This window comes from Erwinia tasmaniensis Et1/99, from assembly GCF_000026185.1.
Classification (GTDB): domain Bacteria; phylum Pseudomonadota; class Gammaproteobacteria; order Enterobacterales; family Enterobacteriaceae; genus Erwinia; species Erwinia tasmaniensis.
Genome location: NC_010694.1, coordinates 2,591,751 through 2,649,421, shown reverse-complemented (window position 1 = coordinate 2,649,421; position 57,671 = coordinate 2,591,751). Strand labels below are relative to the sequence as shown.

The following is a 57,671-nucleotide window of genomic DNA, read 5'->3' as shown; positions in this document are numbered from 1 at the left end:
CCACATGCCGATGTTTTCCGGCAACAGTTCCGGCACCACCAGATACCAGATAAAGAATTGAACGATAAGCGGCACGTTGCGGAACAGCTCAACGTAACAGGCGCCGAGAGACGAGAGCAGGCGACCGGGCACGGTACGTAAAATGCCGAACAATGAGCCAACGCACAGGGCGATGACCCAGGCACAGACTGAAACAGCGATGGTCACCTGAAAACCTGACCAAAGCCACCCAAGATAAGTCGTATTTCCGAACGGGGCTTCTTGAAGAAATATTCCCCAGTTCCAATCGATAGACATAAAACACTCCGGTAAAAAAAGGGTAGCGGTTGCTACCCTGAAGATTGATGAGAGGCTCATGTACCCTGCTGCTTTGGGTACCTATGCGCACCGGGGAACGACCGGTTTGCATCTTCGCCCGGCCGTATGGCTTAAGCGATATCAGCCGAACTGTGTCTGTCCGAGCCTGAGTTCAACAATCGTAGAGCGTATGACCGCCCCTTAACCCGCGACACGCAACGTGAAAAGGGCATCATTTCCCGCCAACCCATCGCCGAAAAGGCAGGGTGGAAGGGCCTGATATCCGTTGCCACGGCGGTCATGTTGGGCGATTTTTTATTAATTCATTGCCTTATCGTTAGGCGTTTTGAAAAGCGCTTTCATGTCATCTGACAGGTCGAAGTTCATGGTCATATTTTTTGGTGGGATCGGCTGTTTGAACCATTTATCAAACCATTTTGCTGCTTCACCCGAGGTTTGCGCCTGAACGATGGTGTCATCCATCAGCTTTTTAAATTCGTTATCGCCTTTACGCAGCATGCAGCCGTAGGCTTCATGAGACTGAGGTGTACCGAGTATTTCCCAATCGGAAGGTTTTTTCGCTTTAGCGCGTTCGCCAGCCAACAGAGCATCATCCATCATAAACGCCACCGCACGGCCACTTTCCAGCGTGCGGAAAGAATCACCGTGATCTTTAGCGCTGATGATGCGCATGTTCATCTTTTGTTCGTCATTCAGCTTGTTGAGCAGAATTTCAGAGGTCGTGCCAGAGGTGACGACAACGGTTTTTCCTTTCAGGTCTGCAAAGTCTTTAATTGCGCCGCCTTTTTTAACCAGAAGTCGTGTACCGACCACAAAGATGCTGTTTGAGAAACTTGCCTGCTTCTGCCGCTCCAGATTGTTAGTGGTGGAGCCGCACTCGAAGTCGTAGGTTCCATTTTGTAATAAAGGAATACGGTTTTGTGAGGTAACAGGCAGCATTTTTACCTGTAGATCGGGTTTGTTTAGCTTTGTCTTAATGGCTGCGACGATCGCGTTGGAATAATCTTGAGAGTACCCCACCACTTTCTGCTGATTGTCGTAATAGGAGAAGGGTACGGACGATTCACGATGACCAACGACAATCACGCCAGTTTTAGCAATTTTCTCCAGAGTAGAATTTTGCTGCTGCGCATCGGCGACGGCTTGTACTTTGGTGTCATCAGCATGTGCAATACCGGAGGCGGCACTTGCCAGTGCCAGGCAGAGCCCCAATTTCCGAAATTTCATATTCCAACTCCTTGCAGTTAGGGCGCTGAATAAATCGACGCCGACAGATAAGTTTATAGTGTTCGATTGTCTGTTTTTAATTCGAACCTGAAGCGCTGTGATCTCAACCAACATAACTGAATGTTAATGTTATGAAACAAAAATGTATGCTTTTTGAGAGCTAAGCCGCACCAATTTTGCGCGCCGTTGCTGGTAATGTTTCGTCACGGTGCGACAGATGCGCCTTAATGGTGCGATGGCCCTTTTTCCGCCGTTTCATCCCGCACAGCGCCAGCTTTCACATTATTTGTCAGCAAAAAGCATGCCAGCTTAAACTTTGTAACAGTCGGATACATTGAGTTGGCAAGAGGAGGGGGGCGTAAGGTTATCTGGGGATATGCATGCGCTTAATACGGCGGAGGCCGTAGTAAGCGCACTTTGTGAGGATTATAAGGTTCGGCGTGAGAACCTGGCGCAGAGCAGACCCGTAACGGTAAACAACAGTGAAATCATCCAGATGCCCCAGTTGCCGACGCGTGCATAGGGCGTAAGGCCGGTAGTTGGCGTGACTTTTGTTGCCAACACCCCAGATTCAAACTGTGGGATGGTCTGCGTTATATTTCCACCAGCATCAACCACCGCCGTCACACCGTTGTTAGTGCTGCGCAACAGTGGGCGCCCCAACTCCAGCGCGCGCATCTGCGCCATTTGCAGATGTTGCCACGGGCCAATCGAGTGACCGAACCATGCATCATTCGATATCGTCAGCAGGAAGTTGGTATCCGGGCGGAAGTTATCACGAAGCTGTTGGCCTAACACAATCTCATAGCAGATAGCTGCCGTCAGGTTATAACCCGCGACCAGAAGCTGAGGCTGGATATAAGCCCCGCGGCTGAATGACGACATAGGCAGGTCGAAAAAAGGTGCCAGCGGACGCAGCAGCGATTCTAAGGGCACGAACTCGCCAAAAGGTACAAGGTGGTTTTTTTGATAGCGGTTGCCGCTGAAGTAGTTGTACGGCTTCTCACCCCCTAATACGACGATCGAGTTGTAATCGTGGTAACGATTGTTCTCAAGGCGGGAGTCGACAATGCCGGTCACCAGGCTACTGCCGGACGTGCGTAGCTGTTCATCAATCGTTTTCAGGAAGGGTTGCTGGTTGCTCTCCAGATCGGGAATGGCTGATTCCGGCCAGATAATAATTGGCGTTTTACCTACATATGGACGGCTGAGTCTGGTGTAGGTTTTCAGGGTGTTCACCAGCTGATTAGGATCCCACTTCAACGATTGCTCAATGTTGCCCTGCACCAGCGCTACCTCGACCGCACGCTGTGGCAGCGGCTGGAACCAAATGATGTTGCGTAGTGGCCACGGCAGCAACAGTAATGCCAGCGCGGCCACAGCAGCGGAAAGACGGGGCTGAACAGCGGCATAGACGGCCAGTCCGACGATGACCATCAGCAGAAAAGTGATCCCTTCCACACCCAGTAACGGTGCCAGGCCCTTTAGCGGGCCGTTGATTTGGCCGTAGCCAAACTGCAACCACGGGAATCCGGTCAGTATCCAGCCTCGTAAAAACTCCGTAAGTTGCCAGAGCACGGGGGCAGCAAGCGCCAGACGCAGCAGCGAAGCCTTCGGGCACAGGCGGTTGAGTAACCCGGCAAACAGGAGGGGGTACAGCGACAGGTAGGCTGCCAGCAGTATGACAAGAAAGATATTGACTGCGCCCGGCATGCCGCCAAAAGTAGCGATACTGACATAGACCCAATTAACGCCACTGCCGAACAGCCCAAAACCCCAGGCGAAGCCGATGGCGCATGCCTGACGAGTTTTGCGGTTAAGCGTAAGCGCCTGTAGGCCAAACAGCGAAACAAGAGCGGCGGGCCAGACGTTGTAGGGGGAAAAACTGAGGGTGCCTATGGCACCCGTAATCAACGCGCAAAGCAGGCGAACCCACTGACGCCGGTAGAGAGAGGCGATTGCCATAGCGTATATTATTCTTCCAGGGTCGGTTGTAGCGAGTTTTCTGGTATTCTGACGTGAACCTGTATAATGCGCCGACTGTCTGCCATTGCCACCTTAAACTGGTAGCCATCAATCTCAACGCTTTCACCGCGCGCAGGCAGATGGCCGAAGCCCTGCATCACCAGCCCGCCGATAGTATCCACCTCATCATCGCTGAACTGTGTGCCGAAAACATCATTGAAATCTTCAATTGGCGTGAGTGCGCGAATGGTGTAAGTGTGGCGGCTCAGCTGACGGATATCGCGATCTTCTACATCATCATATTCATCTTCAATCTCACCGACGATCAGCTCAAGAATATCTTCAATAGTGACCAGCCCGGATACGCCGCCAAATTCATCAATCACAATGGCCATATGGTAGCGCTGTGAGCGGAACTCTTTCAGCATGCGGTCGACGCGTTTGCTTTCGGGCACTACCACGGCCGCACGGAGCACCTTTTCGATACTGAAAGGTTCTGACCCACTGCTCATAAACGGCAGCAGGTCTTTAGCCATCAGGATGCCTTCAACATGATCCTTGTCTTCACTGATAACCGGGAAGCGCGAGTGGGCCGATTCAATAATCACCCCCAGGCACTCTTCCAGGGTCTGGTTACGCTTAAGCGTTACCATTTGGGAGCGGGGGATCATAATGTCACGTACACGCTGGTCGGCAATGTCCATCACCCCCTCAAGCATGTCCCTGGTATCCGGGTCTATCAGATCATTCTGTTCCGAGTCGCGTATCAGCTCCAGCAGGTCGTCGCGGTTTTTAGGCTCACCGTGAAACAGCTGGTTGAGTAGCAAAGTGAAAAATCCCTTTTTACTCGCGGGACTGTCGTTGTTTTGTGAATGGTCATCGCTCATGGCGTTTTTGAGTTTGTCTCTCTTCAAATGGGATCGGCTGACGCGGCATAAGCCAGGTCAGGCGTAATGGCTGGAGAACCAGCCCGGTATCGCTTATCCCTGCCATTATGGCAGGGAGCGCGATGTCAGTCGCCGTAAAAGGTAACTTATTCTTTCTCCGAAATGTACGGATCGGGATAACCAAGAGCAAGCATTATCTCTGTCTCCAGCGACTCCATCTCTTCGGCTTCATCATCTTCGATATGATCATAGCCCAGCAAATGCAGGCTGCCGTGGATAACCATATGCGCCCAGTGGGCTTCCCGCGTTTTTCCCTGCTCAACGGCTTCCTGCTCAACAACCTGACGACAGATAATCAAATCGCCCAGCAGCGGCAGCTCAATGCCCGGTGGCGCTTCAAAAGGAAACGACAGTACGTTGGTCGGTTTATCTTTGCTGCGATAGGTGTGGTTTAGCTCGCGGCTTTCCGCCTCATCCACCAGCCGAATCGTCACTTCACTTTCCGGTTGGAACTGGGGCAGTACCGCTTCCAGCCAGCGCTGGAAGTCGGTTTCAGCAGGCAGACCCTGCTCGTTTTCGCAGGCGAGCTGCAGGTCGAGAATTACGCCACTCATTTATTCTCCTGTGTAGCCAGAGCTTCACGTTTACGTTCTTCTGCCAGGGCGTCACGCCGTTTTTGGTCTGCGGCCTCCCAGGCTTCATAGGCAACAACAATTTTTGCCACCACCGGATGCCGCACCACGTCTTCACTGTGAAGGAAATTAAAGCTGAGATCCGGCACGTCGGACAGCACTTCAACCGCCTGGCGCAGCCCGGATTTCATATTGCGTGGCAGGTCAATTTGCGTGACGTCACCGGTGATCACCGCTTTGGAGTTAAAACCAATACGCGTCAGAAACATTTTCATCTGTTCAATGGTCGTATTCTGACTTTCATCAAGAATAACAAAAGCATCGTTTAGCGTGCGGCCGCGCATGTAGGCGAGGGGAGCAACTTCGATGACGTTACGCTCCATCAGCTTTTCAACCCGCTCAAAACCGAGCATTTCAAACAGCGCGTCATACAGCGGGCGCAAATAAGGGTCCACTTTCTGACTGAGATCGCCGGGCAGGAAGCCGAGCTTTTCACCGGCTTCAACGGCCGGGCGGGTCAGCAGAATGCGCCGGATCTCCTGGCGCTCCAGTGCGTCAACCGCAGCCGCCACGGCGAGATAGGTTTTACCCGTCCCCGCTGGCCCAATGCCAAAGGTGATGTCATGGTCAAGGATATTAGCCAGGTATTGTGCCTGATTAGGCGTGCGCGGCTTAATGACCCCACGTTTGGTTTTGATATGTATCGCTTTACCATAGTCCGGTACGCTTTCGGCAGTCTGCTCCAGCACCCGGCTCTCTTTGATCGCCAGGTGGATCTGTTCCGGGTCAATATCAGGGATGTTGCCGCGTACCGGGGCAGTATCAACATAAAGGTGGCGCAGAATATCAACGGCGGCATGGACGCACAGCGCACGCCCCACCAGTTTAAAGGTGTTATCACGGCGGTTTATCTCTATACCCAGGCGGCGCTCAAGCTGTTTGATGTTGTCATCAAACGGACCGCACAGGCTCAACAACCGCATGTTGTCGACAGGTTCCAGGGTTATTTCACGCGTTTCAATATTCAAACTAATCCTTTGGGTCACACAGGGCCAGGTTGAGAAAAAAATGTCAGTCCAGGCTTAATGCCAGAGCCATGAGGAAATTAAAGCAGGCGGTGTAAAGCTGCAATGGTTTGGATAACTATTTGGGCGCGGCTTTCAGAAAGCAAGTGCCGTGTAATGAAATCATGCGGCGAGAGTTGAACTCTCGCCGCATTTTCCGACTCACTCGCCGTTATACTGCCAGCTAGATTATTCAGGGAAGCCAGGTGGCAACGCCCAGCTCATTCTCTTTGCGGGTGCGTTCAATCACAGAAGCAGGCGTTTCAAGGGTGCGCAGAGCCATCTGATGTTCGCCACGCAGTAACATACCGCGTAACGAGTTGGCGTAGACGTCGGTAATCTCCACATCGACGAATTTACCAATGTGTTCCGGGGACCCTTCAAAGTTGACCACGCGGTTACATTCGGTACGACCGGAGAGTTCCATCACGTTCTTTCGTGAGGTGCCTTCGACCAGAATACGTTGAACGGTGCCCAGTTTACGGCGGCTCCAGGCCGTGGTCTGCTGGTTGATGCGGTCCTGCAGGATATACAGACGCTGCTTTTTCTCATCTTCCGACACGTCGTCCGGCAGATCGGCTGCCGGGGTTCCCGGGCGGGCTGAGTAGATAAAGCTGTAGCTGATATCAAAGTTGATTTCGCCTATCAGTTTCATCGTCTGCTCAAAGTCCGCCTGAGTTTCACCAGGAAAACCAATAATAAAGTCTGAACTGATTTGGATATTTGGGCGCGCTGCCAACAGCTTTCGGATAATGGCTTTATATTCCAGTGCGGTATGTGCACGTTTCATCAGCGTCAGAATACGGTCGGCACCACTTTGTACCGGAAGGTGCAGGAAACTGACCAGCTCCGGCGTATCACGATATACATCAATAATATCGTCATTGAATTCAATAGGATGGCTGGTGGTAAAGCGAATGCGGTCAATACCGTCGATTGCCGCCACCAGGCGCAGCAGCTCGGCAAATGAGCAAATGCCGCCGTCGAAGGTTTCTCCGCGATATGCGTTAACGTTCTGCCCCAGCAGATTGACCTCACGTACGCCCTGTGCAGCCAGCTGGGCGACCTCGAACAGAATGTCGTCCGAAGGACGACTGACTTCTTCTCCTCGGGTATAGGGCACCACGCAGAAGGTGCAGTATTTGTTACAGCCTTCCATAATAGAAACGAAAGCCGTTGGCCCATCGGCGCGAGGCTCTGGCATGCGATCAAACTTTTCGATTTCAGGGAAGCTAACGTCAACCACCGGACTTCTGGTGCCGCGCACGCTATTAATCATTTCCGGCAGGCGGTGCAAAGTTTGCGGACCAAATACAATATCCACGCAGCTGGCCCGTTGGCGGATCTGAGCACCTTCCTGCGATGCCACGCAGCCCCCAACGCCAATGATCATATCGGGATTCGACTCTTTCAGCTTTTTCCAGCGTCCGAGCAGAGCGAAGACTTTTTCCTGCGCCTTTTCACGAATCGAGCAGGTGTTGAGCAGCAGCACATCGGCGTCTTCAGCCTGTTCAGTCAGAGTGTAACCATGAGTGCTGTTTAACAGGTCAGCCATTTTGGATGAGTCATACTCATTCATCTGACAGCCCCAGGTTTTGATATGCAGTTTTTTTGTCATTGACTTGCCATTTGTCATGCAGAACGAAGTGCAGGGCGCGTATTGTAGTCATGGCGCAGCCTGTTAAACCGATGTAGCGGGGTTCAGAATATTACTGAAAAATCCGGTACACTTAATAACAATCAGGATAACAGAATTCGACCGGTGAGGTGTAGCTGCAGAGTGCGTCTGATGCAGCCGGTGAGGGAAAAATGATGGAAATAAAGCAAAAGGTGGATGTCGCGATAGTTGGCGGCGGCATGGTCGGGGCGGCGTTGGCGAGTGGCCTGGCGCAACATGGCTTCCAGGTGGCGGTGCTGGAACAGGAGGTGCCACCTGAATTTGATTCATCCGCCGATCCTGACGTGCGTATCTCTGCCATCGGTGCCGCTTCCGTCGCGCTGCTACGGCAGCTGGAAGTCTGGCCGCAGGTGCTTGATATGCGCTGCGCTGCCTATCGTAAGCTGGAAACCTGGGAGTGGCAAACGGCACAGGTGAGCTTTGACGCAGAGTCGCTGGGCTTACCCGAATTGGGGTTTATGGTCGAGAACAGCGTGTTACAGCGTGCGCTGTGGCAACGTTTGCAGCAGCAGCAGGTGAGCCTGCTTTGTCCGGCGCGCTTGCAGCATTTGCAGCAGGTTAACGGCGGCTGGCAGATGACGCTGGATAATGGTGAGGCGTTGCAGGCGCGGCTGGTCGTGGGGGCTGATGGGGCTAATTCACAGGTGCGCCAGTTGGCGGGTATCGGCATACACGGCTGGAACTATGCGCAATCGTGCATGCTTATCAGCGTGCGCTGTGAGCATCCTGCAGGAGATACCACCTGGCAGCAGTTTACGCCACAGGGGCCACGCGCCTTTCTGCCGTTGTTTGACCGCTGGGCTTCGCTGGTGTGGTATGACTCACCAGCACGTATTCGCCAGCTTCAGGCGATGAGTATGCCGCAGCTACAAAAAGAGATTCAGGCACATTTTCCAGCGCGTATTGGCAAAGTAACGCCGTTGGTAGCGGGATCGTTCCCGCTGGTGCGTCGTCATGCGATACGCTACACCTTGCCGGGGCTGGCGCTGGTGGGCGATGCGGCTCATACCATTAATCCATTAGCCGGGCAGGGGGTAAATCTGGGGTATCGTGACGTGGATGCGCTTATCGCCGTGCTGAGCGAATCGCGTCTGCGCGCGGAGGACTGGTCATCTGCCGCAGTTTTGATGCGTTATCAACGTAAACGTCTCAAAGACAATCTGCTGATGCAGAGCGGGATGGATCTGTTTTATTTTACTTTTAGCAATCGGCTCGCGCCGCTGAGAGTGGTGCGTAATCTGGGGCTGATCGTGGCGGAGCATTCCGGCGTGTTGAAGCGTCAGGCTTTACGCTACGCGTTGGGGCTGTAAATTTTCCACCCGGCCCTGTGAAACAGCGGGGCTATCTTTCTGACCGTGTTTACCCGGAATGCAGACGTAAAAAAGCCCGCGCAAGCGGGCTTTTTTACTTAGTGGCTGGGGTGCAGGGATTCGAACCCCGGAATGCTGGTATCAGAAACCAGAGCCTTACCACTTGGCGACACCCCAATTTTTATGCGACTGGCGTACCAGGCGTCTTTTTTTGTGCGACTCGTAAAATCAGCCGTCTAAATATGGCTGGGGTGCAGGGATTCGAACCCCGGAATGCTGGTATCAGAAACCAGAGCCTTACCACTTGGCGACACCCCAATAAAATTGGTGGCTACTACGGGAATCGAACCTGTGACCCCAGCATTATGAGTGCTGTGCTCTAACCAGCTGAGCTAAGTAGCCTGAATTTTACTGCGTACTACAAATCAATCTAAAAAAATGGCTGGGGTACCTGGATTCGAACCAGGGAATGCCGGCATCAAAAGCCGGTGCCTTACCGCTTGGCGATACCCCATCCGTGCAAGCTTCTGAAATGGTGCGGGAGGCGAGACTTGAACTCGCACACCTTGCGGCGCCAGAACCTAAATCTGGTGCGTCTACCAATTTCGCCACTCCCGCGCTGAAAAAAGATGGTGGCTACTACGGGAATCGAACCTGTGACCCCAGCATTATGAGTGCTGTGCTCTAACCAGCTGAGCTAAGTAGCCTTCTTTTTTCGCGCCACCTTCATCGGCGTTGCGGGGCGCATTATGCTAAGTTGGCCCTGGTGCGTCAACTAGTTTTTTCCCGTTTTTTTCCATATCCGTGTTGATTGACTGCCTAGTAACCATCATGAACATAAAAGCAACGGATTATGGGGTTGAACAGGGCAAAGCGAAATAAAAACGGGCGATAACGCCCGTATCGGTTTGATAAGCGACGGCTTATTAATATGCCGACTGATGTACGCCCACGGCGCGTCCTGACGGATCGTCCATGTTTTTGAAGGCTTCATCCCACTCAATGGCTTTCGCCGATGAGCAGGCCACCGATGGACCACCGGGCACGCATTCTGCCGCGCTCGGAACAGGGAACAGCTCGGCAAAAATTTCGCGGTACAGGTACGCCTCTTTCGACGTTGGCGTGTTGTAAGGGAAACGGAAGTGCGCGGTTTCCAGCTGCCGATCGGTAACCTGGGCTGCAGCCATCTCTTTCAGGGTATCAATCCAGCTGTAGCCAACGCCGTCAGAGAACTGCTCTTTCTGACGCCATGCTACGCTTTCCGGCAGATAAGGGGCAAAACACTCACGCAGGATATGTTTTTCCATTTTGCCATTGCTGCCGCACATTTTATCCTGAGGGTTGATGCGCATCGCCACATCAAGGAACTTTTTATCAAGGAAGGGAACACGAGCCTCAACACCCCATGCCGACATGGCTTTGTTAGCACGAGCACAGTCAAACATATGCAGAGCGTGAAGCTTGCGTACGTTCTCTTCGTGGAATTCGCGGGCGTTCGGGGCCTTGTGGAAGTAAAGGTAGCCACCAAAGACTTCGTCAGCGCCTTCGCCTGACAGCACCATCTTAATGCCCATGGCTTTGATTTTACGTGACATCAAATACATCGGCGTGGAGGCGCGAATGGTGGTCACGTCATAGGTTTCGATGTGGTAGATCACATCACGGATGGCGTCCAGGCCTTCCTGCACGGTGAAATGTATTTCGTGGTGTACCGTGCCCAGATGTTCTGCCACCGCTTTCGCCGCCTTAAGGTCCGGCGATCCTTCCAGGCCCACGGCAAATGAGTGCAGCTGTGGCCACCAGGCTTCGCTTTTATCCTCATCTTCTACCCGCTTCGCCGCATAACGTTTAGTGATTGCAGAGATAATAGAAGAGTCCAGCCCGCCGGAAAGCAATACGCCGTAAGGCACGTCGGACATCAGATGACTTTTCACCGACTCTTCCAGCGCATTTTTCAGCGCATGGGCATCCGTGGTGTTGTCTTCTACAGCCGAGTAGTCAAACCAGTCACGCTGCCAATAGCGTTTGATCTCGCCGTCGGTGCTGGACAGATAGCTGCCCGCCGGGAACTCTTTGATGCTACAGCATACCGGAACCAGCGCCTTCATTTCTGAAGCAACAAACAGGTTACCGTGCTCATCATTGCCCATATACAGGGGGATGATGCCAATATGGTCGCGACCAATCAGATAGGAGTTTTTGACGCTGTCATACAGGATAAAGGCAAACATCCCCTGAAGATCGTCCAGGAAGTCGACGCCTTTCTCCTGGTACAAAGCCAGTATCACTTCACAGTCAGAGTCAGTCTGGAACTCATAGCGGTCGCTAAGCTCAGCGCGCAGCGCCTGATGGTTGTAGATTTCACCGTTCACCGCAAGAACGTGGGTATGTGCTGCGTTGTAAAGCGGCTGTGCGCCGTTGTTAACGTCGACGATAGACAGACGTTCGTGTGCGAGGATCGCATGGTCGTCAGCGTAAACGCCGGACCAGTCCGGGCCGCGATGACGCATCAGGCGTGATAGCTCCAGCGCTTTCTTACGAAGTTCAGCAGGATCGCTTTTCAGATCGAGTACACCAAAAATAGAACACATATGCAGCTCCCTAACGACTTTACTTGCGGTAAAAATATGGGGTTTAAGCGATGGTTATCGCGTGATGTCTATGAAAATGCGCTAACGCGGCAGGTGATGCAAGTATTTTAACTAATTGATGAAAATTAGCCTGTTGACCCGCCTGAATTATTAGTGGATATGCATTTTTTTTAGGGTTTTATTGATGAATCTTCAATTTTTGGCTGGGTGCGCACAAAAACTGTACGCAGGAGCATTGCGATGCCCGGCGAACCGGGCAGTAAGCTAGAAAATGTCGATGTCAGCAACGGAAGGGTAAACCCAGGTTGGGCGGTAAGGCATGTCGTCAATATCACTGAGCGTGGAAACGCCAGACAGCACCAGAACCGTTTCCAGCCCGGCCTGAAATCCGGCAAGAATATCGGTGCGCAGATTATCGCCCACGATCACCGTTTCTTCGGAATGTGCCTGCATCTTGTTCAGTGCCGCACGCATTATCCACGGGCTGGGCTTGCCAACATAGAACGGCTGGCGGCCGGAAATTTTTTCGATGCCGGCACACAGCGCGCCGCAGGCGGGGGAATAACCGTGGCCGTGACTGTCGGGATTGGTGGCAATAAAACGCGCCCCGTTGGCGACAAATCTGGCTGCTTTGTGCATCATATCCCAGTTGAAGGAGCGCGTTTCTCCGACGATAACGAAATCTGGGTTGATATCGGTGATCGTGAAGCCCGCTTTGTACAGTTCGTGGATCAACGCCCCCTCACCGATAACAAAGGCTTTCTTACCTTCCTGACGTTTCAGAAAGTCGGCCGTAGCCATTGCTGAGGTATAAAACACGCTGTCAGGAAGATCAATGTCAGCGGAGGCGAAGCGGTTGGCAAGATCCATTGCGGTTTGAGAAGGGTAGTTCGTCAGCACCACCAGCGGCATATTATTGCCGAGGATGCGTTGTAAAAACTCGCGGGCGCCGGGTACAGCGGTATTGTCGTGCATCAGCACGCCGTCTATATCGCAGATTACGTTCTTTATCTTCATGCGTTCAGAGTCCATCTATCAATTAACCTTCCAACAGGCGTTGCAGTAAAATACCGTTCAGCATCGCGCGTTTTGCCAGAGCAAAAGCGCCAATTGCCGAGCGATGATCAACCTGAGAGCGCACTACCGGAAGGTTTATGCGGAAGGCTTTAAGAGCCTGCGTATTAATGCAGCCTTGAATTGCCGGCAGCAGCACTTTATCCGCCGCGGTAATTTCGCCAGCAATAACGATTTTTTGTGGGTTGAACAGGTTAATAGCGATCGCAATGGCTTTGCCGAGGTGGCGACCAACGTGCTCGATCACCTCACTGGCCAGCGCATCCCCGCCGTTTGCCGCCTGGCAAATCTGCTGCATCTGACAGCGGTCAAGCGTGAGGCTACTTGGGTAACCCTGGGTGAGAAGATGGCGCACGCGGTTTTCAATAGCGTGGTTCGCCGCGATAGTTTCCAGACAGCCAAAGTTACCGCAGTGACAGCGTTCACCTAAAGGGTCAACCTGAATATGCCCAATTTCACCGACATTGCCATTGCTGCCGAGGAAGATAGCGCCATTGGCGATGATGCCGGCACCGGTGCCACGATGTACACGCACCAGAATGGAGTCCGAGCAGTCGCGCGATGCACCAAAGTAGTGCTCGGCCAGCGCCAGACTACGGATATCGTGGCCGACAAAACTGGTTAAGCCGAAGCGCTCCTCTAAACGCGCCACCAGCGGCCAGTCGTTGACGCTGATATGAGGCATGCAGCGGATCATACCGTTAAAGGGATCGACCAAACCTGGTAATGTCACCGAGATAGCAATCAGCTCGCGCAGCTTACGTTGGTATCGTTCGCAGAAGTCGGCAATCGCCTCAAACAGCGCATCTTCCAGCGTTTCCTGGGTGCGCTGCGGCAGGGGGTACAGCTCCTCTGCCAAAGATTTACCGCTGAGGTCGAAAAGCATTATCGTGGCATCACTTCGCCCAAGACGAACGCCTATCGTATTAAAGGCGCGAGTTTCAGTGATGATTGATATGGCCCGGCGTCCTCCTGTTGAAGCCTGCTGGTCGACTTCACGGATCAGCCCACGCTCGATAAGCTGGCGGGTGATTTTGGTGACGCTGGCGGGCGCAAGCTGGCTCAGATCAGAGATTTGAATCCGTGATATGGGGCCCTGCCGGTCGATGAGCCGATAGACGGCCGCACTATTAAGCTGTTTAACAAGATCAATATTTCCAATTTGAGCCTGGCCGCCGGTGGTCATTAAATATCTACTCGCTTAAGACCTCGTTACCATTAACGATGGTCCGGGTGATTTTGTAGTCGCGGGTAAACACGGTCAGATTGGCCACTTTTCCGGCTTCAATCGTTCCCAGCGTTTTATCCACGCCAATGGCACGCGCCGGGTATAGTGTTGCCATGCGCAGCGCCTCATCAAGGGGAATGCCGACATGTTCGACGCTGTTAGCCACAGCTTCTATCATTGTCAGTGCAGAACCACTGAGGGTGCCATTTTCATCAACACATAACCCGTCACGGTAGTATATTGTTTTACCAGCAAAAATGAACCGATCAATGCAGGCTCCTGCGGGAGCGGTAGCATCCGTGACCAGTATCAGTCTGTCGCCTTTAATGCGTTTAGCATTACGAATATTGGCGTAATGAACGTGTAAACCGTCAGCGATAATGCCACACCATACGTCAGGCGAATCAAATAGCGCACCAATCAAACCGGGCGCGCGGCCGCTGATAGTGGGCATGGCATTATAAAGATGCGTGGAGAAAGTCACGCCGGCGTCAATGCCGTTCATGGCCTCTTCATAGGTGCCGTTTGAGTGACCTGCCGAAATGACAATGCCCGCATCGCGTAAGCGGCGGATGATAGCAGCCTCAACTTTTTCCGGCGCCAGGGTGATTTTGCTAATCACATCGGCGTTAGCACACAGGAAATCAACCAGCTCATCGCTGGGGAGGCGGATCAAATCCGGGTTATGGGTGCCTTTTTTCAACGGGTTGAGCCAGGGCCCCTCAAGATGCAGGCCAAGCGCCTGGTTAACGTTCTGCGCCAGCCAGCATCGCATCACCTCTACCGCACGCACCATTAACGCGTCACTGCTGGTGATCAGGGTTGGCAGAAAGCTGGTGCAGCCAGATTTTTCGTTGGCCTTCTGCATGATGTCCAGCGTTTCAACGCTGATCGCCGCCATATCATCATTGAACTGTACGCCGCCACAGCCGTTAAGCTGCAGGTCGATAAAGCCAGGCGCAATAATCGCATCACCCACTTCACGTATTTCAATCCCGTCAGGGAGATCCTCCAGCGGGCAAATACGTTCAATCAGGCCATTAGCAATCACTACCGCATGCCGCTCAAGAATGTGATGGCCGGTAAAAAGTCGACCCTGGGTTAACGCATACATGATTATTCTCCTGACTCTACTCATATTCCTTTCCTGCCGGGGAGCGTAGTGTCACGGCAGGAGTGGGTCTGTTAAAGGGATGCTGTCCGACACCCGCTACAAATGTTTGATATTTTCCGCTTCCATTTCACGGAAATACTTCACGGTTTTCATCTTCAGTTCCATCGTTGCGGGTTCGTCACAGACCACGATGCCTTTGGCATGCAGCTGGAGACAGCTGATGGTCCACATATGATTGACGTTGCCCTCAACCGCCGCCTGCAGCGCCTGCGCTTTCAGATGGCCGGTAACCAGAATCATGACTTCTTCGGCATCCAGCAAGGTTCCCACACCCACGGTGAGGGCGTACTTAGGTACCTGATTGACATCACCGCCAAAGAAGCGCGAATTGGCAATGCGCGTATCGTGAGTCAGCGTTTTTATACGTGTGCGGGAGGCCAGCGATGACGCCGGTTCGTTAAACGCAATATGGCCATCGTTACCGACTCCCCCCATAAACAGGTGAATTTTTCCATAGGCGCGGATCTTCTCCTCATACTGGTGACATTCTGCGTCAATATCAGCCGCATTGCCATTGAGAAGATTGATGTTTTCACTTGAAATATCAACATGATCGAAAAAGTTTCGATGCATAAAGCTATGATAACTTTCCGGGTGTTCCGTGGGCAGCCCAACATACTCATCCATGTTGAACGTCACAACATGCTTAAAGCTGACCTGGCCCGCTTTGTGCATGTCGATAAGGTGCTTGTAGGCCTCCAGCGGCGTACCGCCGGTAGGGAGACCAAGTACAAACGGGCGGTCGGCGGTGGGCTTGAACGCATTGATGCGGTTGACAATATGGCGCGCGGCCCATTTGCCTACCTGGTCTGGTGTTAACAGAGGGATCAGTCTCATTTTGCACCTCATTGTGAGAATAGGATAGTCATAGTAAAAAACGATGCTCAAACTGTTGTTGAACGAGCGTTACGCTTTGCGCTTTGAAAAGCGATGAGCGTGGGTTTTGATTTTTCGAATCATAAAATAAGCGGGTCTTATTTGCCAGTTTATTCCGGCTTTAATTGGCTTTTAAGGTGACCATAATCACATATGCAGCGATTTAATTTGCGATACAAATTTATTGTTTTTAGACTCAGCTTTGTTTTTTGTATAGCAAAAATGGTTATTTAAACACACAGCAATCAATGCGTTTTTTTGTCGCCTGAATCAAGCAGGCAACCGGGGGGAAAAGTGAATATTCTGGGATTCTTTCAACGATTGGGGCGGTCACTACAGCTGCCGATAGCGGTGCTGCCAGTGGCCGCGCTGATGTTACGTTTTGGTCAACCTGACTTACTCAATATGTCATTTATCGCCCAGGGCGGCGGGGCGATTTTCGATAATCTTCCGCTTATCTTTGCCATCGGCGTGGCCTCAACCTGGTCTAAAGATAACGCCGGAGCCGCCGCGCTGGCGGGGGCCGTGGGCTACTTCATTATGACGAAAGCGATGGTGACGATCAGCCCGACCGTTAATATGGGCGTTTTAGCGGGAATTATCACCGGCCTGATTGCCGGTATGACTTACAACCGCTGGGCTGACATTAAACTCCCTGATTTTCTTAGCTTCTTCGGCGGCAAACGCTTTGTGCCGATCGCTACCGGCTTCTTCTGTCTGGTGCTGGCTGCGGTATTTGGCTACGTCTGGCCTCCGGTTCAGGCGGCTATCCATGCCGGCGGTGAGTGGATTGTGTCAGAGGGCGCGTTGGGTGCCGGTATTTTCGGCCTGGTGAACCGTCTTCTGATCCCAACCGGTTTGCACCAGGTGCTGAATACTATCGCCTGGTTCCAGATTGGTGAGTTTACCAATGCCGCCGGTGCGGTATTCCACGGCGATATCAACCGCTTCTATGCCGGTGACGGCACGGCGGGAATGTTTATGTCCGGCTTCTTCCCTATCATGATGTTTGGCCTGCCGGGCGCAGCGCTGGCGATGTACCTTGCGGCGCCTAAGGCCCGCCGCCCGATGGTCGGCGGCATGCTGCTTTCCGTAGCGGTGACGGCGTTTTTGACGGGGGTAACCGAACCGCTGGAATTCCTGTTTATGTTCCTGGCTCCGGTGCTATACCTGCTCCATGCCCTGTTAACCGGCGTCAGTCTGTTTGTGGCAACCGCGCTGGGCATTCATGCCGGGTTCTCCTTCTCGGCGGGCGCCATTGATTACGCGTTAATGTATAAACTGCCTGCAGCGAGCCATAATGTCTGGCTGCTGCTGGTCATGGGCCTGATTGCTTTCGCCGTCTACTTTGTCCTGTTCAGTACGGTTATTCGCATCTTTAACCTGAAAACGCCGGGGCGCGACGATGCTTCTGAACAGCAGGTGAATCAAAAAGGGGCCAACAGTAATACCGAAGAAGGACTGAGCCAGCTTTCACGCCAGTATATTGGTGCGATCGGCGGTTCAGATAACCTCAACGTCATCGATGCCTGTATTACCCGTCTGCGCCTGTCTGTAAAAGATGCGGCACGCGTGGATGATGCCGCCTGCAAAAAGTTGGGGGCTTCGGGCGTGGTGAAGCTGAACAAGCAGACGATTCAGGTCATCGTTGGCGCGAAGGCTGAATCGATAGCCGAAGAGATGAAAAAGCAGATCGCCCAGGGGGCGGTGGCGGCGACCGGTGGTGACGTGTCCGCACGGAGCACGCCACAGGCGGTGCCGAATAGCACCAAAGGTATTGTTGGGGTGCTGGTGGCTCCGGTCAGCGGAACGGTTGTGGCTATCGATCGGGTGCCGGATGAAGCTTTTGCCAGCAGGGCCGTCGGCGATGGGTTGGCAATTCAGCCAACCAGCAGCACCGTTGTTGCGCCGGCATCCGGCACCCTGGTGAAGATCTTTAATACCAACCATGCTTTCTGCCTGGAAACGGAGAACGGCGTTGAGGTGGTGGTGCACATGGGCCTGGATACCGTGGCGCTGAAGGGGCAAGGTTTTACTCGTCTGGCGGAAGAGGGCGCAGAGGTTGTGGCCGGGCAGCCGATATTGGAAATGGACCTGGCGTTTCTTAACGAGCATGCGCGCTCGATGATCAGTCCGATCGTGGTCAGCAACATTGATGATTTTACCGGATTAACGCTGCTTGCCGGTGAAACAACGATCGCCGGAGAAACCCGTTTATATGAAATTAATGGATAAGCCGCGCGGGCAAGGTTAATGTTGCAGGGCGGGGATCACAATCCCCGCCCTTTTTTTATGGGATCCCCGCAACAAACGGTTGTTTCACCTCCCCGCTTTGTGGATCATACCCAGCTATTTATTGCTAATTTACGCCATGTATCATTGAGGAAAATTGAGATGAGTGAGGCTGAAGCCCGCCCAACTAACTTTATTCGTCAGATTATCGACGAAGACCTGGAGAACGGTAAGCACAGCATGGTGCACACTCGCTTCCCGCCGGAGCCAAACGGCTACCTGCATATCGGCCATGCGAAGTCGATCTGCCTGAATTTCGGTATTGCGCAGGACTACAAGGGACAGTGTAATCTGCGTTTTGACGATACCAATCCGGTGAAAGAAGATCTGGAGTTTGTTGAGTCTATCAAGCGTGATGTGCAGTGGCTCGGTTTCCAGTGGAGCGGTGAAGTACGATACTCATCTGACTATTTCGAGCAGTTGCACAACTATGCGGTAGAACTGATCGGTAAAGGCCTGGCCTACGTTGACGAACTGTCGCCGGAGCAGATCCGCGAATATCGAGGCAGCCTGACGTCAGCGGGTAAAAATAGCCCTTACCGCGACCGTAGCGTGGCGGAGAATCTTGAACTGTTCGCGAAAATGCGTAACGGTGAGTTTGCCGAAGGCACCGCCTGCCTGCGTGCCAAAATCGATATGGCTTCCAACTTTATCGTGCTGCGCGATCCGGTTATCTACCGTATCAAGTTTGCAGATCACCACCAGACCGGCAACAGGTGGTGCATCTACCCAATGTATGACTTTACCCACTGCATATCCGATGCGCTTGAGGGGATCACGCACTCGCTGTGTACTCTGGAATTCCAGGATAACCGCCGCCTGTATGACTGGGTGCTGGATAACATCACCATCCCGGTGCATCCGCGCCAGTATGAGTTTTCACGCCTGAACCTTGAATACGCCATCATGTCCAAGCGCAAGCTGAACCTGCTGGTGACGGAAAAGGTGGTTGAAGGGTGGGACGATCCGCGCATGCTGACCGTGTCCGGCCTGCGCCGTCGTGGCTACAGCGCGGGGTCTATTCGTGAGTTCTGCCGCCGCATCGGCGTGACAAAACAGGACAACATCGTGGAAATGGCGGCGCTTGAAAGCTGCATCCGTGACGATCTGAACGAAAACGCACCGCGCGCGATGGCGGTACTGGATGCGGTCAAAGTGGTGATTGAAAATCTGCCTGCTCATCATGAGCAAACGATCTGCATGCCGAATCACCCAAACAGGCCGGAGATGGGCACGCGTCAGGTGCCGTTTAGCCGCGAGATTTACATCGATCGTGCCGACTTCCGCGAAGAGGCGAACAAGCATTATAAGCGTCTGGTTCTGGGTAAAGAGGTGCGGTTACGTAACGCTTACGTGATCAAAGCCGAGCGCATAGCGAAGGACGAAGAGGGGAATATCACCTGCCTGTTCTGCTCCTGCGATATTGATACCCTGAGCAAAGATCCGGCCGACGGGCGCAAAGTGAAGGGCGTCATCCACTGGGTGTCAGCAGAGCACGCGTTGCTGGCAGAATTTCGTCTGTACGATCGTCTGTTCAGCGTGCCCAACCCGGCGGCGGCGGAGGATTTCCTCACGACCATCAACCCGGAATCGTTGGTTATCCGCCAGGGCTTTGTTGAACCGGGCATGCAGCAGGCTTTGGCGTCTGCGCCTTATCAGTTTGAGCGTGAAGGTTACTTCTGCGCTGACAGCGTTTATTCCACCTCGAATAAGCTGGTGTTTAACCGCACCGTGGGGCTGCGCGATACCTGGGCTAAAAACGGCGAGTAGGCCGGATTTTATAAATGAAAAGGGCGATGATTCGCCCTTTTTTTTCAGCCGTTTCTGATGATTTCTTTATCGTTATTGTCTTTTTTTCAACACATTGGACTGAGGGTATGACATGTCGGAATTAATTGACCAGGCCAGTAACAGCGTCATCGTGCTGCATCAGATTATCGCGGACGTATTCAATGGTGACGGCAGCAAAATTCCGCAGCTGCTTGGTCATTTTTCGCCAGAGTTCACTATGGTGACGCCGACCGGAAAAATGCTTTCGCTGGATGAGGTTGGCGCGCTTTTTGCGCAACTGACCGGGGGACGAAAGGGCGTTGCTATCACCATTGAGCGCTGCCAGCTTATCGCCCGGTTCGGCCAGCGGGCGGTCATTCAGTATCACGAGCGACAGCAGCAGGGGAACCGCTGCACCGATCGTATTGCACTCGCGGTGATTGATTGCGCCTGCAATCCGCCGCGCTGGCACTATTTACAAGAAACGATGGTTGTAAGTTAATTACTGTACTAGTTCAATAGTGTTATTGCAGGTAAACTATGCGGCGTTAATGCCGTTTAGCCAGTGGAATATCCCGGCGAAGGCGTTTTTATTCTGTTTTTCGCTAAGGATTTGCTATGGACGCGCCTGCTTCTGCTGCTCTACCCTCCACGCTGTGGGGAACCCTGATCATCGGCGGCACCATTATTGGTGCCGGCATGTTTTCTCTACCGGTGGTGATGTCCGGAGCCTGGTTTGCCTGGTCATCCGTGATGTTAATCGTCACCTGGTTCTGCATGTTGCTATCCGGGCTGCTCTATCTTGAAGCCAGCCTGCACTATCCTGCCGGAGCCAGTTTTAATACCGTCACCCGCGATCTGTTGGGACGCGGCTGGAATGCCTTCAACGGGCTTTCGGTGGTATTTGTCCTTAGCATCCTGACCTATGCTTATATCTCTGCCAGCGGTGCGATAATTCAGCACAGCCTGAATCAGCTCAATGTGGGAATATCGGCACGCGTAGCGGGGCTGTTATTCACGCTGCTTGTTGCGCTATTTATCTGGCTGGGAACCGCGGTAGTGAGCCGCATGGCGCTTATTTTTCTTGGCGCGAAGGTGATCACTTTTCTGACCATCTTCGGCGGTTTGCTATGGCATATCCAACCCGCCAATCTGTTGGACAGCGGCGCGGGTGAGAGTCACTATCTGCGCTACCTGTGGATAGTGGTGCCATTTTGCCTTGCCTCTTTTGGCTATCACGGCAATATTGCCGGGCTGATTGGCTACTATGGCAAGGATGCTGGCCGTATTAGCCGCTGCCTGATCTACGGAACGCTGCTGGCACTGGTGATTTACTTTGTCTGGATCATTGGCACGATGGGCAATATTCCGCGTGCTGAATTTAAGGCGATCGCCGCGCAGGGTGGCAATATTGATGTGCTGGTCTCAGCGCTGTCAGGCGTGTTACAGAGCCGCAATCTGAACCTGCTGCTGGATATTTTTTCTAATTTTGCCGTAGCCTGCTCATTTCTTGGCGTCAGCCTCGGCTTCTTTGATTATCTTGCCGATCTGTTCCGAATGGATAATTCAGCGAGCGGGCGGCTGAAAACCACGGTTCTGACGTTTATTCTGCCGCTGACGGCTGCGATGATCTGGCCGAACGGCTTTCTGCTGGCCATCGGCTATGCCGGGCTGGCGGCAACCGTGTGGGCGGTGATCACGCCGGCACTGCTTGCCCTGCGGGCGCGTCAGCGTTTTGTTAGCGCATCATGGCGGGTAAGGGGAGGCGTGTTACCTGTAGTGCTGGTACTGGCGTTCGGGGCCTTAAATGCGGTGGTCTCAATACTGTCCTACGGTGGATGGCTACCGGCTTATACCCAGTAACAGGAAAAAAAACGGTGGCACAGAGGCCACCGTTTTAACATTTGAAAGCATGATTACTTGTCGTGTAGGGTCTCGTCTTCACGACAGTCGCCCAAAGCACAGTGCCCATACAGATAAAGGCTGTGGTTACTCAATTTGATGCCGTGACGCGTGGCGATATCGCGCTGACGCGACTCAATGGATTCGTCGCTAAACTCAATGACCTTGCCGCAGTCCAGGCAAATCAGATGATCGTGGTGCTGTTGCTGCGTCAATTCGAAAACGGATTTCCCGCCTTCAAAATTGTGGCGGGTCACGATCCCCGCGTCGTCGAACTGGTTCAGCACGCGGTAAACCGTGGCCAGACCAATTTCTTCGCCCATGTCGATCAGGCGTTTATACAAGTCTTCCGCACTGACGTGATGGCCTTCGGGTTCCTGAAGCACTTCCAGAATTTTCAGTCGGGGAAGCGTGACTTTCAGGCCGGCCTTCTTTAATGCGGTGTTGTTGTCAGTCATGCGGATTTTGTCCTGTTACTTTGCTCGTCACTTAGTGGCCGTAAGGCCCTGAACATCGGTCGACGCTAAAGCGGAATGAAAGTCAGTATAGAACTGATACGTCGAAATGAAAACCAAAATGGGGGCCAGAACCGCTGACAAAGGTGAGAATAAAATTCTTTACCGTCAGGGGAGTTAGCGCCCGGATAGTGCAAAGTTAACATTTCGAACTGCCACTGCCGATCTTCCTTTAGCCGACGGGGGTCGTCAAAAACGAGACGGGCGCTTAGAGAGCCGATAACCGATAGGGGTATTATACCGTTTCGCAGGTGAAAGGTACAAATTTGAATCTATTGCTTCTATAGCAAAAACCGTTGACCCGGCGGGGAGCGTCCCACGCCGGGTCAACGGTTCAGGCTTCGATGATTTCTTGCAGCTGAAGTTCATCAAAAATTTGCTTAACCCACCGATCGACGCGTTGGTTGGTGAGCTCAGGCTGCCTGTCTTCATCGATAGCAAGACCGAGGAAGTGGTTATCGTCCGCCATACCTTTAGAGGCATCGAAAGTGTAACCTTCGGTTGGCCAGTGACCGACGATGACCGCCCCTTTTGGCTCGATGATATCGCGAATGGTGCCCATGGCGTCACAGAAGTACTCTGAATAGTCTTCCTGATCGCCGCAGCCAAACAGGGCAACCAGCTTGCCGTTAAAATCGACTTCGGCCAGGGTGGGGAAAAAGTCATCCCAGTCGCACTGGGCTTCGCCGTAATACCAGGTCGGGATGCCCAGCAGCAAAATATCAAAGGCTTCAAGATCTTCTTTGCTGCTCTTGGCAATATCATGAACTTCTGCAACGTCCTTACCCAGCTGCTTCTGGATCATCTTTGCAATATTTTCTGTATTACCTGTGTCGCTGCCAAAGAAAATGCCGACAAGTGCCATGAGTTTAATAACCTCTTGAATCTTAATGATATGGTGACTGCTGAATGACAATCAGATAAGCATAATGATAGCAGACTGACGTGAGCGGATAAATCTGTAAATACCGCAACATTTGTTGCTGAGTGCTAAGTACGCCAGCGTTCAGCTCTGATGGTGTTGCAACTGCTGAAGCAGCATCTCTTCAATCAGTTCGCTGCGGCTCATGTTGCGCTCTTCGGCCAGCTGGTTCAGCACTTCGACCGCATCGCTGTTCATTTTGAGTTCGACACGCTTTAGCCCGCGTACCTTATCGCGTTTAAGCTGATTGCGTTTATTGATACGCAGCTGTTGATCACGCGTTAGCGGATTTGTTTTAGGTCGTCCCGGCCGACGTTCATCTGCAAACAGATCGAGCGTTGTGCGGTCCGTGTTCTCTTTTGCCATAGGGATCGTAATACTGAAAGGCTGTATTTCTGGTGAATAAGTCCGTCATGCCGCCTGAAAAATCAGCAGCGGCTAAATTTTAGCGCGCCATCATACCCCAGCGAAAGTGGTGACGACAATCATTTCACCGCAGCGGGAAATAATTGTTTTTACAGCGCAAAAAAACGACGGATTGCGCGCAAAACGGCATCAGGCTTTTCCGCATGAACCCAATGTCCTGCACCCGCAATCACATGTGCGCGTGCCTGGGGGAACTGCGCCAGCAGCTCGTCACGGTATTCATCGGCCAGATAAGGTGAGAGCTCGCCACGAATAAACAACACCGGATGGGGCCATGCAGGCTGGGGCTGCCAGCCGATAATGCGGTCGTAGCATTCCCACAGCACCGGAACATTGAAACGCCATTCTCCTTCATGAAATGATTTGAGGAGAAACTGGATAACGCCTTCTTCTGCGAGGGTTTCACGCATCAGCATCGCGGCATCACCGCGCCGGGTTATACCGGCGGCCGTCACGGCCCGCAGGGCGGTAAATATCGGGTCATGGCGGCGAGTGCGGTAAGCAACGGGCGCAATATCAATCACCACCATCCCCCCCACGCGTTCGGGAGCCAGCGCTGCCAGCGTCATGGCGATTTTCCCGCCCATGGAATGACCGATGACCTCAAAGCGCCCGACCTGCAGGCCGTCAAGCGTATCGAGAATATCCTTGGCCATCAGCGGATAGTCCATCTCGCTTGCGCGCCCGGAAACGCCATGATTTCGCACATCAACTTGGATAAGACGGCGATCGTCCTTTAACCCCCGTGCCAGCACGCCGAGATTATCCAGGCTGCCAAACAGGCCGTGGATCAGCACCAGCGGGATATCGTTGGTCACAGATTGTTCAGATTGCACGCGGAAATTCAAATTCATAGCGAAGTTCTTACAGTTGAGAGGGGGGGTTAGGGTATCATGAATTCCACAGTTTCTTCTGCTGGCAGAGGGGGTGTTCATGGAGTTTGTTAAGGCATAATCTGACTTTTGCCGTGAAACGGGCCTGGCGCTACACTCTGGCAGTATTTAACTTTATAGTCCTGATGTTGGAACAGGTTGGGCTGGAGCTATCAATATACGACAATGATGCTCATGTTCGGCTCTGGCCACCGGGGTTCTGATAAGCAACAACCGTATTGGATAAAGATGAAAACGATAGAAGTCGACGAAGAGCTATACCGTTATATTGCCAGCCACACTCTGCATATTGGTGAAAGCGCATCGGATATCTTGCGCCGGATGCTGAAGTTCACCGCGGGCCAAAGCGCGCCCCTGACGGCCGGGGCCTCTGCCACCGAACCGTCCGCTAAGGCAGAGGTACGACCACAGAATCCTGTGCGCGCAGTGCGTGAGCTGTTGCTGTCTGATGAGTATGCAGAGCAGAAAAGAGCCGTGAATCGCTTCATGCTGATTTTATCGACATTGTACAGTCTGGATGCCAAAGCGTTTGGTGCCGCGACAGAGTCACTGCATGGACGTACCCGCGTTTACTTTGCGGGTAATCAGCAAACGTTGCTGGAGAGTGGTACCCATACCAAGCCGCAGCATGTTCCCGGCACGCCATACTGGGTGATCACCAATACCAATACCGACCGTAAACGCAGCATGGTGGAACACATCATGCTGTCAATGCAGTTCCCGACGGAACTGGCAGAGAAAGTTTGCGGTACCCTCTAACTTTAGCGTCAGGGAGAAGCGCCAATGGCCAATCACCCCCGTGCCGGGCAAGCCGCCCGGCAGAGCGATTTGATTAATGTTGCACAATTAACCTCGCAGTATTATGTCCTGCAGCCTGAACGGGGTAATGCAGAGCATGCGGTGAAATTTGGCACCTCCGGCCATCGCGGTAGCGCGGGCCGTCATAGCTTTAATGAGATGCACATTCTGGCGATTGCGCAGGCTATTGCTGAAGAACGTAAAAAGAATGGTGTGACCGGGCCTTGCTACGTGGGTAAGGACACGCATGCACTGTCAGAACCGGCCATTATCTCGGTGCTGGAAGTCCTTGCGGCAAACGGCGTGGATGTGATCGTCCAGCAGGATAACGGCTATACGCCAACGCCAGCCATCTCGAATGCTATCCTTGAGCACAATAAACACGGCGGGCCACTGGCCGACGGCATTGTTATCACGCCGTCCCACAACCCGCCGGAAGATGGTGGGATCAAATATAATCCGCCAAACGGCGGCCCTGCCGACACCAACGTGACGAAAGTGGTGGAAGACCGCGCTAACGCGCTGATCGAAGACGGGCTGAAAGAAGTTAAGCGCGTCACGCTCGATCGGGCGTGGGCCAGTGGCCATTTGCAGGAAAAAGATCTGATCCAGCCCTATATCGAAGGCCTGGCGCAAATCGTTGATATCGCGGCTATCCAGAAAGCCGGGCTGAAGATTGGCGTCGATCCGTTAGGCGGTGCCGGTATAGCTTACTGGCAGCGTATTGCTGATTTTTATCAGCTTGATCTGACCATTGTTAATGATTCCGTCGACCAGACGTTCCGCTTTATGCATCTGGACCACGATGGCGTGATCCGCATGGACTGCTCTTCGGAGTCCGCCATGGCGGGGCTGCTGGCGTTGCGCGATAAGTTTGACCTGGCGTTTGCCAACGATCCGGATTATGACCGCCACGGTATCGTCACGCCGGCTGGCCTGATGAACCCTAACCATTTTCTGGCGGTAGCGATTCAATATCTGTTCCAGCACCGCCCGCAGTGGGGCAAAGACGTTGCCGTCGGTAAAACGCTGGTCTCGAGCGCGATGATCGACCGCGTGGTGGACGATTTGGGGCGGAAGCTGGTAGAAGTACCGGTCGGTTTCAAATGGTTTGTTGATGGTCTGTTCGACGGCAGCTTCGGCTTTGGTGGCGAAGAGAGCGCGGGCGCTTCATTCCTGCGCTTCGACGGCACGCCGTGGTCAACGGATAAAGACGGCATTATCATGTGTCTGCTGGCGGCGGAAATTACCGCGGTCACCGGCAAGAACCCGCAGCAGCACTATGATGAGCTGGCCGCGCGCTTTGGGGCGCCCAGCTATAACCGTCTGCAGGCTCCGGCGACTTCAGCACAGAAAGCCGCCTTGTCAAAACTGTCACCGGATAGGGTCAGTGCCGACACGCTGGCAGGGGATGCTATCACCGCCCGCCTGACGGCGGCTCCGGGCAACGGCGCGGCGATCGGTGGTCTGAAGGTGATGACCAAAAACGGCTGGTTTGCCGCGCGTCCGTCCGGTACGGAAGATGCCTACAAAATTTACTGCGAAAGTTTCCTCGGCGCCGAGCATCGCGAGAAAATTGAGAAAGAAGCGGTAGAGATTGTCAGCGCGGTGCTGAATAACGCCTGACTCTGACAGGTTGTAAAAAAGGGGCGTTCACCCAGGGTGAATGCCCTTTTTTTATGGCATAAAGCGATAGCCAACCCCGATTTCGGTCAGAAGATGCTGGGGACGTGCCGGATCCTGTTCCAACTTTTGCCGCAGGTGGCCCATATAAATACGCAGATAATGGTGATGTTCAACCGCATTGGGTCCCCATACCAGCATCAGTAGCTGGCGTTGAGTCATGACTTTACCGGGATGGTTCAGCAGGCTGACCAACAGGCGAAACTCCGTGGGCGTCAGGTGCAGGGCCTCACCGTTGCGCGTGACGCGGTGGGCCGCGATATCAACGCTAACGCTGCCGAAACCGATCTGAGCCTGCCCGCTCTCCCCGTTCTGCGGGTGATGGCGTAACGCAACCCGGACTCTTGCCAGCAGCTCACCCACGCCAAAAGGCTTCGTCAGGAAGTCATCGGCACCGGCATCCAGCGCGGCGATCTTATCCTGCTCATCGCTACGCGCCGAGAGGACAATCACGGGTATCGTACTCCACTGGCGAATTTCGCGGATAAACTGGCTGCCGTCGCCGTCTGGCAATCCTAAGTCGAGGATCACCAGCTGCGGCTTGCGCGTTGCGGCTTCAATCAGGCCACGCTTCAGGGTTTCCGCATCGACAATGCGAAAGCCTTCGCCCTCCAGCGCGACGCGCAAAAAATGGCGGATCTCTTTTTCATCTTCAACAATCAGAATGGTGGTCACACAACCTCGACAATCAATTTTCATCGCTGCGTAGCGCATACCCGGCCTAATCTAGCAAAAAAAAGAGGAGTGCGTCTGTGATATTCATCCGCCCGAGTGGTGCCGGGGGGAACGGCGTTATCTGGCCATACCTTGACCCCAAACCGGACCAAAGCGGAGGGATCGGCTTCAGGGGGGGATATTTTTGCCAGGGAAGTAGGATTTTAAGCTACACTTAAATGTGTACAGGTTTTTTGAGGTTGTATAACTATGGATAAAAAAATTCCGGTTGGTATCAGCGCCTGTCTGCTGGGCGAGCGCGTGCGCTTTGACGGTGGACATAAACGCAGTGAATTTGCCGCACAGCAGCTGGCCCCTTTTCTTCGTTACGAGCCCGTATGCCCGGAGATGGCGATCGGACTGCCCACTCCGCGCCCCGCGCTGCGCTTGACCGAAGCGGCGCAGGGCGAGATATCGCTCTGTTTCAGCAACGGCAACGATCTGCCCGTCACGGAAAAGATGCAGGCGTTCTCAGAACAAAAAGTGAGCCAATTACATCATCTCTGCGGCTATATTGTCTGCGCTAAATCCCCCAGCTGTGGCATGGAAAGGGTGCGTATCTATCAGCCTGACAACAATAATAATCGCAAGGCCGGAACCGGAGTATTTACCCGCGAACTGATGGAGAAAATGCCGTGGCTACCGGTGGAAGAGGATGGCCGCCTCCACGACCCGCTGCTGCGTGAGAATTTTGTCGCACGTGTTTATGCCCTGCACGAGTTCAATCAGCTGTGGCGCGCCGGGCTGACGCGCGCCAAACTCATGGCGTTCCATACCCAATACAAACTGCTGCTGCTGGCCCACTCTCAGCCTGCTTATCGCCAGATCGGGCCTTTCGTTGCCAAAATGGACCAGTGGGCGTCGCTTGAGGCGTTTGCCCACGAGTACCGGCAGCGGCTGATGGATCTGATGCAGCAGCCGGCAACGCGCACTAACCACACGAACGTGCTGATGCATGTTCAGGGCTACTTTCGCCGTGAGCTGACTTCCGCACAGCGTCAGGAACTGGCAGGCGTGATAGACGACTATCGTCAGGGGCTGCTGCCGCTGCTGGCGCCGATAACCCTGCTGAAACACTATATGACGGAATTCCCACACCCGTGGCTGGCCGGGCAGCGCTATTTCGCGCCTTACCCGGAAGCGCTGCGCCTGCGCTACGGACATTAATTTCAGGGAGCTTTTATGACAACTCATCTGGTCTGGCTGCGCAACGATTTGCGCATCAATGATAACCATGCCCTGTATGCCGCCTGCCGTTCTCAGCAGGCTAAGGTCATCGCGCTATTTATTGCCACGCCGGAGCAGTGGCGCGCGCACCATATGGCACCGAAGCAGGCGGAGTTTATCTGGCAAAGTTTGCAGGATGTTCAGCAGTCGCTGGCGGCAAAGGGGATTGCTCTGCACGTTGCGCAATGCGATGACTTTGACGCCAGCGTGCCGCTGTTACAGGCCTTCTGTCGCGAACACCGCGTTGACCGCCTGTTTTATAACTATCAGTACGAAGTCAACGAACGGCAGCGTGATGCGGCGATGGAGCAGGCGCTTTTTGAAGACGACGTGGTGGCCCAGGGCTTTGATGACAGCCTGCTGCTGCCGCCCGGCAGCGTATTGACCGGTAATCGTGAAATGTACAAGGTCTTCACGCCGTTCAGTAAAGCCTTCGTCAAACGCCTGCAGCAGGGGCTGCCTGAATGCCTGCCGGCACCCGACGTACGGCAGGGCGGAGCGATTGAAGCGGGAGCCGATCCTCTGGAGCCGTTTAACTATCCGCGTGAAGACATTGATCCCAGCCTGTTCCCAAGCGGCGAAAAGGCGGCGATTGCCCGGCTGCGTGAGTTCTGTCAGCAGGCGGTCACCGACTATCCGGACAAGCGCGATCTGCCGGCCAGCGATGGCACCAGCCGCCTGTCGGTTTACCTTGCCACCGGCGTGCTGTCACCGCGCCAGTGTCTGCATCGCCTGCTGAAACAGCATTCGGGCGCGCTGGAAGACGCCAGGGTTTTTGTCTGGCTTAACGAGCTTATCTGGCGTGAATTTTACCGTCATTTACTGGTGGCCTTTCCCGCACTGTGCCGCCATCAGCCGTTTACCCGCTGGACCCGAAACGTGAAATGGCGCGAAGCGCCACAGCATCTTACCGCCTGGCAGCAGGGTAAAACCGGCTATCCCATCGTTGATGCGGCGATGCGCCAGCTTAACAGCCTGGGCTGGATGCATAATCGTTTGCGCATGATCACCGCCAGTTTCCTGGTGAAAGACCTGCTTGTCGACTGGCGTGAAGGCGAGCGCTATTTTATGTCGCAACTGCTGGACGGTGACCTTGCTGCAAATAACGGCGGCTGGCAGTGGGCGGCCTCGACCGGAACCGACGCCGCGCCTTATTTCCGCATTTTCAACCCCACTACCCAGGGGGAGCGTTTCGATAAAGACGGCGAGTTTATCCGCCGGTGGCTACCCGAGTTGCGTGACGTTCCGGCGGAATATATTCATCAGCCGCACCAGTGGGCACGGAAAAATCAGCAAACGCTCGATTATCCGCAGCCGTTAGTGGATCATAAGCAGGCACGCCAGCAAACGCTGGATGCTTTTGAGGCGGCGAGAAAAAAACGGGACTGATAATGCAAAATACTGAACTCGAACAGCGGGTTAACCAGCTTCTTAACAGCGCGAACTTTAGCGACTACGCGCCGAACGGGCTACAGGTTGAAGGGCGCAGCGACATTAAAAAAGTGATCACCGGCGTCACCGCCTGTCAGGCGCTGCTGGACGAGGCCGTACGCCGCCAGGCGGATGCGGTGCTGGTTCATCATGGCTACTTCTGGAAAAATGAAGCGGTGGCGATTAAGGGCATGAAACGACAGCGCCTCAAGACCCTGTTGGCGAACGATATTAATCTGTTTGGCTGGCACCTGCCGCTGGATGCGCATCCGCAGTTAGGGAATAACGCCACGCTGGCAGCGCTGTTTGGCATTGAGGTGAAGGGGGAGGTGTTACCGCTGGTTCCCTGGGGGGAATTCACGCAGCCGCTGAGTGCAGCAGAGCTGACGCAGCGTATCAGCCAGACGCTGGGGCGCGAACCGTTGCACTGTGGCGATAATGCCCCGGCGGTGATCAAACGCGTGGCCTGGTGCAGCGGCGGCGGTCAGGGCTTTATTGACGCGGCGGCCGCTTTCGGCGTTGATGCTTTTATCACCGGTGAAGTCTCGGAGCAGACGATACACAGCGCCCGTGAGCAGGGGCTTCACTTCTTTGCGGCCGGGCATCACGCCACCGAGCGTGGTGGCATCAAAGCGCTGGGTGATTGGCTGGCCGCGCAGCACGGACTGGATGTGACTTTTGTTGATATCGATAACCCTGCCTGATCCCGGCTAAAACTCCCTTCTTTCACCACCCGCCTGGCCGCAACGACAAGGCGGGTGGTTGACAGCACCGGTACAATTTCGCATAACTACCTGATTAAATGATATCTGTTCAGGAGGCCTCTTTTGCAACAAGCACGTTGTTACCTGCTGGGTGAACGCGCGGTGGTACTGGAGTTAGACCCTCCAATATCGCTTGCCAGCCAGCAACGGATCTGGGGATTGGCGCAATGTCTGCGAGATTGCCGTGAAGCCCTCGAAATTATCCCCGGCATGAACAATATTACCGTCCTGCTGCGCGACCCACAGCAAGATGCGCAGTCGGCCGTCGAGTGGCTACAGCAGCACTGGGCAGAAAGTGAAGCGCTGGAGCTGGCGTCGCGCACGATCGATATTCCGGTGATCTACGGCGGCCATTACGGCCCGGATCTGGACGAGGTGGCGCGTCACTCCGACATGAGCGCATCTCAGGTTGTGGCCTGCCACGCCGCGATGGATTACGTGGTTTACTTTATTGGTTTCCAGCCGGGTTTCCCCTATCTCGGAGGCTTAGATCAGCGGCTGCACACGCCGCGCCGCGCCGAGCCGCGCGTACGGGTGCCTGCCGGCTCCGTCGGGATTGGCGGCAGTCAGACCGGGGTGTATCCGGTGGACGCGCCCGGCGGATGGCAGCTCATCGGGCAGACGAAGACCCCGCTGTTCACGCCAGCACAGGAGCCTCCGGTGCTGTTGCGCCCCGGCGATCGCGTGCGTTTTGTGCCGCAGAAGGAGGGCATATGCTGAACATTATCCGCGCCGGGATCGGCAGCAGTATCCAGGACGCGGGCCGCACGGGCTGGCGCCAGTTTGGCGTTAGCCTGTGTGGCGTACTTGACCATCCGGCAGCGCAAACCGCCAATATGCTGGTGGGTAACGCCCCTGACAGCGCGGTGCTGGAAATCACGCTGGGCGGTTTTTGCGCCGAGTTTGAGCGCGATGGCTGGATAGCGCTGACGGGCACCGGCTGCCAGGCCGAGCTGGACGGTAAAGCAGTCTGGACCGGATGGCGCTGCGCGGTGAGAAAAGGGCAGCGGCTCACGCTGGGTTTGCCCCAGCGCGGAATGCGCAGCTATCTGGCGATCGACGGCGGCTACAGCATCAGGGAGGTGATGGGATCTGCCAGCACCGATTTAAAAGCCGGGTTTGGTGGGCTCGCCGGGCGCAGGCTTCAGGACGGCGATCGCGTACCGCTCGGCAGGCCCGAACGTGAGTTTCATCAGCCTGTCGGCGTGCGCCAGCTGCCCTGGGGCAACCGGGTGCGCGCCATACCCGGTCCTGAATATCACGAATTCAACGCAGAGAGCCGGGAAACGTTCTGGCGCACGCCCTGGCGGCTTAATCCACAAAGTAATCGTATGGGATATCGCCTGCAGGGACGCCAACTGCGCCGCGACGCCACGCGCGATATGCTGTCGCATGGTCTGATACCCGGCGTGGTACAGGTGCCGCCGGGCGGGCAGCCGATAGTCCTGATGGCGGATGCTCAAACGACCGGAGGGTATCCGCGTATTGCCTGTGTCATCGAGGCCGATCTCTGGCATCTGGCGCAGCTGCGTCTGGGCGATCCGCTTCACTTTGTTCACTGCACGCTGGAGGAGGCGCTACAGGCAAAACGTGAGCAGCAGCGCTCTCTGGCACAAATAAAGCTGGGGTTAGCTCATGAAAGTCGATCTTAATGCCGATCTCGGCGAAGGATGCGTGCACGACCGCGCGCTGTTGCGGCTGGTTTCGTCTGCCAATATCGCCTGTGGTTTTCACGCCGGTGACGCCCAGACCATGCTGCAATCGGTACGGTGGGCGCTGGAGTCCAACGTGGCGATTGGCGCGCATCCCGGCTTTGCCGATCGCGAGAACTTTGGCCGCAGCCCCCGTCATCTGCCGTCAGAAACCCTTTATGCCCAGGTGGTTTACCAGGTTGGTGCATTGAAAGCGCTGGCTGAGGGAGAGGGAGGGAAACTGGTGCACGTCAAACCGCACGGCGCGTTGTATAACCAGGCGGCAAAAGATCCGGCCCTGGCCGATGCCATCGCCCTCGCTGTCAGAGCCGTTGACCCTGCACTGATACTGGTCGGGCTGGCCAACAGTGAGTCAATTCGCGCCGGAGAACGCCATGGGTTAACCACGCGCCAGGAGGTGTTTGCCGACCGTGCTTATCAGAGCGACGGCTCGCTGGTGGCACGCGGTCAACCCGGCGCGTTGGTCGAAAGCGACGAGCAGGCCATCAGACAGACGCTAACGATGGTACAAAAAGGCCAGGTGCAGAGTCTGAGCGGCGAGTGGGTGAAGGTTCAGGCTGACAGCATCTGCCTGCACGGTGACGGCCCTCACGCGCTCGATTTTGCCCACCGGCTGCGTCAGGCGTTCAGCCTGCAAGGTATCGACGTCAGCAGCAGCTAAACCCGCCTGTTTACCTGCCCCGACAGGCGTTGGGGCTTTTTTTCGATAAAGGAGTTACAATGGACGCTGCCGTAAACCTCTGGCCGCTGGTGGGTATTGCCACCGTCGTGGTCGGTTTCTTGTTACGTTTTAATCCGGTGATTGTGGTGGTGGTGGCCGGGATCATCACCGGGCTGGCGGCACGCATGCCGGTTGGGGATATTCTGGAAAAGCTCGGTTCCGGCTTTCTCAACACGCGCAATTTACCGTTTATCCTGCTGCTGCCGCTGGCGATCGTCGGCCTGCTGGAGCGTCACGGTCTGAAAGAGCGCGCGCAGGCGTGGATTGCGCGCATCCGCAGCGCCACCGCCGGACGGTTATTGATTATTTACCTGCTGGCACGCGAACTGACCGCGGCGATGGGGTTAACCAGTCTGGGCGGACATCCCCAGATGGTGCGGCCGCTGCTGGCACCGATGGCCGAAGGCGCGGCCGGCAATCGCTACGGCGAGCTGCCCGATGCGGTACGCTACCGCCTGAGGGCAATGGCCGCCGCAACGGATAATGTCGGCCTGTTTTTTGGTGAAGATATCTTTGTGGCGTTCGGTGCCATCATCTTTATGCATAATTTTATGCAGGAGTCGGCAGGGATACAGACCGAGCCGCTGCACATTGCCCTGTGGGGTATTCCCACCGCCGTCTGTGCTTTTCTGATCCACGCGGTGCGCCTGCATCGTATGGATAAACGCCTGGCCAGCGAGCTGCATGGCCTGAACGCCCGCGCGCTGAAGCAGAAGGAGGAGCCGTAATATGTTTCAACAGGCTTATCTTTTCTGGCTGGCGGGCACCGTCCTGCTGGCGGTGGCGCTGCTGTCATGGCGTGATAAACGCAACCCGCGTCGCCTGACCACCGGGCTATTTTGGGCGCTATACGGTCTGGCCTTCTTTATTGGTGACTGGGTTACGAATTTTATGACCGCGCGGACGCTGCATATCAGCGTTGGCGTTGGTGTGGTGGTGATGGCGCTGGTTGCCGGCTGCGGGGGCGTCAGGCTCGGCAGCTATTCCCAGCGATCGGTGCCGCAGCGGGAACGGAGCGCGGTTCGTCTCGGCAACCTGCTGTTCTTACCGGCGCTGATGATCCCTGTCGTCACCGTGATTGGCGTGCTGGCGTTTAACCACATTCCCGGCCTGCAACAGACCGTTTTCGGTGCGGGTAACCATGCAACGCTGGTCACCCTGTTCTCCATGACGCTGGGCTGTCTGCTGGCCTGGCTGGTCGCGCTGAAAATGACCGGGGAAAGCCCTACGCAGTCGCTTCAGGAATCTCGCCGCCTGCTGGACTCGATCGGCTGGGCGTTTATCCTGCCGCAAATTCTGGCCACGCTGGGGCTGCTGTTCACCAGTGCGGGCGTGGGGAGCGCCATTGCTCACTTAACGGAAAGCTATCTGGCGGTGGATAACCGTTTTATCGCCGTGGTGCTGTATGCCGTGGGCATGGCGCTGTTAACCATGATTATGGGCAATGCCTTTGCCGCTTTCCCGATTGTGACCGCCGGCATCGGCATTCCCATTCTGGTGCTACAGCATCATGGCAATCCGGCGGTGATGGCGGCGGTCGGTATGTTCTGCGGTTATTGCGGCTCGCTGATGACGCCGATGGCGGCGAATTTTAACATCGTTCCGGCCAGGCTGCTGGAGCTGCCGGACAGAAACGCGGTGATCAAGGCTCAGATCCCCACCGGTCTGCTGCTGCTAACCGCCAATATCTTCCTTCTCTATTTCATGATGTTTTTGTGAGGAAACGATGAAAAAGGTATTGATTACCGCCTTTGAGCCGTTCGACGGTGAACGGATTAACCCCTCGTGGGAAGCCGTCAGCCGGCTGCATAATCGTCTGATTGGCGGTGCCGAGATCGTCGCTAAACGGCTGCCCTGCGCATTTGGCACCTCCCTTGAGGTGCTGTATGCCACTATTGACGCGGTGAAGCCCGATCTGGTGATTGCGGTGGGGCAGGCCGGTGGACGCGCCGATATGAGTATTGAGCGTGTGGCGATAAACGTTGACGATGCGCGTATCCCCGATAATGCGGGCGCACAGCCGATCGATGAGCCGGTGTTGAGCGGCGGCCCGGCGGCCCTGTTTTCCACTTTGCCAATCAAAGCGCTGGTGGCGGGGATCCGTGAGGCCGGTATTCCCGCTTCGGTTTCGCAAACTGCGGGCACCTTTGTCTGTAATCACGTGATGTACGGGCTGCTGCACTATTTGCGGCGGCGAAAAGCGCGCGGCGGTTTTATTCATATCCCTTATCTCCCTGAACAGGCTATCAATCACCCCGGCGCGCCCAGCATGGCGCTGGCAACGGTTATTCTGGCGCTGGAGATGGCCGTGAGCATTAGCCTGGCGGTCGAAGAGGATATGCGTCTGGCGGGCGGAGCCACTCATTAAGATCAAAGGAGCATCGGATGCCTGAAGGTCCTGAGATCCGCCGGGCGGCGGATCGGCTCGAAGCGGCGATAAAAGGGAAAGTGCTGACCGACGTCTGGTTTGCTTTCCCGGCATTGCAGACCTATCAGCAGATGCTGGTCGGTGAGCGGGTTATTGCTATAGAAACCCGCGGCAAAGCGCTGTTAACCCATTTTTCTAACGGCCTGACGCTATACAGCCATAATCAGCTTTACGGGGTCTGGCGGATTATCAACAGCGGTAGCGAGCCTGCCAAGAGCAAGCGCGTGCTGAGGGTGCGGCTGGCGGCGGCGGATAAAACGCTGCTGCTGTACAGCGCTTCGGATATTCAGCTACTAGATGCACAGGGGCTGGCTACCCATCCGTTTCTGCTGCGGGTCGGCCCTGACGTGCTGGATATGGCCCTGACACAACAGCAGGTGCGTGAGCGGCTCCTGTCGACGCGTTTTCGCCGCCGCCAGTTCGGCGCGCTGCTGCTGGACCAGGCGTTTCTCGCCGGGCTGGGCAACTATCTGCGCGTGGAGATCCTCTGGCAGGCGCAGCTTGCCGCGCAGCATAAAGCCGAAACGCTAAGCGATAAGCAGCTGGACGCGCTGGCAGAGGCACTACTGGCGGTGCCGCGCCTCTCTTACCGCACCCGTGGTCAGGCGGATGAGAACCGCCACCACGGCGCGCTGTTCAGCTTTAACGTTTTTCACCGGGCGGGGAAGGCATGCCGGCGTTGCGGTGAGAGCATTGTAAAAACCATGCTCTCTTCCAGACCTTTTTACTGGTGTCCGGGCTGTCAGAAATAAAAAGGCCGGGCTGATGAATCAGCCCGGCCACGGTTAGCCGCTGCGCCCGGATTGGTGATCCGGCCTTATCCTCAACGATTTACTTTTTAATGTTAGAGGTGAAATCGCGCTGATCGTAGCCGGTGTAGAGCTGACGAGGGCGGGCAATTTTCACACCATCGTCGTGCATTTCCTTCCAGTGGGCAATCCAGCCAACGGTACGCGCCATAGCGAAAATCACCGTGAACATGGAGGATGGGATCCCCATCGCTTTCAGAATGATCCCTGAATAGAAGTCGACGTTTGGATAAAGTTTGCGCTCGATGAAGTAGGGGTCGTTAAGCGCAATGTGCTCCAGCTCCATCGCCACTTCCAGCAGGTCATCTTTCATACCCAGCTCATTCAGCACTTCATGGCAGGTTTCGCGCATAACGGTCGCGCGCGGATCGTAGTTCTTATAGACGCGGTGGCCAAAGCCCATCAGACGGAACGAATCGTTTTTATCTTTCGCGCGGCGCAGGAACTCTGGGATGTGCTCAACGGTGCTGATCTCCTCTAACATGCGCAGGCAAGCTTCATTTGCTCCGCCGTGAGCAGGTCCCCACAGTGATGCAATCCCCGCCGCGATACAGGCAAACGGATTGGCACCGGACGAGCCCGCGGTGCGCACGGTGGAGGTAGAGGCGTTCTGTTCATGGTCGGCATGCAGGATCAGGATGCGGTCCATGGCACGTTCCAGAACCGGATTCACCACGTAGTCTTCACAAGGCGTAGAGAACATCATATTGAGGAAGTTTCCGGCGTACGACAGGTCATTACGCGGATAAACAAACGGCTGGCCGATAGAATATTTGTAACACATTGCCGCCATCGTCGGCATTTTTGACAGCAGGCGGAAAGCGGCAATTTCACGATGCCGTTCGATATTGACGTCCATTGCATCGTGATAAAATGCGGCCAGCGCCCCGGTCACGCCGCACATGACCGCCATCGGATGGGAGTCACGACGGAAGCCACGGAACAGATGGTGGATCTGCTCATGCAGCATGGTATGACGCGTTACCGTCACCTTGAATTCCTTGAACTGTTCCGCGCTAGGCGCCTCACCATTGAGAAGAATGTAACATACTTCCAGATAGTTAGAGTGCAGCGCCAGCTGATCGATGGGAAAACCGCGGTGCAGAAGGATGCCCTCATCACCGTCAATGTAGGTGATTTTTGATTCGCAGGAGGCGGTAGAGGTAAACCCAGGGTCGAAGGTGAAGTAGCCTTTTGAGCCAAGAGCACGGACGTCAATTTCTTCCTGGCCTAATGTACCCTTTAGCACATCAAGCTCGATCGGAGCTTCACCATCGAGGGTTAGCGTTGCTTTTTTATCAGCCATTTACAATCTCCTTAGCGCCTTATTGAGGGATCTTGATCACCGGGCAAGCCATATCTCCCCAGCCTCTTGCCTGACGCAAAAGGGGATCAACTCTGTGGCATCTTATTATGTGCAGGGTACAGAGTGACGGGCGCATGGTGGCCGGGATGATACCAACCTGATGAGTATCAGTCATGACAAGATCCGGTCTGAACATAGCTTACGTGCAAGCCAATACCTGAGACTTTTGATAATCTTAGTCAATCTTACATAACTTGTGCTTACGGGAAAGAGTATCCCCATATCTTTTGTGCATCATAGAATGTTAGCCCCAAGTTTGTAGCAAAAATGTTTAACTTTTGTCAAATCAGATAATTAAATTAGCTTATTTTGTCAAAACTGTGAGGATTGTCACTGTTCGACCGAAAGTTTACCAAAGAGTTTGTAGGGGAATTGTAATGAGATTGTGATCCACTTATAATGCGGCCAGGTCTCCGGAAATACCCTGCTGTAGGAGCCACCCAGCGTTTCATACGCGCCGTTTGACACTGGACGTTGAAAGTTTTAGTGCCTGTCGCGAATGCTTGCCTTCATTAACGCTGTCTGACCCCCTTCAGGACCGGAGGAAGCAAAATAAGAAAGGCTGTGTGGGCAAAACCGTGAAAAAACAAAGACCTGTCAACTTGGATCTCTCTACGATCCGGTTTCCCTTAACTGCAATTGCGTCCATTCTCCACCGCGTTTCCGGCGTCATTACCTTTGTGTCGATCGGGATTTTGCTTTGGTTACTGGGCTTGTCGCTCTCTTCTCCCGAAGGTTTCCTCCAGGCTTCCGCCGTAATGGATAGCTTTATTGCCAAATTTATCATGTGGGGCATTTTGACCGCGCTGGCCTACCATATTGCCGGTGGCATTCGCCATATGATGATGGATTTTGGCCTGCTGGGTGAAACCTTAGAAACCGGCAAGTTTTCTGCGCAAATTGCATTCGGTATCACCGTCGTGCTTTCAATTCTGGCTGGAGTCCTCGTATGGTAAGCAACGCTTCTGCACTGGGGCGCAACGGCATTCACGACTGGCTGCTGTTGCGTGCCGCCGCGATGATAATGACCTTTTACGTCCTTTATATCCTCGCTTTTATTGTGATGTCCGGGCCACTGACTTTTGATATCTGGCGTGGTTTTTTCGCTTCCTCCTTCACGAAAGTTTTCACCCTTCTGACGCTGTTCTCCATTCTGGTGCACGGTTGGATTGGGATGTGGCAGGTACTGACTGACTATATTAAACCCCTTGCGCTGCGCATGATGTTGCAGCTGGTTGTCGTGGTCGCACTGTTGGTGTATGCCATTTATGGAACTGTTGTTGTGTGGGGTGCGTGATGAAGTTGCCAGTAAGAGAATTTGACGCCGTAGTGATCGGCGCAGGCGGTGCAGGAATGCGCGCCGCCCTACAGATTTCCCAGTCGGGCCAGACCTGTGCCCTGCTTTCAAAAGTGTTTCCCACCCGCTCCCATACGGTATCCGCCCAGGGCGGGATTACCGTTGCGCTGGGTAATACCCACGAAGACAACTGGGAATGGCATATGTATGACACCGTCAAAGGTTCCGATTATATCGGCGACCAGGACGCGATTGAGTACATGTGTAAAACCGGCCCGGAAGCGATTCTGGAGCTGGAGCATATGGGGTTGCCGTTCTCGCGCCTTGATGACGGCCGCATCTATCAACGCCCGTTTGGCGGACAGTCGAAAAACTTTGGCGGTGAGCAGGCGGCCCGTACCGCCGCGGCCGCTGACCGTACCGGCCATGCGCTACTCCATACGCTTTATCAGCAGAACCTGAAAAATAAGACCACTATTTTTTCCGAATGGTACGCGCTGGATTTGGTGAAAAATGCCGATGGGGCGATTGTCGGCTGCACCGCGCTGAATATCGAAGACGGTGAAGTGGTCTATTTCAAAGCGCGCGCAACGGTACTGGCTACCGGCGGTGCAGGGCGTATTTACCAGTCGACCACCAATGCCCATATCAATACCGGTGACGGGGTTGGCATGGCGCTACGTGCCGGTGTACCGGTGCAGGATATGGAAATGTGGCAGTTCCACCCAACCGGCATTGCCGGCGCGGGCGTGCTGGTGACGGAAGGCTGTCGTGGTGAAGGCGGCTATCTGCTGAATAAACACGGTGAGCGCTTTATGGAGCGCTATGCGCCAAATGCGAAGGATCTTGCCGGGCGTGACGTGGTGGCACGTTCCATTATGATCGAAATACGCGAAGGACGTGGCTGTGACGGCCCTTGGGGGCCTCATGCCAAGCTGAAGTTGGATCATCTCGGCAAAGAGGTGCTTGAGTCACGTCTGCCGGGAATTCTGGAACTTTCTCGCACCTTCGCCCACGTAGATCCGGTAAAAGAACCAATCCCGGTGATACCAACCTGTCACTATATGATGGGCGGCATTCCGACTAAAGTCAGTGGTCAGGCGCTGACCGTGAACGAGCAGGGGGACGATGTGGTGATCCCTGGCCTGTTTGCGGTGGGTGAAATTGCCTGTGTCTCGGTGCACGGTGCAAATCGCCTGGGCGGCAACTCATTGCTCGACCTGGTGGTCTTTGGGCGTGCGGCCGGGCTGCATTTGCAGGAGTCTATCCAGGAACAGGGCGCACTGTTGGATGCGACAGAAGACGAAATCGAGGCTTCACTGGCGCGTCTGAACCGCTGGAATAATAACGTTACCGGTGAAGACCCGGCAGAGCTGCGTAAAGCGCTACAGGCCTGCATGCAGCATAACTTCTCGGTATTCCGCGAAGGTGATGCCATGGCAAAAGGTTTGGCCGAGCTGAAGGTGCTGCGTGAGCGTCTGAAAAATGCCCGTCTGGATGACCGTTCCAGCGACTTCAATACCCAGCGCGTTGAGTGTCTGGAGCTGGACAACCTGATGGAAACGGCCTACGCCACCGCCGTGTCGGCCAACTTCCGTACTGAAAGCCGTGGTGCACACAGCCGCTTCGACTATCCTGAACGTGACGATGCAAACTGGTTATGTCACAGCCTGTATCTGCCGCAAAGTGAAAGCATGACGCGCCGTGAGGTGAACATGCAGCCGAAACTGCGTGAAGCCTTCCCGCCGAAAGCGCGTACCTACTAGTTTGCGGAGATAACACCATGAGACTCGAATTTTCCATCTATCGTTACAACCCGGATGTCGACGATGCTCCGCGTATGCAGGATTATCAGCTGGAGTCGGAAGACGGCCGTGACATGATGCTGCTGGATGCGTTAATGCGTCTGAAAGAGCAAGATCCGACGTTAGCGTTTCGCCGTTCCTGCCGTGAAGGGGTGTGCGGTTCCGACGGCCTGAATATGAATGGCAAAAACGGGCTGGCATGCATTACGCCAGTTTCCGCGTTGGGCAACGGCAAAAAGAAAATTGTTATCCGTCCACTCCCCGGATTACCGGTCATCCGCGATTTGGTAGTAGACATGGGGCAATTCTATGCGCAGTATGAGAAGATTAAGCCTTACTTGTTGAATAATGGGCAGAAACCGCCAGCAAGAGAGCATCTTCAGCAGCCAGAGCAGCGTGAAAAGCTGGATGGTCTGTATGAATGTATTCTTTGCGCCTGTTGTTCCACCTCATGCCCGTCATTCTGGTGGAACCCGGACAAATTTATTGGCCCGGCGGGCCTGCTGGCGGCTTATCGGTTCCTGATTGACAGCCGTGATACGGAAACGGATGCGCGTCTGGATAATCTGGACGATGCGTTCAGCGTATTCCGTTGCCACAGTATTATGAACTGTGTCAGCGTATGTCCGAAAGGGCTGAACCCGACCCGCGCTATTGGCCATATCAAGTCGATGCTGCTGCAACGGGGCGCTTAACGCCAACCATTCCGGGAGCCAAAGGTTCCCGGAATGTTATCAGGCAATCTTTGTAAAGGGTGTTCGCCAGACGACAGTTAGCGGAAACCTTTTACAAAGGTTCCCTTACGGGCCGGTCGCTCGTATCGAAGAACCGTACCACGGTAAGCCGTTAACGCGGCGCGGGGCCTGCAAAGGTTCTATTAAACAACCACGGCGAAAAAAAAGCACAACTATGCTTAAGGGATCACAATGCAGAACAGCGCGATGAAACCCTGGCTGGACTCCTCCTGGCTGGCTGGCGCGAACCAGTCCTACATAGAGCAGCTCTATGAGGACTTTTTAACCGATCCTGACTCTGTCGATGTGGCCTGGAAGTCTCTCTTCCAGCAGCTTCCTGGCACTGGGGTTAGACCTGAACAAATCCACTCCACCACGCGCGAGTATTTCCGCCGTCTGGCGAAAGATGCTTCGCGTTACAACACCTCCGTCAGCGACCCTGCAACCAACGCCAAACAGGTTAAGGTACTGCAACTGATCAACGCGTTTCGTTTCCGCGGGCATCAGCAGGCTAACCTTGACCCGCTGGGGCTGTGGAAGCAGGAGCCAGTGGCGGATCTTGACCCAGGTTATCATGGCCTGAGCGATGCTGATTTCCAGGAAAGTTTCAACGTGGGTTCCTTTGCCATCGGCAAAGAAACGATGAAGCTGGCCGATCTGTACGCGGCGCTGAAGCAAACCTACTGCGGCTCCATTGGTGCAGAATATATGCACATCACCAATACGGATGAAAAGCGCTGGATACAACAGCGTCTTGAGTCGGTGGTGGGGCGGGCTTCTTACTCTGTTGAAGAGAAAAAAGGTTTCCTCAAGCAGCTGACCGCCGCAGAAGGGCTGGAGCGTTATCTTGGCGCAAAATTCCCCGGTGCAAAACGCTTCTCGCTGGAAGGCGGCGATGCGCTGGTGCCGATGCTGAACGAGATGATCCGTCATGCCGGTAAAAGCGGCACGCGGGAAGTGGTGCTGGGAATGGCGCACCGTGGCCGCCTGAACGTGCTGATCAACGTACTCGGCAAAAAGCCGCAGGATCTGTTCGACGAATTCTCCGGCAAGCACAAAGAACATCTGGGTACGGGTGACGTGAAGTACCATATGGGCTTCTCATCCGACGTGGAAACCGAAGGCGGTATGGTTCACCTGGCGCTGGCGTTTAACCCTTCGCATCTGGAAATCGTCAGCCCGGTGGTGATGGGATCGGTTCGTGCCCGCCTCGACCGCCTCGATCAGCCCGGCAGCAATAAAGTGTTGCCGATCACCATTCACGGTGATGCTGCGGTTATCGGGCAGGGCGTTGTGCAAGAAACCCTGAATATGTCTGAGGCTCGCGGGTATGAAGTCGGCGGTACGGTGCGTATCGTGATCAACAACCAAATCGGTTTCACCACTTCCAACCCAAGAGATGCACGCTCTACGCAGTATTGTACCGACATTGGTAAAATGGTGATGGCGCCTATCTTCCACGTCAACGCGGACGACCCGGAAGCGGTAGCCTTTGTCACTCGGCTGGCGTTAGATTTCCGTAACACCTTCAAACGCGACGTGTTTATCGATCTGGTTTGCTATCGCCGTCACGGTCATAACGAAGCGGATGAGCCCAGCGCCACGCAGCCGGTGATGTACCAGAAAATCAAAAAGCATCCGACGCCGCGTAAGCTCTATGCTGACAAGCTGGAGGCCGAGCAGGTTGCCAGCCTGGAAGATGCCACTGAAATGGTCAACCTGTATCGCGATGCTCTGGACGAAGGCGAATGCGTGGTGCCGGAATGGCGTCCTATGAGTCAGCACTCCTTCACCTGGTCGCCGTATCTGAATCACGACTGGGACGAAAGCTATCCAGAACGCATTGAGCTTAAGCGATTGCAGGAACTGGCTAAGCGCATCAGCAGCGTGCCGGAAACGGTAGAAATGCAGTCGCGCGTGACCAAAATCTACAACGATCGTGCAGAAATGGCCGCTGGTAACAAGGCGTTCGACTGGGGCGCGGCGGAAAACCTGGCCTATGCCACGCTGGTAGATGAAGGCATCCCTTGCCGTCTGTCCGGCGAGGATATGGGGCGTGGCACCTTCTTCCATCGCCATGCGGTGATCCATAATCAGTCCAACGGCTCGACTTACACCCCGCTGCAGCATGTTCATAACGGTCAGGGCATCTTCAAGGTGTGGGACTCAGTGCTTTCTGAAGAGGCGGTGCTGGCGTTTGAATATGGCTACGCAACTGCGGAACCGCGCACGCTGACCATCTGGGAAGCGCAGTTCGGTGACTTCGCTAACGGTGCTCAGGTGGTGATCGACCAGTTCATCAGCTCCGGTGAGCAGAAATGGGGTCGTATGTGCGGACTGGTGATGCTGCTGCCTCACGGCTACGAAGGGCAGGGCCCGGAGCACTCCTCCGCGCGTCTGGAGCGCTACCTACAGCTTTGCGCCGAGCAGAATATGCAGGTGTGCGTGCCTTCTACCCCGGCACAGGTTTACCACATGCTGCGACGTCAGGCGCTGCGCGGCATGCGCCGCCCGCTGGTGGTGATGTCACCTAAGTCACTGCTGCGTCATCCGCTGGCGGTCTCTTCTTTGGAAGAGCTGGCTAACGGCGCTTTCCAACCGGCGATTGGCGAAATTGACGCGCTGGAGGCGAAGTCGGTGAAGCGTGTGGTGCTCTGTTCCGGTAAGGTTTATTACGATCTCTTGGACAAGCGCCGCAAAAATGAGCAAACCGATGTCGCTATCGTGCGTATCGAACAGCTCTATCCGTTCCCGCATAAGGCGGTTCAGGATGTGTTGAAGCAGTATTCCCACGTACATGATTTTGTCTGGTGTCAGGAAGAGCCACTCAACCAGGGTGCATGGTACTGCAGTCAGCATCACTTCCGCGAAATCGTCCCGTTTGGGGCTTCATTACGTTATGCCGGTCGTCCTGCTTCAGCATCACCGGCTGTAGGTTATATGTCCGTTCACCAGCAGCAGCAGCAAGACCTGGTTAATGACGCGCTGAACGTTGAATAATTAAGGAAAGAAAATGAGTAGCGTAGATATCGTTGTTCCTGACCTGCCTGAGTCCGTGGCTGACGCCACCGTAGCTACCTGGCACAAAAAACCCGGCGACAGCGTCAAGCGTGATGAAGTGCTGGTGGAAATTGAAACCGATAAAGTGGTTCTTGAAGTGCCGGCTTCTGCCGACGGCGTGCTGGAAGCCATCCTTGAAGACGAAGGCGCGACGGTCATTTCCCGTCAGGCGCTCGGTCGTCTGAAAGAGGGCAACAGCGGCGGTAAGGAGACCTCCGCCAAAGTCGAAGCCAATGAATCGACGCCAGCACAGCGCCAGACGGCATCGCTGGAAGAAGAAAGCAATGATGCCCTGAGCCCGGCTATCCGTCGTCTGATTGCCGAGCACAGCCTCGATCCGGCAGCAATCAAAGGCAGCGGTGTCGGTGGGCGCATCACGCGTGAAGATGTGGAAAAACATCTGGCGCAGGCTCCGGCGGCGAAGGCGGAACCTAAAGCAGCAGAAGCCGCAGCGCCAGCGGGCCTTGCCAACCGCAGCGAGAAGCGCGTGCCGATGACCCGCCTGCGTAAACGCGTAGCCGAGCGTCTGCTGGAAGCAAAAAACAGCACCGCCATGCTGACCACGTTCAATGAAGTGAATATGCAGCCTATTATGGCGCTGCGTAAGCAGTACGGTGAAGCGTTTGAAAAACGTCACGGCGTTCGTCTGGGCTTTATGTCCTTCTATATCAAAGCGGTAGTAGAAGCGCTGAAGCGTTATCCAGAGGTGAATGCCTCAATCGACGGTACGGATGTGGTTTATCACAACTACTTTGACGTCAGTATTGCCGTCTCCACGCCGCGTGGTCTGGTGACCCCGGTGCTGAAAGATGTGGATGCGCTGAGCATGGCCGATATTGAGAAGAAAATCAAAGAGCTAGCGGTGAAAGGGCGTGACGGCAAGCTGACCGTTGATGAACTGACCGGGGGTAACTTCACTATCACTAATGGTGGTGTCTTTGGTTCGCTGATGTCTACGCCGATTATCAACCCGCCACAGAGCGCTATTCTCGGCATGCACGCGATTAAAGATCGCCCAATGGCGGTGAATGGCCAGGTGGTGATCCAGCCAATGATGTATCTGGCGCTCTCCTACGATCACCGTCTGATTGATGGCCGCGAATCCGTTGGCTATCTGGTGGCGATTAAAGAGCTGCTGGAAGATCCGGCTCGCCTGCTGCTGGACGTCTAAATATCCGGCGTGCGGCATGCAGTGATGCCGCACCCAACCCTATGTATGGCTGCTGATGGCAGCCCCGTCTTTTCAGACCTGAATGGATAGAACATCATGAACTTACACGAGTATCAGGCAAAGCAGTTGTTTGCACGGTATGGCCTACCGGCACCCACCGGTTATGCCTGCACAACGCCACGCGAAGCAGAAGAGGCCGCCTCTAAGATTGGTGCCGGCCCGTGGGTAGTGAAATGTCAGGTTCATGCCGGTGGCCGTGGTAAAGCGGGCGGTGTGAAGGTGGTAAACAGCAAAGAAGATATCCGTGCTTTCGCCGAAAACTGGCTGGGTAAACGCCTGGTAACCTACCAGACCGATGCCAGCGGTCAGCCGGTTAACCAGATCCTGGTTGAAGCCGCGACCGACATTGATAAAGAACTTTATCTGGGCGCGGTAGTGGATCGTGGTACTCGCCGCGTGGTGTTTATGGCGTCCACCGAAGGCGGTGTCGAAATTGAAAAGGTAGCGGAAGAAACGCCACATCTGATCCATAAAATGGCGCTCGATCCGCTGACCGGCCCACAGCCTTATCAGGGCCGTGAGCTGGCGTTCAAACTGGGTTTGACCGGCAAGCAGGTTGGTCAGTTTACCAAAATCTTTATGGGCCTGGCGACGCTGTTCCTTGAGCGTGACCTGGCGCTGGTTGAGATCAATCCGCTGGTAGTCACGAAGCAGGGCGATTTGGTGTGCCTGGACGGTAAACTGACGGCCGACGGCAATGCGCTGTTCCGCCAGTCCGACCTGCGCGAAATGCGTGACCCAAGCCAGGAAGACTCGCGTGAAGCGCATGCCGCCCAGTGGGAGCTGAACTATGTTGCCCTGGAAGGCAACATTGGCTGCATGGTAAACGGTGCAGGCCTGGCGATGGGCACGATGGACATTGTGAAACTGAGCGGTGGCCAGCCGGCGAACTTCCTCGACGTTGGCGGTGGCGCGACCAAAGAGCGCGTGACCGAAGCGTTTAAAATCATTCTGTCCGACGACGCGGTGAAAGCGGTGTTCGTTAACATCTTCGGCGGTATCGTGCGCTGCGACCTGATCGCAGATGGTATCATCGGCGCCGTGGCGGAAGTGGGCGTTAACGTACCGGTCGTGGTTCGTCTGGAAGGAAACAATGCCGAGCTGGGTGCCAGGAAACTGGCGGACAGCGGCCTGAATATTATTGCAGCAACCAGCCTGAGTGACGCGGCGCAGCGCGTTGTTGCCGCAGCGGAGGGTAAATAATGTCTATTCTGATCGATAAAAATACCAAGGTAATCTGCCAGGGTTTCACCGGTGGTCAGGGAACGTTCCACTCTGAACAGGCGCTGGCATATGGCACCCAGCTGGTTGGCGGCGTAACGCCGGGTAAAGGTGGCACCGAGCATCTCGGTCTACCGGTGTTTAATACCGTGCGCGAAGCGGTCGAAGCAACGGGCGCAACCGCATCGGTCATCTACGTTCCGGCACCATTCTGTAAAGACGGTATCCTGGAAGCCATTGAGGCGGGCATCAAGCTGATCATTACCATAACCGAAGGTATTCCGACTCTGGATATGCTGACAGTGAAGGTGAAGCTGGATGAAGCCGGCGTGCGTATGATTGGTCCAAACTGTCCGGGCGTGATCACTCCGGGTGCCTGTAAAATTGGCATCATGCCGGGCCATATTCACCAGCCTGGTCGTATCGGTATCGTTTCCCGTTCAGGCACGCTGACCTATGAAGCGGTTAAACAGACCACTGACATCGGTTACGGCCAGTCAACCTGTGTAGGTATTGGCGGCGATCCGATCCCGGGTTCAAACTTTATCGATATCCTGAAACTGTTCCAGGACGATCCGCAGACCGAAGCCATTGTCATGATTGGTGAAATCGGCGGAAGTGCTGAAGAAGAAGCGGCGGCATTTATCAAAGAGCACGTCACCAAGCCGGTGGTGGGTTATATCGCTGGTGTGACCGCGCCGAAGGGTAAACGTATGGGCCACGCCGGCGCCATCATCGCTGGTGGCAAAGGCACGGCCGACGAGAAGTTCGCCGCGCTGGAAGCGGCCGGTGTGAAAACCGTCCGTAGCCTTGCCGATATCGGTGAAGCGGTGAAAGCGGTATTACCGCGATAAATTTGCGTTGCATTAATAATACTTAACAAAAAGCCACCTTCGGGTGGCTTTTTTCGTCAACCTCTGCCAAATTTTAATGAACTTAAGATATCCGCTCTGGGATGAATAACAAAAATACTCACGCCGGGGAATGAGTAATTAACCTTTTCGCGTCGGTTATTTTTCATTTGTCTATTATAAAGCACACACCTGATTAACATTACCTGCCTCCTATCATACCTTCACTACGTCAGATATTGTTTCATATCAATATTGCGGCAGTTATTTATGGGCTTTATGGCTGGCGTATTACCGCTCGATTAGTTTAAATGGGGCTGGGATCGTCATCGTTTTATTTAATTCATTAAGAATTAATATATTTATTTGAAAATCAAACAGCCTTTATAAATCAGCCGAAGCGGGAGTAGGCAAAGTACTGAAAACACCACGACTAGAGCAGCAACGCTTTAAGGCTTCACGCCTTTTCTGAGCTATCTGGCTCAGGTTTTCTCTCGTGGGTCGGAAACGGCTATAACAAATAAATATTCTTTTTATTCATTGGTCAGTCAGCGGATATTGTTGAGGGGTTACTCAGCATAAATTCTGACAACACCCACTTGCTAAGCAAGGAGTTAGAATGTTGGATATTGTCGAACTGTCGCGTTTACAGTTTGCATTAACAGCGATGTATCATTTCCTGTTTGTGCCTTTAACGCTGGGTATGGCATTTTTATTAGCCATCATGGAAACCGTATACGTCTTGTCAGGTAAGCAAATTTATAAAGACATGACCAAGTTTTGGGGCAAGTTGTTTGGTATTAACTTTGCCTTAGGCGTGGCGACCGGACTCACCATGGAGTTCCAGTTTGGCACAAACTGGTCTTATTATTCGCATTACGTTGGGGATATATTTGGCGCCCCGTTAGCCATTGAAGGTTTGATGGCATTTTTCCTGGAATCCACCTTTGTCGGGCTGTTCTTTTTCGGCTGGGACAGGCTGGGTAAAGTACAGCATTTGGCGGTCACCTGGCTGGTCGCCCTCGGCTCTAACCTTTCAGCATTATGGATCCTGGTCGCCAACGGCTGGATGCAGAACCCGGTGGCGTCCGAATTTAACTTCGAAACGATGCGTATGGAGATGGTCAGCTTCTCCGAACTGGTACTGAATCCGGTTGCTCAGGTGAAATTTGTCCATACCGTGGCCGCCGGTTATACCTGTGGCGCAATGTTTGTTCTGGGTATCAGTGCTTATTATCTGCTGCGCGGCCGCGATACGGCTTTTGCTAAACGTTCGTTTGCTATTGCCGCCAGTTTTGGTATGGCTGCGATCCTCTCGGTGATCGTGCTGGGCGATGAATCCGGCTACGAAGTGGGGGACGTACAAAAGACGAAACTCGCCGCGATAGAAGCCGAGTGGGAAACCCAGCCAGCGCCCGCCGCCTTCACCCTGTTCGGTTTGCCTGACCAGGATGCACAGCAAAATCACTATGCGGTACAGATCCCCTGGGCGCTTGGCCTGGTGGCAACGCGTTCTACAGACAGGCAGGTTATCGGCCTTAAACAGCTGATGGAAGAACATGAGGTGCGCATCCGTAACGGCATCAAGGCCTGGACGCTGTTGCAGGAGTTACGCAGCGGAAATCAGGACGCATCCGTACGTGCCGCGTTCAACGCATCGAAACAGGATCTTGGTTACGGACTGCTGTTGAAACGTTATCTCCCTGATGTGGCCGCTGCCAGTGAGGACCAGATACGACAAGCGACAAAAGACTCTATCCCGCGCGTGGCTCCACTCTATTTCTCCTTCCGCATTATGGTGGGATGTGGGGCGCTGATGCTGCTGATTATCACCCTGTCATTCTGGTCGGTGATCCGTAACCGCATTGGCCAGCGTCCGCTGCTGTTGAAGTGTGCGCTATTTGGCATTCCGTTGCCGTGGATTGCGATTGAAGCAGGATGGTTTGTTGCTGAATACGGCCGCCAGCCGTGGGCGATTGGCGAAGTTCTGCCAACGGCGGTGGCGAACTCCTCACTCACGGTGGGTGACTTACTCTTTTCGATGGGGTTGATTTGCGGCCTGTATACGCTGTTCCTGGTGGCCGAAATGTATTTGATGATCAAATTCGCGCGTCTGGGGCCGAGCAGCTTGAAAACAGGACGTTATCACCACGAGCTTTCCAGCCCGGCCACACCGTCATTGCGCTAAGACAGGAGCCTGCAAATGTTAACTTATGAACTGATGCGTTTTATCTGGTGGCTATTAATTGGCATTTTGCTGATTGGCTTTGCCGTTGCTGACGGCTTTGATATGGGCGTAGGGATGCTGACACGCATTCTCGGGCGTACCGATACCGAACGCCGCATTATGATCAACAGCATCGCTCCGCACTGGGATGGTAACCAGGTGTGGTTGATCACCGCTGGCGGGGCTCTGTTTGCCGCCTGGCCGATGGTCTATGCCGCTGCCTTTTCTGGTTTCTATGTGGCGATGATCCTGGTGCTGGCCGCACTGTTCTTTCGTCCAGTCGGCTTTGACTATCGTTCGAAAATTGAAGACATGCGCTGGCGTACTTTGTGGGACTGGGGCATTTTTATTGGCAGCTTTGTCCCACCGCTGGTGATTGGCGTTGCCTTTGGCAATCTGCTGCAAGGGGTGCCTTTCCACATTGATAGCGATCTGCGTTTGTTCTACATCGGCAACTTCTTTCAGCTATTAAATCCGTTTGGGCTGCTGGCAGGCATCGTGAGTGTGACGATGATCCTGACCCAGGGGGCAACCTACCTGCAAATGCGGACCGTGGGTGAACTGCATCAGCGCGCCTGTAAGACCGCGCAGATAACGGCGCTGGTCATGATGTTGTGCTTTGCGCTGGCGGGGATCTGGGTGATGTACGGGATCGATGGTTATGTATTGACGTCAGTATTGGATCATAACGCGCCATCCAACCCGTTGGTGAAAGGCGTTGTGCGTCAGGCCGGAGCCTGGCTGTTGAACTTCAATACCGCACCGGCTCTTTGGGCAATTCCTGCGTTGGGGATCGTGCTGCCGGTGTTTACCCTGATATGTTCACGATATGGAAAAGGGGCCGCCGCCTTTATTTTTTCTTCGTTGACGCTAGCTTGCGTGATCCTGACCGCGGGCGTGGCAATGTTTCCGTTTGTCATGCCCTCCAGCCTTTCCCCCGCGATGAGTCTGACCATGTGGGATGCGACATCGACCCTGCTGACGTTAAAAGTGATGACCGTGGCAGCGCTGATTTTTGTGCCGATAATCCTGGCTTACACAACCTGGTGCTATTACAAGATGTTTGGTCGTTTGACGAAAGAGCACATTGAAAATAACAGCCATTCCCTCTACTGAAAAAGGAGCGTCATTATGTGGTATTTTGCCTGGGTTCTTGGCACGTTGCTGGCGTGCGGCTGCGGAATTATTACGGCTCTGGCGCTGGAGCAGGCGGAAGCGCAGAGCGGCAGTAACGAAAAATCCTGATGGTGAGGGGCGCTTCGCGTCTCTGGCAAGCATAAAAGGGGCCCATCCCGGGCCCCTGTCTCCCAAACTGACCGGGCTTTTTGTTAATTTTTGTTTAACAAATATGCTAAATTTTACGAAGTCATCAGCGCGTAATAATTATTTTCACTCCCCTCTGGCAATCCATTCCCAAGGCGTATGCTCTTGCGTATAGTAGCAACGTTTTCCTGACCAACGTTTAGCAATATCGGGATGTAGAGTGAGTACAACGCTGTTTCGATGGCCGGTACGTGTTTACTATGAAGACACTGACGCCGGTGGTGTGGTTTACCATGCCAGCTATGTCGCTTTTTATGAGCGGGCACGCACTGAAATGCTTCGCCAGTACCATTTCAGCCAGCAGGCTCTGCTTGAACTTCAGGTGGGCTTTGTCGTGCGGCGGATCACGGTCGATTATCTGGCCGCTGCTCGTCTTGATGAGCTACTTGAAGTGCAAAGTGAGGTTGTTGCCATAAGCAGAACCACGATGACATTTGCACAACGCATCGTGAATGCGGAAGGTCGTGTGCTTAATGAGGCAGAGGTTCTGATCGCCTGCATCAATCCACATCTAATGAAGCCGATAGCGCTTCCCAAGTCTATTGTCGCGGAGTTCAAGCAGTGACTGACATGAACATTCTTGACCTGTTTCTGAAGGCGAGCCTTCTGGTCAAACTTATTATGTTGATTTTGATCGGATTTTCCATCGCTTCTTGGGCAGTGATCATTCAACGTACCCGTATCCTCAACGCGGCCGTGCGTGATGCAGACGCATTCGAAGATAAGTTCTGGTCCGGTATGGAGCTGTCGCGTCTTTATCAGGAAAGCCAGGTGCGTCGTGATGAGTTGGGCGGCTCGGAGCAGATTTTCTATGCGGGCTTTAAAGAGTTTGCCCGCCTGCATCGTGCTAACAATCATGCTCCTGAAGCGGTGGTGGAAGGGGCGACCCGCGCAATGCGTATTTCCATGAACCGTGAGCTGGAAACGTTGGAAAACCATATTCCTTTCCTCGGCACCGTGGGTTCCATCAGCCCCTATATTGGTCTGTTTGGTACGGTGTGGGGGATTATGCACGCGTTTATCGCGCTGGGCGCGGTTAAGCAGGCCACGTTACAGATGGTTGCTCCGGGGATCGCCGAAGCGCTGATCGCCACTGCAATCGGTCTGTTTGCGGCTATCCCTGCGGTTATGGCTTATAACAGACTCACTCTGCGCGTGAATAAGCTGGAACAGAACTACGATAACTTTATGGAAGAGTTCACGGCTATCCTGCATCGTCAGGCGTTTTCTAGCGACGTAAGCAAGTAAGTCGGAGGTGAGTATGGCCAGAAGACGTGGTCGCGGTCGCCGCGAAGTCAAGTCCGAGATCAATATTGTTCCGCTGTTGGACGTGCTGCTGGTACTGTTGCTGATATTTATGGCAACAGCGCCGATTATCACCCAGAGTGTTGAGGTTGATTTACCCGACGCAACAGACTCTAAAACCGTTTCCAGTAATGATAATCCACCGGTGATTGTGGAAGTTGCAGGCGTTGGGCAATACAGTCTGGTCGTCGATCATGACCGGATGGAGCAGCTGCCTGCGGAGCAGGTGGTTGCCGAAGCGCGAAGCCGCCTGACGGCTAATCCGAAGACGGTATTCCTGATTGGCGGAGCCAAAGAGGTCCCTTATGAGGAAATCATCAAGGCGCTGAATTTGCTGCATCAGGCAGGCGTTAAGTCTGTTGGATTGATGACGCAGCCGATTTAATTCATTCGAACCGTTTTTGGGAACCGACAGTGTCGAAGGCAACCGAGCAAAACGATAAGCTAAAACGTGCCATAACCCTATCAGTGATCCTGCATCTCATATTGATTGCGCTGCTGGTATGGAGCTCGTTTGACGAAAATATGGATGCCAGTGGCGGCGGTGGCGGCAGTGATATCGATGCCGTTATGGTTGATCCTGGCGCAGTAGTAGAGCAGTACAATCGTCAACAAAATCAGCAGAGCGACAGCCAGCGAGCCGAGCAACAGCGCGATAAGCAGGCGAAAATGCAGGCGCAAGAGTTGCAGCAGAAGCAGGCCGCAGAACAGCAGCGGCTAAAACAGATTGAGAAAGAGCGTCTTCAGGCTCAGGAAGAGGCGAAGCAGCAGGCTGCTGAACAGAAACAGGCGGCGGAAGAGGCAAAGCAGGCCGCAGCAGAGGCGCAGAAAAAGTCGGCAGAAGAAGCTAAACAAGCCGCAGCAGAGGCGCAGAAACAGGCGGCGGAAGAAGCTAAAAAAGCGGCTGCGGATGCACAGAAACAGGCGGCGGAAGAAGCTAAAAAAGCGGCTGCGGATGCGCAGAAACAGGCGGCGGAAGAAGCTAAAAAAGCAGCGGCTGATGCCCAGAAAAAAGCGGTAGAAGAAGCTAAGCAAGCAGCGGCTGACGCTAAAAAACAGGCTGAAGCGGAAGCTAAACAGGCCGCCGCGCAGGCTGCCAAAGCAAAAGCGGCTACCGAAGCGAAAGCCAAAGCGGCGGCAGAGGCGAAAGCGGCTCTGGAAGCGAAAGAGCAGGCCGCTGCCGAGGCCAAAGCGCAAGCGGCGGAAGAAGCAAAAGAAAAAGCTGCCGCCGCCGCAAAGGCAAAAGCTGACGCAGCCGCGAAGGCGAAGGCCGCAGCGGATGCGAAAAAGAAAGCGGCTGCTGAGGCGGCGAAAGAATCTGGCGACGTCGGTGACCTTCTGGGCGATCTCACCGCGGGAAAAAACGCACCTAAGTCGGGCAAAGCAGCCGGCGGAGGCGGTGCCGCAGGGCAGGGGCAGCAGAAGAAGGCTGGCGCATCGGGTGCCGAAATTAACAGTTATCTGGGGCAGGTAAAAGGCGCGATCCAAAGTAAGTTTTACGACTCTGATACCTTTGCAGGCAAGACTTGTGACGTACACATAAAGTTGGCTCCGGACGGGCTGCTCATTTCTGCTAATGCGGCAGGGGGGGATGCAGCACTGTGCCAGGCAGCAATCAATGCGGCACGTATGGCGAAGATGCCGAAACCACCGAGCCAGGAAGTATGGCAGGCGGTAAAAGAGGCTACGCTAGGGTTTAAACCATAAGATTTTGCAAACTGCCGGCCTGTTGAACTATGTTAAACAGTTCGTACTCTTAAGATAGTTGTTAAATAGCTAATTATCGTGGGTGCTATATCCAGATAAGGGAGAAATAATGAAGCAGGCATTTCGTGTTGCGCTGAGCGTTTTAATGCTGTTTGTTGCGGTTGCGCATGCAGAAGTACGCATTGAAATTACTCAGGGTGTGAATACCGCTCGTCCTATTGGCGTGGTGCCATTCAAATGGGACGGCCCAGGTGCCGCGCCGGAAGATATTGGTGGGATCGTTGCTGCGGACTTGCGTAACAGTGGCAAATTCAATCCAATCGATCGTGCTCGTTTACCCCAGCAGCCTACTTCTGTCGCGGAAGTTCAGCCTGCTGCCTGGACCGCGTTGGGCATTGATGCGGTTGTTGTCGGGCAGGTTCAGCCAGGGGCTGACGGCAGCTATACGGTTTCTTATCAGCTGGTCGACACATCGGGAAATCCAGGGGCTGTGCTGGCTCAGAACCAGTTCAAAGTCACCAAACAGTGGCTGCGCTATGCGGCGCACAGCGCCAGCGATGAGAGCTTCGAAAAGCTGACGGCAATTAAAGGTGCATTCCGTACCCGTATCGCCTATGTTGTGCAGACTAACGGCGGTCAGTTCCCGTACGAACTCCGCGTTTCTGATTATGATGGTTACAACCAGTTTGTGGTACACCGCTCGCCGCAGCCGCTGATGTCTCCAGCCTGGTCGCCGGACGGTAGCAAGGTTGCTTACGTGACCTTTGAAAGCGGTAAATCCGCGTTGGTTATCCAGACTCTGGCTAACGGGGCAATCAGGCAGGTCGCCTCCTTCCCTCGTCATAACGGGGCACCGTCATTTTCACCGGATGGCAGCAAGCTGGCGTTTGCATTGTCTAAAACCGGTAGCCTGAATATCTACGTCATGGATATTGGTTCTGGACAAATTAGCCAAATTACCGACGGCCGTTACAACAGCACAGAACCGACCTGGTTCCCGGACAGCCAGAGCCTGGCTTATACTTCGGACCAGGCAGGCAGACCACAAATTTATAAAATCGGCGTTAACGGCGGCACTGCCCAACGCATTACCTGGGAAGGCGCACAAAACCAGGATGCGGACGTTAGCTCTGATGGCAAATCAATGGTGATGATTAGCACCAACAGCGGCGCACAACACGTCGCACGACAAGATCTGGTAACGGGAGCCGTTCAAAAACTAACGGACACGTTCCTGGATGAGACGCCAAGTCTCGCACCTAACGGCACAATGGTAATCTATAGCTCTACCCAGGGCATGGGTTCTGTATTGCAGTTGGTTTCGACGGATGGGCGTTTCAAAGCGCGTCTTCCGGCAACTGATGGACAGGTAAAATTTCCTGCCTGGTCGCCGTATCTGTGATGCATGTGTAAATATGTATGGCAAACTATAATAGGAATAAAAAAATGCAACTGAATAAAGTGCTGAAAGGCTTAATGCTGGCACTGCCAGTTATCGCAGTAGCGGCATGTAGCTCTCACAAAAACAACAACAATGACCAGACTAATGGAATGGGCTTGGACGGTTCTGCCAACGGCGGCATGAACAGTGGCAACATGTCTTCTGATGAGCAGGCACGCCTGCAGATGCAGGAACTGCAGAAAAACAACATCGTTTATTTCGGCCTGGACAAGTACGACATCCAGTCTGATTTTGCTCAGATGCTGGACGCGCACGCAACCTTCCTGCGTAGCAACCCGTCTTACAAGGTGACTGTAGAAGGTCATGCGGATGAGCGTGGAACGCCAGAGTACAACATCGCCCTGGGCGAGCGTCGCTCTTCAGCGGTCAAAATGTACCTGCAGGGTAAAGGCGTGGCTGAAGACCAGATCTCTATCGTTTCTTACGGTAAAGAAAAACCTGCAGTGCTGGGCCACGACGAGTCAGCGTATGCTAAAAACCGTCGTGCCGTACTGGTATACTAAGAGAGTCACATGATTAGTAGCTTCAGAACTCATCTTCTGAGTCTGTCGTTACTGATTGGCGTAGCGGCCCCCTGGGCCGCTAATGCCCAGGCATCAATCAGTAGCGTTGGCTCCGGCTCGGTTGAAGACCGTGTCACTACCCTTGAGCGTATTTCGAACGCTCAGGCTCAACTCCTCCAGCAGCTTCAGCAGCAGCTTTCCGAAACGCAAAATGATATTGACTCTTTGCGTGGTCAGATCCAGGAAAACAGCTATCAGCTGAATCAGGTGGTGGAACGCCAGAAAAGCATTTATCAGCAGATCGACAGTTTGAGCAGCAGTGCTGGTGCGACAACGACGGGAAACGCGGATAAAACCGCAACTGCACCCGACGGTGCCGCAGCAGATAACAGTGCTGACAGCAAAGCAGCTAGCAATAATGCCGCAGCGTCTACCCCTGTTCAGAGCGGTGACGCCAATACCGACTATAACGCTGCGGTTGCGTTGGTGCTGGAGAAGAAACAATACGATAGTGCCATTTCGGCTTTTCAGGCTTTTGTTAAAAAATA

53 protein-coding genes and 6 tRNA genes (2 of these 59 cut by a window edge) are annotated in these 57,671 nt (G+C 54.3%); 35 read left to right on the top strand and 24 right to left on the bottom strand.

Going from position 1 to position 57,671, the window contains the following annotated elements:
* From ETA_RS12890 to miaB, 7 genes are all read right to left on the bottom strand, one after another.
* Positions 1-297 carry the 5' end (the start) of an amino acid ABC transporter permease gene (locus ETA_RS12890; RefSeq protein WP_012442058.1) on the bottom strand. It extends 441 nt beyond the left edge of the window, so only the first 297 of its 738 coding nucleotides appear in the window; the start codon lies at positions 295-297; the stop codon falls past the left edge of the window.
* Between the two features lie 318 nt (positions 298-615).
* Positions 616-1,545 carry an amino acid ABC transporter substrate-binding protein gene (locus ETA_RS12885; RefSeq protein WP_012442057.1) on the bottom strand — a complete coding sequence of 310 codons (930 nt, stop codon included), beginning with the start codon at positions 1,543-1,545 and terminating at the stop codon, positions 616-618.
* Positions 1,546-1,971: 426 nt separating this feature from the next.
* A complete protein-coding gene (lnt, locus tag ETA_RS12880) occupies positions 1,972-3,510 on the bottom strand; it encodes an apolipoprotein N-acyltransferase (protein ID WP_012442056.1) in 1,539 nt (512 codons plus the stop codon).
* A gap of 8 nt (positions 3,511-3,518) precedes the next feature.
* Complete coding sequence (gene corC / locus ETA_RS12875) at positions 3,519-4,397, bottom strand: CNNM family magnesium/cobalt transport protein CorC (protein ID WP_012442055.1); 879 nt, start codon at positions 4,395-4,397, stop codon at positions 3,519-3,521.
* Positions 4,398-4,543: 146 nt separating this feature from the next.
* Positions 4,544-5,011: an rRNA maturation RNase YbeY gene (ybeY, locus tag ETA_RS12870; protein ID WP_012442054.1), complete on the bottom strand. Its 468-nt coding sequence runs from the start codon at positions 5,009-5,011 to the stop codon at positions 4,544-4,546.
* Positions 5,008-6,057 carry a PhoH family protein gene (locus tag ETA_RS12865; protein WP_042959027.1) on the bottom strand — a complete coding sequence of 350 codons (1,050 nt, stop codon included), beginning with the start codon at positions 6,055-6,057 and terminating at the stop codon, positions 5,008-5,010. Before ETA_RS12865 ends, ybeY begins: the two co-directional genes overlap by 4 nt.
* 229 nt (positions 6,058-6,286) lie before the next feature.
* The gene (gene miaB / locus ETA_RS12860; RefSeq protein ID WP_042959025.1) at positions 6,287-7,711 is read right to left on the bottom strand and encodes a tRNA (N6-isopentenyl adenosine(37)-C2)-methylthiotransferase MiaB; all 1,425 of its coding nucleotides are present in this window, start codon (positions 7,709-7,711) and stop codon (positions 6,287-6,289) included.
* 191 nt (positions 7,712-7,902) lie between these two features.
* On the opposite strand from miaB, the gene ubiF reads away from it, so the two are divergent.
* Positions 7,903-9,081 carry a 3-demethoxyubiquinol 3-hydroxylase gene (gene ubiF, locus ETA_RS12855; protein WP_083772847.1) on the top strand — a complete coding sequence of 393 codons (1,179 nt, stop codon included), beginning with the start codon at positions 7,903-7,905 and terminating at the stop codon, positions 9,079-9,081.
* 102 nt (positions 9,082-9,183) lie between these two features.
* Here the strand turns inward: ubiF and ETA_RS12850 are convergent.
* The 11 genes from ETA_RS12850 to nagB form a co-directional block, all read right to left on the bottom strand.
* Positions 9,184-9,258 (bottom strand) — tRNA-Gln (locus ETA_RS12850).
* A 66-nt stretch (positions 9,259-9,324) separates the two neighbouring features.
* Positions 9,325-9,399: transfer RNA gene (locus ETA_RS12845), tRNA-Gln, on the bottom strand.
* A 7-nt stretch (positions 9,400-9,406) separates the two neighbouring features.
* A tRNA-Met gene (locus tag ETA_RS12840) sits at positions 9,407-9,483 on the bottom strand.
* Between the two features lie 37 nt (positions 9,484-9,520).
* A tRNA-Gln gene (locus tag ETA_RS12835) sits at positions 9,521-9,595 on the bottom strand.
* Between the two features lie 19 nt (positions 9,596-9,614).
* Positions 9,615-9,699 (bottom strand) — tRNA-Leu (locus ETA_RS12830).
* Between the two features lie 12 nt (positions 9,700-9,711).
* Positions 9,712-9,788 (bottom strand) — tRNA-Met (locus ETA_RS12825).
* 219 nt (positions 9,789-10,007) lie between these two features.
* Positions 10,008-11,672, bottom strand: coding sequence for an asparagine synthase B (asnB, locus tag ETA_RS12820; RefSeq protein ID WP_012442050.1), 1,665 nt, complete (start codon positions 11,670-11,672; stop codon positions 10,008-10,010).
* Between the two features lie 264 nt (positions 11,673-11,936).
* Positions 11,937-12,689, bottom strand: a complete 753-nt coding sequence (locus tag ETA_RS12815; protein ID WP_012442049.1) for an HAD-IIA family hydrolase — start codon at positions 12,687-12,689, stop codon at positions 11,937-11,939.
* 22 nt (positions 12,690-12,711) lie between these two features.
* Positions 12,712-13,932: a DNA-binding transcriptional regulator NagC gene (nagC, locus tag ETA_RS12810; protein ID WP_012442048.1), complete on the bottom strand. Its 1,221-nt coding sequence runs from the start codon at positions 13,930-13,932 to the stop codon at positions 12,712-12,714.
* A 7-nt stretch (positions 13,933-13,939) separates the two neighbouring features.
* Positions 13,940-15,088, bottom strand: coding sequence for an N-acetylglucosamine-6-phosphate deacetylase (nagA, locus tag ETA_RS12805; RefSeq protein WP_012442047.1), 1,149 nt, complete (start codon positions 15,086-15,088; stop codon positions 13,940-13,942).
* Positions 15,089-15,184: 96 nt separating this feature from the next.
* Positions 15,185-15,985 carry a glucosamine-6-phosphate deaminase gene (gene nagB / locus ETA_RS12800; RefSeq protein ID WP_012442046.1) on the bottom strand — a complete coding sequence of 267 codons (801 nt, stop codon included), beginning with the start codon at positions 15,983-15,985 and terminating at the stop codon, positions 15,185-15,187.
* Between the two features lie 333 nt (positions 15,986-16,318).
* Between nagB and nagE the strand changes: the two genes are divergently transcribed.
* From nagE to mtr, 4 genes are all read left to right on the top strand, one after another.
* The gene (nagE, locus tag ETA_RS12795) at positions 16,319-18,259 is read left to right on the top strand and encodes a PTS N-acetyl glucosamine transporter subunit IIABC (RefSeq protein ID WP_012442045.1); all 1,941 of its coding nucleotides are present in this window, start codon (positions 16,319-16,321) and stop codon (positions 18,257-18,259) included.
* A 159-nt stretch (positions 18,260-18,418) separates the two neighbouring features.
* Positions 18,419-20,086 (top strand): glutamine--tRNA ligase, encoded by a 1,668-nt coding sequence (glnS, locus tag ETA_RS12790; protein WP_012442044.1) that lies wholly within the window; start codon positions 18,419-18,421, stop codon positions 20,084-20,086.
* Positions 20,087-20,198: 112 nt separating this feature from the next.
* Complete coding sequence (locus ETA_RS12785; protein ID WP_012442043.1) at positions 20,199-20,588, top strand: hypothetical protein; 390 nt, start codon at positions 20,199-20,201, stop codon at positions 20,586-20,588.
* A 116-nt stretch (positions 20,589-20,704) separates the two neighbouring features.
* Positions 20,705-21,949, top strand: coding sequence for a tryptophan permease (gene mtr / locus ETA_RS12780; protein WP_012442042.1), 1,245 nt, complete (start codon positions 20,705-20,707; stop codon positions 21,947-21,949).
* A 53-nt stretch (positions 21,950-22,002) separates the two neighbouring features.
* Here the strand turns inward: mtr and fur are convergent, their stop codons facing one another.
* From fur to ybfF, 4 genes are all read right to left on the bottom strand, one after another.
* The gene (gene fur, locus ETA_RS12775; RefSeq protein WP_012442041.1) at positions 22,003-22,446 is read right to left on the bottom strand and encodes a ferric iron uptake transcriptional regulator; all 444 of its coding nucleotides are present in this window, start codon (positions 22,444-22,446) and stop codon (positions 22,003-22,005) included.
* A gap of 391 nt (positions 22,447-22,837) precedes the next feature.
* Positions 22,838-23,368: a flavodoxin FldA gene (fldA, locus tag ETA_RS12770; RefSeq protein WP_042959021.1), complete on the bottom strand. Its 531-nt coding sequence runs from the start codon at positions 23,366-23,368 to the stop codon at positions 22,838-22,840.
* A 141-nt stretch (positions 23,369-23,509) separates the two neighbouring features.
* A complete protein-coding gene (gene ybfE, locus ETA_RS12765) occupies positions 23,510-23,791 on the bottom strand; it encodes a LexA regulated protein (RefSeq protein ID WP_012442039.1) in 282 nt (93 codons plus the stop codon).
* Positions 23,792-23,940: 149 nt separating this feature from the next.
* Positions 23,941-24,705 (bottom strand): esterase, encoded by a 765-nt coding sequence (gene ybfF, locus ETA_RS12760; RefSeq protein ID WP_012442038.1) that lies wholly within the window; start codon positions 24,703-24,705, stop codon positions 23,941-23,943.
* Positions 24,706-24,972: 267 nt separating this feature from the next.
* Between ybfF and seqA the strand changes: the two genes are divergently transcribed.
* Positions 24,973-25,503: a replication initiation negative regulator SeqA gene (gene seqA, locus ETA_RS20000; RefSeq protein ID WP_012442037.1), complete on the top strand. Its 531-nt coding sequence runs from the start codon at positions 24,973-24,975 to the stop codon at positions 25,501-25,503.
* A gap of 24 nt (positions 25,504-25,527) precedes the next feature.
* Positions 25,528-27,168 (top strand): phosphoglucomutase (alpha-D-glucose-1,6-bisphosphate-dependent), encoded by a 1,641-nt coding sequence (gene pgm / locus ETA_RS12750; protein ID WP_012442036.1) that lies wholly within the window; start codon positions 25,528-25,530, stop codon positions 27,166-27,168.
* Positions 27,169-27,219: 51 nt separating this feature from the next.
* Here the strand turns inward: pgm and kdpE are convergent, their stop codons facing one another.
* Positions 27,220-27,900: a two-component system response regulator KdpE gene (gene kdpE / locus ETA_RS12745; RefSeq protein WP_012442035.1), complete on the bottom strand. Its 681-nt coding sequence runs from the start codon at positions 27,898-27,900 to the stop codon at positions 27,220-27,222.
* 249 nt (positions 27,901-28,149) lie between these two features.
* On the opposite strand from kdpE, the gene ETA_RS12740 reads away from it, so the two are divergent.
* From ETA_RS12740 to nei, 10 genes are all read left to right on the top strand, one after another.
* A complete protein-coding gene (locus ETA_RS12740; RefSeq protein ID WP_012442034.1) occupies positions 28,150-29,106 on the top strand; it encodes a YbgA family protein in 957 nt (318 codons plus the stop codon).
* A gap of 15 nt (positions 29,107-29,121) precedes the next feature.
* Positions 29,122-30,555 carry a deoxyribodipyrimidine photo-lyase gene (gene phrB, locus ETA_RS12735; protein ID WP_012442033.1) on the top strand — a complete coding sequence of 478 codons (1,434 nt, stop codon included), beginning with the start codon at positions 29,122-29,124 and terminating at the stop codon, positions 30,553-30,555.
* Between the two features lie 2 nt (positions 30,556-30,557).
* Positions 30,558-31,301: a type 2 GTP cyclohydrolase I gene (locus tag ETA_RS12730; protein WP_012442032.1), complete on the top strand. Its 744-nt coding sequence runs from the start codon at positions 30,558-30,560 to the stop codon at positions 31,299-31,301.
* A gap of 123 nt (positions 31,302-31,424) precedes the next feature.
* Positions 31,425-32,081, top strand: coding sequence for a 5-oxoprolinase subunit PxpB (gene pxpB / locus ETA_RS12725; protein WP_012442031.1), 657 nt, complete (start codon positions 31,425-31,427; stop codon positions 32,079-32,081).
* The gene (gene pxpC / locus ETA_RS12720) at positions 32,075-33,013 is read left to right on the top strand and encodes a 5-oxoprolinase subunit PxpC (RefSeq protein WP_012442030.1); all 939 of its coding nucleotides are present in this window, start codon (positions 32,075-32,077) and stop codon (positions 33,011-33,013) included. The genes pxpB and pxpC overlap by 7 nt, the downstream gene beginning before the upstream one ends.
* Positions 32,997-33,734 (top strand): 5-oxoprolinase subunit PxpA, encoded by a 738-nt coding sequence (gene pxpA / locus ETA_RS12715; RefSeq protein WP_012442029.1) that lies wholly within the window; start codon positions 32,997-32,999, stop codon positions 33,732-33,734. Before pxpC ends, pxpA begins: the two co-directional genes overlap by 17 nt.
* Before the next feature lie 59 nt (positions 33,735-33,793).
* Positions 33,794-34,522: a DUF969 domain-containing protein gene (locus ETA_RS12710; protein WP_012442028.1), complete on the top strand. Its 729-nt coding sequence runs from the start codon at positions 33,794-33,796 to the stop codon at positions 34,520-34,522.
* A 1-nt stretch (position 34,523) separates the two neighbouring features.
* The gene (locus ETA_RS12705; RefSeq protein ID WP_012442027.1) at positions 34,524-35,513 is read left to right on the top strand and encodes a DUF979 domain-containing protein; all 990 of its coding nucleotides are present in this window, start codon (positions 34,524-34,526) and stop codon (positions 35,511-35,513) included.
* A gap of 7 nt (positions 35,514-35,520) precedes the next feature.
* A complete protein-coding gene (gene pcp / locus ETA_RS12700; protein WP_012442026.1) occupies positions 35,521-36,162 on the top strand; it encodes a pyroglutamyl-peptidase I in 642 nt (213 codons plus the stop codon).
* 17 nt (positions 36,163-36,179) lie between these two features.
* Positions 36,180-36,974 (top strand): endonuclease VIII, encoded by a 795-nt coding sequence (nei, locus tag ETA_RS12695; RefSeq protein WP_012442025.1) that lies wholly within the window; start codon positions 36,180-36,182, stop codon positions 36,972-36,974.
* A gap of 79 nt (positions 36,975-37,053) precedes the next feature.
* Here the strand turns inward: nei and ETA_RS12690 are convergent, their stop codons facing one another.
* Positions 37,054-38,337 (bottom strand): citrate synthase, encoded by a 1,284-nt coding sequence (locus ETA_RS12690; protein WP_012442024.1) that lies wholly within the window; start codon positions 38,335-38,337, stop codon positions 37,054-37,056.
* A gap of 626 nt (positions 38,338-38,963) precedes the next feature.
* On the opposite strand from ETA_RS12690, the gene sdhC reads away from it, so the two are divergent.
* The 18 genes from sdhC to cpoB all read left to right on the top strand — a co-directional run.
* Positions 38,964-39,353 carry a succinate dehydrogenase cytochrome b556 subunit gene (sdhC, locus tag ETA_RS12685; RefSeq protein WP_012442023.1) on the top strand — a complete coding sequence of 130 codons (390 nt, stop codon included), beginning with the start codon at positions 38,964-38,966 and terminating at the stop codon, positions 39,351-39,353.
* On the top strand, positions 39,347-39,694 hold the full coding sequence (sdhD, locus tag ETA_RS12680; RefSeq protein ID WP_012442022.1) for a succinate dehydrogenase membrane anchor subunit: 348 nt from the start codon (positions 39,347-39,349) through the stop codon (positions 39,692-39,694). Before sdhC ends, sdhD begins: the two co-directional genes overlap by 7 nt.
* Positions 39,694-41,460 carry a succinate dehydrogenase flavoprotein subunit gene (gene sdhA, locus ETA_RS12675; protein WP_012442021.1) on the top strand — a complete coding sequence of 589 codons (1,767 nt, stop codon included), beginning with the start codon at positions 39,694-39,696 and terminating at the stop codon, positions 41,458-41,460. Before sdhD ends, sdhA begins: the two co-directional genes overlap by 1 nt.
* 17 nt (positions 41,461-41,477) lie before the next feature.
* Positions 41,478-42,194 carry a succinate dehydrogenase iron-sulfur subunit gene (locus ETA_RS12670; RefSeq protein ID WP_012442020.1) on the top strand — a complete coding sequence of 239 codons (717 nt, stop codon included), beginning with the start codon at positions 41,478-41,480 and terminating at the stop codon, positions 42,192-42,194.
* Between the two features lie 231 nt (positions 42,195-42,425).
* Positions 42,426-45,233 (top strand): 2-oxoglutarate dehydrogenase E1 component, encoded by a 2,808-nt coding sequence (sucA, locus tag ETA_RS12665; RefSeq protein WP_012442019.1) that lies wholly within the window; start codon positions 42,426-42,428, stop codon positions 45,231-45,233.
* A 13-nt stretch (positions 45,234-45,246) separates the two neighbouring features.
* The gene (gene odhB, locus ETA_RS12660; RefSeq protein ID WP_012442018.1) at positions 45,247-46,464 is read left to right on the top strand and encodes a 2-oxoglutarate dehydrogenase complex dihydrolipoyllysine-residue succinyltransferase; all 1,218 of its coding nucleotides are present in this window, start codon (positions 45,247-45,249) and stop codon (positions 46,462-46,464) included.
* Positions 46,465-46,560: 96 nt separating this feature from the next.
* Complete coding sequence (sucC, locus tag ETA_RS12655; RefSeq protein WP_012442017.1) at positions 46,561-47,727, top strand: ADP-forming succinate--CoA ligase subunit beta; 1,167 nt, start codon at positions 46,561-46,563, stop codon at positions 47,725-47,727.
* On the top strand, positions 47,727-48,599 hold the full coding sequence (sucD, locus tag ETA_RS12650; RefSeq protein WP_012442016.1) for a succinate--CoA ligase subunit alpha: 873 nt from the start codon (positions 47,727-47,729) through the stop codon (positions 48,597-48,599). The genes sucC and sucD overlap by 1 nt, the downstream gene beginning before the upstream one ends.
* A gap of 616 nt (positions 48,600-49,215) precedes the next feature.
* On the top strand, positions 49,216-50,784 hold the full coding sequence (gene cydA, locus ETA_RS12645) for a cytochrome ubiquinol oxidase subunit I (protein ID WP_012442015.1): 1,569 nt from the start codon (positions 49,216-49,218) through the stop codon (positions 50,782-50,784).
* Between the two features lie 15 nt (positions 50,785-50,799).
* Entirely contained in the window at positions 50,800-51,939 is a 1,140-nt protein-coding gene (gene cydB / locus ETA_RS12640) for a cytochrome d ubiquinol oxidase subunit II (protein WP_012442014.1), read from the top strand.
* Between the two features lie 15 nt (positions 51,940-51,954).
* A complete protein-coding gene (cydX, locus tag ETA_RS18880; protein ID WP_012442013.1) occupies positions 51,955-52,068 on the top strand; it encodes a cytochrome bd-I oxidase subunit CydX in 114 nt (37 codons plus the stop codon).
* 238 nt (positions 52,069-52,306) lie between these two features.
* Positions 52,307-52,711, top strand: a complete 405-nt coding sequence (gene ybgC, locus ETA_RS12635) for a tol-pal system-associated acyl-CoA thioesterase (RefSeq protein ID WP_012442012.1) — start codon at positions 52,307-52,309, stop codon at positions 52,709-52,711.
* Positions 52,708-53,394: a Tol-Pal system protein TolQ gene (gene tolQ / locus ETA_RS12630; RefSeq protein ID WP_012442011.1), complete on the top strand. Its 687-nt coding sequence runs from the start codon at positions 52,708-52,710 to the stop codon at positions 53,392-53,394. Before ybgC ends, tolQ begins: the two co-directional genes overlap by 4 nt.
* Before the next feature lie 13 nt (positions 53,395-53,407).
* A complete protein-coding gene (gene tolR, locus ETA_RS12625; RefSeq protein ID WP_012442010.1) occupies positions 53,408-53,836 on the top strand; it encodes a colicin uptake protein TolR in 429 nt (142 codons plus the stop codon).
* A gap of 29 nt (positions 53,837-53,865) precedes the next feature.
* Positions 53,866-55,158: a cell envelope integrity protein TolA gene (gene tolA / locus ETA_RS12620; RefSeq protein ID WP_012442009.1), complete on the top strand. Its 1,293-nt coding sequence runs from the start codon at positions 53,866-53,868 to the stop codon at positions 55,156-55,158.
* A gap of 109 nt (positions 55,159-55,267) precedes the next feature.
* Positions 55,268-56,560 carry a Tol-Pal system beta propeller repeat protein TolB gene (gene tolB, locus ETA_RS12615; RefSeq protein WP_012442008.1) on the top strand — a complete coding sequence of 431 codons (1,293 nt, stop codon included), beginning with the start codon at positions 55,268-55,270 and terminating at the stop codon, positions 56,558-56,560.
* Between the two features lie 44 nt (positions 56,561-56,604).
* Positions 56,605-57,123 carry a peptidoglycan-associated lipoprotein Pal gene (pal, locus tag ETA_RS12610; RefSeq protein ID WP_012442007.1) on the top strand — a complete coding sequence of 173 codons (519 nt, stop codon included), beginning with the start codon at positions 56,605-56,607 and terminating at the stop codon, positions 57,121-57,123.
* A gap of 9 nt (positions 57,124-57,132) precedes the next feature.
* Positions 57,133-57,671: the 5' portion of a cell division protein CpoB gene (gene cpoB / locus ETA_RS12605; protein WP_012442006.1), read on the top strand. 274 nt of this gene lie beyond the right edge of the window; the window shows 539 of its 813 coding nt (coding positions 1-539); it begins with the start codon at positions 57,133-57,135; the stop codon falls past the right edge of the window.

Excerpts from the sequence above, each read along its gene's own strand:
- fldA (WP_042959021.1), bottom strand. The coding sequence starts at position 23,368 with ATGGCACTTGTCGGCATTTTCTTTGGCAGCGACACAGGTAATACAGAA.
- pgm (WP_012442036.1), top strand. The coding sequence starts at position 25,528 with ATGGCCAATCACCCCCGTGCCGGGCAAGCCGCCCGGCAGAGCGATTTG.
- nagA (WP_012442047.1), bottom strand. The coding sequence starts at position 15,088 with ATGTATGCGTTAACCCAGGGTCGACTTTTTACCGGCCATCACATTCTT.
- ETA_RS12670 (WP_012442020.1), top strand. The coding sequence starts at position 41,478 with ATGAGACTCGAATTTTCCATCTATCGTTACAACCCGGATGTCGACGAT.
- ETA_RS12730 (WP_012442032.1), top strand. The coding sequence starts at position 30,558 with ATGCAAAATACTGAACTCGAACAGCGGGTTAACCAGCTTCTTAACAGC.
- ETA_RS12740 (WP_012442034.1), top strand. The coding sequence starts at position 28,150 with ATGGATAAAAAAATTCCGGTTGGTATCAGCGCCTGTCTGCTGGGCGAG.
- ubiF (WP_083772847.1), top strand. The coding sequence starts at position 7,903 with ATGATGGAAATAAAGCAAAAGGTGGATGTCGCGATAGTTGGCGGCGGC.
- nei (WP_012442025.1), top strand. The coding sequence starts at position 36,180 with ATGCCTGAAGGTCCTGAGATCCGCCGGGCGGCGGATCGGCTCGAAGCG.
- seqA (WP_012442037.1), top strand. The coding sequence starts at position 24,973 with ATGAAAACGATAGAAGTCGACGAAGAGCTATACCGTTATATTGCCAGC.
- nagB (WP_012442046.1), bottom strand. The coding sequence starts at position 15,985 with ATGAGACTGATCCCTCTGTTAACACCAGACCAGGTAGGCAAATGGGCC.
- cydB (WP_012442014.1), top strand. The coding sequence starts at position 50,800 with ATGTTAACTTATGAACTGATGCGTTTTATCTGGTGGCTATTAATTGGC.
- ybfE (WP_012442039.1), bottom strand. The coding sequence starts at position 23,791 with ATGGCAAAAGAGAACACGGACCGCACAACGCTCGATCTGTTTGCAGAT.
- odhB (WP_012442018.1), top strand. The coding sequence starts at position 45,247 with ATGAGTAGCGTAGATATCGTTGTTCCTGACCTGCCTGAGTCCGTGGCT.
- tolR (WP_012442010.1), top strand. The coding sequence starts at position 53,408 with ATGGCCAGAAGACGTGGTCGCGGTCGCCGCGAAGTCAAGTCCGAGATC.
- corC (WP_012442055.1), bottom strand. The coding sequence starts at position 4,397 with ATGAGCGATGACCATTCACAAAACAACGACAGTCCCGCGAGTAAAAAG.
- tolB (WP_012442008.1), top strand. The coding sequence starts at position 55,268 with ATGAAGCAGGCATTTCGTGTTGCGCTGAGCGTTTTAATGCTGTTTGTT.
- pal (WP_012442007.1), top strand. The coding sequence starts at position 56,605 with ATGCAACTGAATAAAGTGCTGAAAGGCTTAATGCTGGCACTGCCAGTT.
- ETA_RS12690 (WP_012442024.1), bottom strand. The coding sequence starts at position 38,337 with ATGGCTGATAAAAAAGCAACGCTAACCCTCGATGGTGAAGCTCCGATC.
- sucA (WP_012442019.1), top strand. The coding sequence starts at position 42,426 with ATGCAGAACAGCGCGATGAAACCCTGGCTGGACTCCTCCTGGCTGGCT.
- nagC (WP_012442048.1), bottom strand. The coding sequence starts at position 13,932 with ATGACCACCGGCGGCCAGGCTCAAATTGGAAATATTGATCTTGTTAAA.
- pcp (WP_012442026.1), top strand. The coding sequence starts at position 35,521 with ATGAAAAAGGTATTGATTACCGCCTTTGAGCCGTTCGACGGTGAACGG.
- sucC (WP_012442017.1), top strand. The coding sequence starts at position 46,561 with ATGAACTTACACGAGTATCAGGCAAAGCAGTTGTTTGCACGGTATGGC.
- lnt (WP_012442056.1), bottom strand. The coding sequence starts at position 3,510 with ATGGCAATCGCCTCTCTCTACCGGCGTCAGTGGGTTCGCCTGCTTTGC.
- sdhD (WP_012442022.1), top strand. The coding sequence starts at position 39,347 with ATGGTAAGCAACGCTTCTGCACTGGGGCGCAACGGCATTCACGACTGG.
- sdhA (WP_012442021.1), top strand. The coding sequence starts at position 39,694 with ATGAAGTTGCCAGTAAGAGAATTTGACGCCGTAGTGATCGGCGCAGGC.
- ETA_RS12710 (WP_012442028.1), top strand. The coding sequence starts at position 33,794 with ATGGACGCTGCCGTAAACCTCTGGCCGCTGGTGGGTATTGCCACCGTC.
- asnB (WP_012442050.1), bottom strand. The coding sequence starts at position 11,672 with ATGTGTTCTATTTTTGGTGTACTCGATCTGAAAAGCGATCCTGCTGAA.
- pxpA (WP_012442029.1), top strand. The coding sequence starts at position 32,997 with ATGAAAGTCGATCTTAATGCCGATCTCGGCGAAGGATGCGTGCACGAC.
- glnS (WP_012442044.1), top strand. The coding sequence starts at position 18,419 with ATGAGTGAGGCTGAAGCCCGCCCAACTAACTTTATTCGTCAGATTATC.
- ybfF (WP_012442038.1), bottom strand. The coding sequence starts at position 24,705 with ATGAATTTGAATTTCCGCGTGCAATCTGAACAATCTGTGACCAACGAT.
- ETA_RS12705 (WP_012442027.1), top strand. The coding sequence starts at position 34,524 with ATGTTTCAACAGGCTTATCTTTTCTGGCTGGCGGGCACCGTCCTGCTG.
- fur (WP_012442041.1), bottom strand. The coding sequence starts at position 22,446 with ATGACTGACAACAACACCGCATTAAAGAAGGCCGGCCTGAAAGTCACG.
- ETA_RS12815 (WP_012442049.1), bottom strand. The coding sequence starts at position 12,689 with ATGAAGATAAAGAACGTAATCTGCGATATAGACGGCGTGCTGATGCAC.
- ETA_RS12885 (WP_012442057.1), bottom strand. The coding sequence starts at position 1,545 with ATGAAATTTCGGAAATTGGGGCTCTGCCTGGCACTGGCAAGTGCCGCC.
- miaB (WP_042959025.1), bottom strand. The coding sequence starts at position 7,711 with ATGACAAAAAAACTGCATATCAAAACCTGGGGCTGTCAGATGAATGAG.
- cydA (WP_012442015.1), top strand. The coding sequence starts at position 49,216 with ATGTTGGATATTGTCGAACTGTCGCGTTTACAGTTTGCATTAACAGCG.
- sucD (WP_012442016.1), top strand. The coding sequence starts at position 47,727 with ATGTCTATTCTGATCGATAAAAATACCAAGGTAATCTGCCAGGGTTTC.
- ETA_RS12785 (WP_012442043.1), top strand. The coding sequence starts at position 20,199 with ATGTCGGAATTAATTGACCAGGCCAGTAACAGCGTCATCGTGCTGCAT.
- cydX (WP_012442013.1), top strand. The coding sequence starts at position 51,955 with ATGTGGTATTTTGCCTGGGTTCTTGGCACGTTGCTGGCGTGCGGCTGC.
- phrB (WP_012442033.1), top strand. The coding sequence starts at position 29,122 with ATGACAACTCATCTGGTCTGGCTGCGCAACGATTTGCGCATCAATGAT.
- ybeY (WP_012442054.1), bottom strand. The coding sequence starts at position 5,011 with ATGAGTGGCGTAATTCTCGACCTGCAGCTCGCCTGCGAAAACGAGCAG.
- pxpC (WP_012442030.1), top strand. The coding sequence starts at position 32,075 with ATGCTGAACATTATCCGCGCCGGGATCGGCAGCAGTATCCAGGACGCG.
- mtr (WP_012442042.1), top strand. The coding sequence starts at position 20,705 with ATGGACGCGCCTGCTTCTGCTGCTCTACCCTCCACGCTGTGGGGAACC.